Annotated in this window: 47 protein-coding genes; 22 read left to right on the forward strand and 25 right to left on the reverse strand. The window is 71.3% G+C overall.

The genetic code is table 11. The features are described 5' to 3' along the window. Positions 1 to 154 precede the first annotated feature (154 nt). The 3 genes from ACFYZQ_RS28935 to ACFYZQ_RS28945 all read left to right on the forward strand — a co-directional run bounded on the left by ACFYZQ_RS28935 (position 155) and on the right by ACFYZQ_RS28945 (position 3,521). Positions 155 to 1,219 (forward strand): Rv2578c family radical SAM protein, encoded by a 1,065-nt coding sequence (locus ACFYZQ_RS28935; RefSeq protein ID WP_389153755.1) that lies wholly within the window; start codon positions 155 to 157, stop codon positions 1,217 to 1,219. Positions 1,220 to 1,355: 136 nt separating this feature from the next. Further along, a complete protein-coding gene (locus ACFYZQ_RS28940) occupies positions 1,356 to 2,924 on the forward strand; it encodes an alpha/beta hydrolase (protein ID WP_389153758.1) in 1,569 nt (522 codons plus the stop codon). A 66-nt stretch (positions 2,925 to 2,990) separates the two neighbouring features. After that, entirely contained in the window at positions 2,991 to 3,521 is a 531-nt protein-coding gene (locus tag ACFYZQ_RS28945) for a GNAT family N-acetyltransferase (RefSeq protein ID WP_389153760.1), read from the forward strand. Positions 3,522 to 3,528: 7 nt separating this feature from the next. On the opposite strand, the gene ACFYZQ_RS28950 is transcribed toward ACFYZQ_RS28945, so the two are convergent. After that, complete coding sequence (locus ACFYZQ_RS28950) at positions 3,529 to 4,104, reverse strand: adenylosuccinate lyase (RefSeq protein WP_389153762.1); 576 nt, start codon at positions 4,102 to 4,104, stop codon at positions 3,529 to 3,531. Between the two features lie 378 nt (positions 4,105 to 4,482). Between ACFYZQ_RS28950 and ACFYZQ_RS28955 the strand changes: the two genes are divergently transcribed. The 9 genes from ACFYZQ_RS28955 (at position 4,483) to pssA (ending at position 15,417) form a co-directional block, all read left to right on the forward strand. Continuing rightward, positions 4,483 to 6,288 (forward strand): 3-hydroxyacyl-CoA dehydrogenase family protein, encoded by a 1,806-nt coding sequence (locus tag ACFYZQ_RS28955; RefSeq protein WP_389153764.1) that lies wholly within the window; start codon positions 4,483 to 4,485, stop codon positions 6,286 to 6,288. 139 nt (positions 6,289 to 6,427) lie between these two features. Continuing rightward, positions 6,428 to 7,243 (forward strand): TetR family transcriptional regulator, encoded by an 816-nt coding sequence (locus tag ACFYZQ_RS28960; protein WP_388796049.1) that lies wholly within the window; start codon positions 6,428 to 6,430, stop codon positions 7,241 to 7,243. Positions 7,244 to 7,678: 435 nt separating this feature from the next. Beyond that, a complete protein-coding gene (gene ccrA / locus ACFYZQ_RS28965) occupies positions 7,679 to 9,022 on the forward strand; it encodes a crotonyl-CoA carboxylase/reductase (protein WP_389153767.1) in 1,344 nt (447 codons plus the stop codon). A gap of 18 nt (positions 9,023 to 9,040) precedes the next feature. Further along, positions 9,041 to 11,068, forward strand: coding sequence for a protein meaA (locus ACFYZQ_RS28970; RefSeq protein WP_389153770.1), 2,028 nt, complete (start codon positions 9,041 to 9,043; stop codon positions 11,066 to 11,068). Beyond that, complete coding sequence (locus tag ACFYZQ_RS28975) at positions 11,065 to 12,024, forward strand: HpcH/HpaI aldolase/citrate lyase family protein (RefSeq protein ID WP_389153773.1); 960 nt, start codon at positions 11,065 to 11,067, stop codon at positions 12,022 to 12,024. Before ACFYZQ_RS28970 ends, ACFYZQ_RS28975 begins: the two co-directional genes overlap by 4 nt. Before the next feature lie 5 nt (positions 12,025 to 12,029). Further along, the gene (locus tag ACFYZQ_RS28980) at positions 12,030 to 12,542 is read left to right on the forward strand and encodes a MaoC family dehydratase (protein WP_389153776.1); all 513 of its coding nucleotides are present in this window, start codon (positions 12,030 to 12,032) and stop codon (positions 12,540 to 12,542) included. Between the two features lie 2 nt (positions 12,543 to 12,544). Next, complete coding sequence (locus tag ACFYZQ_RS28985; protein WP_389153778.1) at positions 12,545 to 13,750, forward strand: acyl-CoA dehydrogenase family protein; 1,206 nt, start codon at positions 12,545 to 12,547, stop codon at positions 13,748 to 13,750. Positions 13,751 to 13,919: 169 nt separating this feature from the next. Beyond that, positions 13,920 to 14,576, forward strand: coding sequence for a phosphatidylserine decarboxylase (locus ACFYZQ_RS28990; protein ID WP_389153781.1), 657 nt, complete (start codon positions 13,920 to 13,922; stop codon positions 14,574 to 14,576). Positions 14,577 to 14,598: 22 nt separating this feature from the next. Then, positions 14,599 to 15,417: a CDP-diacylglycerol--serine O-phosphatidyltransferase gene (pssA, locus tag ACFYZQ_RS28995; RefSeq protein WP_142147473.1), complete on the forward strand. Its 819-nt coding sequence runs from the start codon at positions 14,599 to 14,601 to the stop codon at positions 15,415 to 15,417. A gap of 277 nt (positions 15,418 to 15,694) precedes the next feature. Here pssA and ACFYZQ_RS29000 read toward each other — a convergent pair whose 3' ends face one another. After that, positions 15,695 to 16,831, reverse strand: coding sequence for a glycerate kinase (locus ACFYZQ_RS29000; protein ID WP_389153894.1), 1,137 nt, complete (start codon positions 16,829 to 16,831; stop codon positions 15,695 to 15,697). A 173-nt stretch (positions 16,832 to 17,004) separates the two neighbouring features. On the opposite strand from ACFYZQ_RS29000, the gene ACFYZQ_RS29005 reads away from it, so the two are divergent. The 4 genes from ACFYZQ_RS29005 to ACFYZQ_RS29020 all read left to right on the forward strand — a co-directional run bounded on the left by ACFYZQ_RS29005 (position 17,005) and on the right by ACFYZQ_RS29020 (position 19,958). Beyond that, complete coding sequence (locus ACFYZQ_RS29005) at positions 17,005 to 18,105, forward strand: ADP-ribosylglycohydrolase family protein (protein ID WP_389153783.1); 1,101 nt, start codon at positions 17,005 to 17,007, stop codon at positions 18,103 to 18,105. After that, entirely contained in the window at positions 18,106 to 18,603 is a 498-nt protein-coding gene (locus ACFYZQ_RS29010) for an NUDIX domain-containing protein (protein WP_389153785.1), read from the forward strand. A 118-nt stretch (positions 18,604 to 18,721) separates the two neighbouring features. After that, positions 18,722 to 19,144, forward strand: coding sequence for an SseB family protein (locus ACFYZQ_RS29015; RefSeq protein ID WP_389153787.1), 423 nt, complete (start codon positions 18,722 to 18,724; stop codon positions 19,142 to 19,144). Positions 19,145 to 19,208: 64 nt separating this feature from the next. Continuing rightward, entirely contained in the window at positions 19,209 to 19,958 is a 750-nt protein-coding gene (locus ACFYZQ_RS29020) for an NAD-dependent deacetylase (protein ID WP_389153790.1), read from the forward strand. A 9-nt stretch (positions 19,959 to 19,967) separates the two neighbouring features. Here the strand turns inward: ACFYZQ_RS29020 and ACFYZQ_RS29025 are convergent, their stop codons facing one another. Then, positions 19,968 to 20,813 (reverse strand): helix-turn-helix transcriptional regulator, encoded by an 846-nt coding sequence (locus ACFYZQ_RS29025; RefSeq protein WP_389153793.1) that lies wholly within the window; start codon positions 20,811 to 20,813, stop codon positions 19,968 to 19,970. A gap of 102 nt (positions 20,814 to 20,915) precedes the next feature. On the opposite strand from ACFYZQ_RS29025, the gene ACFYZQ_RS29030 reads away from it, so the two are divergent. Further along, a complete protein-coding gene (locus ACFYZQ_RS29030) occupies positions 20,916 to 21,611 on the forward strand; it encodes an SDR family NAD(P)-dependent oxidoreductase (RefSeq protein ID WP_389153796.1) in 696 nt (231 codons plus the stop codon). A gap of 34 nt (positions 21,612 to 21,645) precedes the next feature. On the opposite strand, the gene ACFYZQ_RS29035 is transcribed toward ACFYZQ_RS29030, so the two are convergent. Beyond that, complete coding sequence (locus tag ACFYZQ_RS29035; RefSeq protein ID WP_389153799.1) at positions 21,646 to 22,161, reverse strand: methylated-DNA--[protein]-cysteine S-methyltransferase; 516 nt, start codon at positions 22,159 to 22,161, stop codon at positions 21,646 to 21,648. A 41-nt stretch (positions 22,162 to 22,202) separates the two neighbouring features. After that, on the reverse strand, positions 22,203 to 23,675 hold the full coding sequence (locus ACFYZQ_RS29040) for an AlkA N-terminal domain-containing protein (protein WP_389153896.1): 1,473 nt from the start codon (positions 23,673 to 23,675) through the stop codon (positions 22,203 to 22,205). A 129-nt stretch (positions 23,676 to 23,804) separates the two neighbouring features. Between ACFYZQ_RS29040 and ACFYZQ_RS29045 the strand changes: the two genes are divergently transcribed. After that, positions 23,805 to 24,986, forward strand: a complete 1,182-nt coding sequence (locus ACFYZQ_RS29045) for an MFS transporter (protein ID WP_389153802.1) — start codon at positions 23,805 to 23,807, stop codon at positions 24,984 to 24,986. A 115-nt stretch (positions 24,987 to 25,101) separates the two neighbouring features. Here ACFYZQ_RS29045 and ACFYZQ_RS29050 read toward each other — a convergent pair whose 3' ends face one another. From ACFYZQ_RS29050 to ACFYZQ_RS29065, 4 genes are all read right to left on the reverse strand, one after another. Then, on the reverse strand, positions 25,102 to 25,611 hold the full coding sequence (locus ACFYZQ_RS29050; protein WP_389153805.1) for an O-acetyl-ADP-ribose deacetylase: 510 nt from the start codon (positions 25,609 to 25,611) through the stop codon (positions 25,102 to 25,104). Next, on the reverse strand, positions 25,608 to 27,017 hold the full coding sequence (locus ACFYZQ_RS29055; RefSeq protein WP_389153807.1) for a phytoene desaturase family protein: 1,410 nt from the start codon (positions 27,015 to 27,017) through the stop codon (positions 25,608 to 25,610). Before ACFYZQ_RS29055 ends, ACFYZQ_RS29050 begins: the two co-directional genes overlap by 4 nt. Positions 27,018 to 27,129: 112 nt before the next feature. Further along, positions 27,130 to 27,984: an inositol monophosphatase family protein gene (locus ACFYZQ_RS29060; RefSeq protein ID WP_389153810.1), complete on the reverse strand. Its 855-nt coding sequence runs from the start codon at positions 27,982 to 27,984 to the stop codon at positions 27,130 to 27,132. 79 nt (positions 27,985 to 28,063) lie between these two features. Beyond that, positions 28,064 to 29,875 carry a gamma-glutamyltransferase family protein gene (locus tag ACFYZQ_RS29065; protein WP_389153813.1) on the reverse strand — a complete coding sequence of 604 codons (1,812 nt, stop codon included), beginning with the start codon at positions 29,873 to 29,875 and terminating at the stop codon, positions 28,064 to 28,066. 162 nt (positions 29,876 to 30,037) lie between these two features. On the opposite strand from ACFYZQ_RS29065, the gene ACFYZQ_RS29070 reads away from it, so the two are divergent. Next, positions 30,038 to 30,709, forward strand: a complete 672-nt coding sequence (locus ACFYZQ_RS29070; RefSeq protein WP_389153815.1) for a hypothetical protein — start codon at positions 30,038 to 30,040, stop codon at positions 30,707 to 30,709. A gap of 23 nt (positions 30,710 to 30,732) precedes the next feature. Here ACFYZQ_RS29070 and ACFYZQ_RS29075 read toward each other — a convergent pair whose 3' ends face one another. The 9 genes from ACFYZQ_RS29075 to ACFYZQ_RS29115 form a co-directional block, all read right to left on the reverse strand. Further along, the gene (locus tag ACFYZQ_RS29075) at positions 30,733 to 32,259 is read right to left on the reverse strand and encodes an NCS1 family nucleobase:cation symporter-1 (protein ID WP_389153818.1); all 1,527 of its coding nucleotides are present in this window, start codon (positions 32,257 to 32,259) and stop codon (positions 30,733 to 30,735) included. Positions 32,260 to 32,375: 116 nt separating this feature from the next. Continuing rightward, complete coding sequence (locus tag ACFYZQ_RS29080; protein WP_389153820.1) at positions 32,376 to 33,395, reverse strand: TIGR03842 family LLM class F420-dependent oxidoreductase; 1,020 nt, start codon at positions 33,393 to 33,395, stop codon at positions 32,376 to 32,378. An 11-nt stretch (positions 33,396 to 33,406) separates the two neighbouring features. Beyond that, complete coding sequence (gene hydA / locus ACFYZQ_RS29085; protein ID WP_389153822.1) at positions 33,407 to 34,810, reverse strand: dihydropyrimidinase; 1,404 nt, start codon at positions 34,808 to 34,810, stop codon at positions 33,407 to 33,409. A 31-nt stretch (positions 34,811 to 34,841) separates the two neighbouring features. Continuing rightward, positions 34,842 to 35,684: a nitrilase-related carbon-nitrogen hydrolase gene (locus ACFYZQ_RS29090; RefSeq protein ID WP_389153825.1), complete on the reverse strand. Its 843-nt coding sequence runs from the start codon at positions 35,682 to 35,684 to the stop codon at positions 34,842 to 34,844. Between the two features lie 167 nt (positions 35,685 to 35,851). Next, positions 35,852 to 37,429 (reverse strand): PucR family transcriptional regulator, encoded by a 1,578-nt coding sequence (locus ACFYZQ_RS29095; protein WP_389153828.1) that lies wholly within the window; start codon positions 37,427 to 37,429, stop codon positions 35,852 to 35,854. A 49-nt stretch (positions 37,430 to 37,478) separates the two neighbouring features. Next, positions 37,479 to 38,765: an aspartate aminotransferase family protein gene (locus ACFYZQ_RS29100; protein WP_389153831.1), complete on the reverse strand. Its 1,287-nt coding sequence runs from the start codon at positions 38,763 to 38,765 to the stop codon at positions 37,479 to 37,481. After that, positions 38,762 to 39,604, reverse strand: coding sequence for a nitrilase-related carbon-nitrogen hydrolase (locus ACFYZQ_RS29105; RefSeq protein ID WP_389153834.1), 843 nt, complete (start codon positions 39,602 to 39,604; stop codon positions 38,762 to 38,764). Before ACFYZQ_RS29105 ends, ACFYZQ_RS29100 begins: the two co-directional genes overlap by 4 nt. A 164-nt stretch (positions 39,605 to 39,768) precedes the next feature. Further along, positions 39,769 to 41,709, reverse strand: a complete 1,941-nt coding sequence (locus ACFYZQ_RS29110) for a hypothetical protein (protein WP_389153837.1) — start codon at positions 41,707 to 41,709, stop codon at positions 39,769 to 39,771. A gap of 171 nt (positions 41,710 to 41,880) precedes the next feature. Next, positions 41,881 to 42,132 carry a helix-turn-helix domain-containing protein gene (locus tag ACFYZQ_RS29115; RefSeq protein WP_389153840.1) on the reverse strand — a complete coding sequence of 84 codons (252 nt, stop codon included), beginning with the start codon at positions 42,130 to 42,132 and terminating at the stop codon, positions 41,881 to 41,883. A gap of 215 nt (positions 42,133 to 42,347) precedes the next feature. Between ACFYZQ_RS29115 and ACFYZQ_RS29120 the strand changes: the two genes are divergently transcribed. Continuing rightward, on the forward strand, positions 42,348 to 44,903 hold the full coding sequence (locus ACFYZQ_RS29120) for an ATP-dependent Clp protease ATP-binding subunit (protein WP_389153843.1): 2,556 nt from the start codon (positions 42,348 to 42,350) through the stop codon (positions 44,901 to 44,903). Between the two features lie 17 nt (positions 44,904 to 44,920). Here the strand turns inward: ACFYZQ_RS29120 and ggt are convergent, their stop codons facing one another. Beyond that, the gene (gene ggt, locus ACFYZQ_RS29125; RefSeq protein WP_389153845.1) at positions 44,921 to 46,729 is read right to left on the reverse strand and encodes a gamma-glutamyltransferase; all 1,809 of its coding nucleotides are present in this window, start codon (positions 46,727 to 46,729) and stop codon (positions 44,921 to 44,923) included. A 142-nt stretch (positions 46,730 to 46,871) separates the two neighbouring features. On the opposite strand from ggt, the gene ACFYZQ_RS29130 reads away from it, so the two are divergent. Together ACFYZQ_RS29130 and ACFYZQ_RS29135 are read left to right on the forward strand one after the other, a co-directional pair. Continuing rightward, the gene (locus ACFYZQ_RS29130) at positions 46,872 to 47,630 is read left to right on the forward strand and encodes a hypothetical protein (RefSeq protein ID WP_389153848.1); all 759 of its coding nucleotides are present in this window, start codon (positions 46,872 to 46,874) and stop codon (positions 47,628 to 47,630) included. Between the two features lie 115 nt (positions 47,631 to 47,745). Beyond that, positions 47,746 to 49,314, forward strand: a complete 1,569-nt coding sequence (locus ACFYZQ_RS29135) for an alpha/beta fold hydrolase (protein WP_389153851.1) — start codon at positions 47,746 to 47,748, stop codon at positions 49,312 to 49,314. Positions 49,315 to 49,477: 163 nt separating this feature from the next. On the opposite strand, the gene ACFYZQ_RS29140 is transcribed toward ACFYZQ_RS29135, so the two are convergent. The 6 genes from ACFYZQ_RS29140 to ACFYZQ_RS29165 form a co-directional block, all read right to left on the reverse strand. Continuing rightward, the gene (locus ACFYZQ_RS29140) at positions 49,478 to 50,260 is read right to left on the reverse strand and encodes a neutral zinc metallopeptidase (RefSeq protein ID WP_389153853.1); all 783 of its coding nucleotides are present in this window, start codon (positions 50,258 to 50,260) and stop codon (positions 49,478 to 49,480) included. A 246-nt stretch (positions 50,261 to 50,506) separates the two neighbouring features. Continuing rightward, positions 50,507 to 50,923 carry a DUF6278 family protein gene (locus tag ACFYZQ_RS29145; protein WP_389153856.1) on the reverse strand — a complete coding sequence of 139 codons (417 nt, stop codon included), beginning with the start codon at positions 50,921 to 50,923 and terminating at the stop codon, positions 50,507 to 50,509. A 71-nt stretch (positions 50,924 to 50,994) separates the two neighbouring features. Continuing rightward, positions 50,995 to 51,774, reverse strand: a complete 780-nt coding sequence (locus ACFYZQ_RS29150; RefSeq protein WP_389153859.1) for an exodeoxyribonuclease III — start codon at positions 51,772 to 51,774, stop codon at positions 50,995 to 50,997. A 52-nt stretch (positions 51,775 to 51,826) separates the two neighbouring features. Beyond that, a complete protein-coding gene (locus tag ACFYZQ_RS29155) occupies positions 51,827 to 52,462 on the reverse strand; it encodes an MBL fold metallo-hydrolase (protein ID WP_389153862.1) in 636 nt (211 codons plus the stop codon). 38 nt (positions 52,463 to 52,500) lie between these two features. After that, complete coding sequence (gene pcaC, locus ACFYZQ_RS29160) at positions 52,501 to 53,796, reverse strand: 4-carboxymuconolactone decarboxylase (RefSeq protein WP_389153864.1); 1,296 nt, start codon at positions 53,794 to 53,796, stop codon at positions 52,501 to 52,503. 465 nt (positions 53,797 to 54,261) lie between these two features. Further along, positions 54,262 to 55,467, reverse strand: a complete 1,206-nt coding sequence (locus ACFYZQ_RS29165; RefSeq protein WP_389153867.1) for a tyrosine-type recombinase/integrase — start codon at positions 55,465 to 55,467, stop codon at positions 54,262 to 54,264. Positions 55,468 to 55,921: the final 454 nt, after the last annotated feature.

The following is a 55,921-nucleotide window of genomic DNA, read 5'->3' on the forward strand; positions in this document are numbered from 1 at the left end:
CCTGTGTTCTCGGGGTTGGGTCAAGCCAACCACCCCTGTCCCGGGCCGCCCAAATCGGGGTGCCCCGAGCTGTCCGATGCGATCGGAAACCACCTTCGCACGATCATGCGAACGTCTGTTCTATTGTGGGTGCCAGCGCTACCGAGGAGGCCTGATGCGCTGGGAGAACCTCACAGCCGAGTCCGAGCACGGCCGGGCCGACACCGCACTGTTCGACGCCGACGCGGTCACGACGCGAACCTTCGACACCCCCGAGTTCCGCGGGATCACCTTCCACGAGGTCCGGGCCCGCTCGATCCTCAACCGGGTGCCGGGCGCCTCGCGCATGCCCTTCGAGTGGACGGTCAACCCGTACCGCGGCTGCACGCACGCGTGCGTGTACTGCTTCGCCCGCAAGACGCACAGCTACCTGGACCTCGACACCGGCATCGGCTTCGACACGCAGATCGTGGTCAAGGTGAACGCGCCCGAGCTGCTGCGCCGCCAGCTCGCCTCGCCCCGCTGGCAGGGCGAGCACGTCGCCATGGGCACGAACGTCGACTGCTACCAGCGCGCCGAGGGCCGCTACCGGCTGATGCCGGGCATCATCTCCGCCCTCACCGAGCGCGCGAACCCCTTCTCGATCCTGACCAAGGGCACGCTGATCCTGCGCGACCTCGACCTGCTCATCCGGGCCGCCGAGGTCACGGACGTCGGCATCTCGGTCTCCGTGGGCTTCACCGACCACGACCTGTGGCGGACCGTGGAGCCGGGTACACCCGCGCCGGAGCGCCGCCTGGACGTCGTACGGACCCTCGGCGAGCACGGCATCGGCTGCGGAGTGCTGATGGCCCCGGTGATCCCGTTCCTCGGCGACCACCCCGACCAGCTGCGGGCCACCGTACGGGCGATCGCGGCCGCCGGGGCCACCTCCGTCACCCCGCTGGCGCTGCATCTGCGGCCCGGGGCCCGTGAGTGGTTCATGGCCTGGCTGACCGACCACCATCCGCACCTGGTGCGCCGTTACGAGCGGCTGTACGCGGAGGGCGCCTACGCGCCGAAGTGGTATCAGCGCATGGTGACCCGTCAGGTGCACGAGCTGGCCCGGGAGTTCGGGATCGGCCCCACGCGCGCGGGCGCCCACCGCCGGCCCTCTCCACCGGAGTCGGCAACGGACACCTCGGAGCCGGACACGTCGGAGCCGGAGACGACCGGGCCGGTCCAACTCACCCTGCTCTGAGAGCGTCCGAGGGGAACCCTCGGCCCAATCGGGTCAACAATCGGCGCCGGACGTTCTTCGGACCCGGCATCCCGGGACGATGCGGCAAGGACCGTGAACCTCGCGGTCACCGCCGCCCTCCGTCCCGGGAGGACCCATGAGAACACGCGCAGCCGGGCTGTGCGCCGCCGCCGTCGTCCTGGCCGGGTCGGTCACGGCCGCTCCCGCCGACGCGCGCACACCCTCGCCCGCGTCCGCCGTCCGGATCGCCTGGAAGCAGTGCGGCACCGCCTCCTCCCCGACGCTGCAGTGCGGGTCCCTGGACGTGCCGCTCGACCACGCGAACCCGTCCGGACGGCAGATCACGCTCGCCCTGTCCCGCGTCCCGCACACCGCGGGGACCTACCAGGGCCCGCTGCTGGTCAACCCAGGCGGCCCCGGCGGCAGCGGTCTGGCGCTGGCCGGCTTCGTCGCCTCCGCGCTGCCCAGGTCCGTGGCCGCCCAGTACGACGTGATCGGCTTCGATCCGCGCGGTGTCGGCAAAAGCACCCCCGCGCTGAACTGCGACCCCGGCTACTTCGCCCCCGTACGCCCCGACACGGTCCCCGCCACCCCCGCGCTGGAGAAGGCGGGCCTGACCCGCGTGCGGTCCTTCGCCGCGGCCTGCGGCAAGAAGTACGCGAGCGTGCTGCCGTACCTCGACACGGTCAGCGCCGCCCAGGACATGGACGCCGTCCGCCGGGCCCTCGGCGCCGAGCGGATCAGCTACCTCGGCTACTCCTACGGCACCTACCTCGGCGCGGTCTACGCGAAGCTGCACCCGCAGCGGGTGCGCCGCCTGGTCCTGGACTCGGTCGTCGACCCGGAGGGCGTCTGGTACGAGGCGAACATCGCCCAGGACTACGCCTTCGACGGCCGTCACCGCGCCCTGATGGCGTGGATCGCCGGACACGACTCGAAGTACCGGCTCGGCACCGATCCGCGGCAGGTCGAGGCCAAGTGGTACGCGATGCGGGCGGCACTCGCCCGCAGGCCCGCGGGCGGCAAGGTGGGCGCCTCCGAACTGGAGGACACCTACATCCCCGGCGGCTACTACAACGGCTACTGGCCCCACCTCGCCGAGGCCCTCGCCGCCTACGTCAACCGTGACGACTCCGGCCCACTGCTCGACGCGTACCGGGACCTCGGTGCCGTCAGCGCTTCGGACGAGAACGGTTACGGCGTGTACTCCGCGGTGCAGTGCCGGGACGCGTCGTGGCCCCGTGACTGGCGGCAGTGGAGCAAGGACAACTGGGCGGTGTACGAACGGGCCCCGTTCATGGCCTGGAGCAACGCCTGGTACAACGCACCCTGCGCGTTCTGGCCGACGGCTTCCCTCCACCGGACGAGCGTCGCCAACGACCGTCTGCCGCCGGCGCTGCTGTTCCAGGCGACGAACGACGCGGCCACCCCGTATCAGGGCGGTCTGACGGTCCATCGCCTGCTCGCCGGCTCCAGCCTGGTGGTCGAGCAGGGCGGCGGCAACCACGGCATCACGCTGAGCGGGAACCGCTGCCTGGACACGTACCTGTCCGCCTATCTGGCGGACGGCACGGTGCCGCGCGGCTCCGGCGCGGCCGACGCGGTGTGCCCGGCCCTGCCCGACCCCGAACCGCCCGCCGCCCGGACGGCATCCGTCTCCTCCCCCGGCGCCGGCCTGCACGCGCTGCTGGGGTTCAGGCGCTGAGAGGCCCAGCCGGTGGTGCCCGGATATTCGCGGGCGGCACGGCAGGGCGCTCCCTAGAGTGCCGTCATGGACCACGCCCTCCCCCACCTGCGCCCGATGACCCTCGCCGACTGCGACCGTGTCTCCGAGATCCGTATCGGGGGCTGGCGGACCGCCTACCGGGGGTTGATGCCGCAGTCGTATCTCGACGCGCTCAGCGTGGCCGAGGACGCGGCGCGGCGCCGGGCGCGTTTCGGGCAGGGGGACGGGAGACACGTGAACCTCGTCGCCGAGCGGGACGGCGAGGTCCTCGGGTGGGCCGCGCTCGGCCCGTACCGGGAGGGGGACACGTACACCGGCGACGGTGAACTGTATGCGATCTACGTCGACAGTCGGCACTCCGGCACCGGCATCGGCCGAGCGCTGCTCCAGGAGTCGCTGCGGCGGTGCGTCGCCGCCGGGCACCCGCGGATGTTCCTCTGGGTCCTGAAGGAGAACGCCCCCGCCCGCCGTTTCTACGAGCGGGCGGGGTTCCGCGCGGACGGCGCCGAGGAGCCCTTCCAGGTGGACGGGGTCGCCGTACCGGAGGTGCGGTACGTGCGGGAGCCGGCCGGCTGATCCGGGCTCACCGCTGCTGCGGGATCCGCGCCAGCGCGTGCACCGCCGCCTCGGCGAGCGCGGGATGCGCCAGGGACTCGTTCAGCACGCGCCTGGCCCGGGCGTCCCCCAGCACGCCGAGCCCCTCCACGCAGGCGAGGGCCACCCGGCGGTAGGGGTCGTGCGGGCGCAGCCGCCGCTCCAGGGTGGTGATCAGCGCGGGCACGGACTCGGGGGCGCGCAGTTCGACCAGGAGCCGCACGGGATGCAGCGCGTAGGCGACGCGCAGCTCGTTCGTGGCCAGCGCGGCGGCGGCGCGTGCGGTGCGTGGGTCGCCCAGGCGGGCCAGGGCGTGGGCGGCGGAGGCGCAGCGCGGCGGGTCTCGGTGGTTGAGGAGCAGCACGAGGGACTCGAAGGCCCGCCGGTCTCCGGCCAGCCCCAGCCGGAACGCGGCCAGCTCCCTGGCCCACAGCGGCTGCCCGGCCGCGGTGAGCACCTCGGCCAGTTCGTCGAGGTCGTCGGTGGCCACGAGGTGCTCGTACGCCGCCGAGCCCCCGGACTCCTGTCGTAGACGCTCCGTGAGCGATCGCAACTCTTCGTCCACGAAGCCCAGGGTAGAGGCGTGAGCGGACCGGAGGGACCTACATCACAAACTCAGGGGGCTGGCGCGCTCGTTACCCGCCGGTTAAGCTCAGACGAGCGAGTTACCCACTCGCACATCCGTTTGCGGCGGTTTGGTGACGCGGCCGTCGTGAGCGCTGATCGGTTCGGTACGTCGTGTACCGCAGTACGACCCGGCTTCGGGACAGAGCCGGTCGGATCCGCCGTTTCCCCGGGCGCTCGCGCCCGCCGCGACGGCACCGGGCGTGTGCGCTCAGCAGCCCGGTCGGCACCCGCACTCACGCAGCTCTGCACGCCCCGGTGTGCGCCCCTCGGCGCACCCGGCGCGCTTTCGTCGTCACCCTCATTCCTGGAGTCCGCGATGGCCACTCCCCTGTCCGACACCCCTCTGTCCCAGCTCAAGACCATTGCCGTCGTCGGCCTCGGCACCATGGGCACCGGCATCGCCGAGGTCCTCGCCAAGGCCGGCCGCGAGGTGATCGGCATCGACATCAGCGAGGCCCAGGCCGCCAGGTCCCTCGCCGCGCTGGAGTCCTCCACCGCCCGCGCCGTGCAGCGCGGCAAGCTCACCGAGCAGGAGCGCGCGGACCTCCTCGGCCGGGTGCGCACCGGCACCGACCTCACAGTCGCCGCGGACGCCGACCTGGTCATCGAGGTGGCCCCCGAGTCGTACGAGGTCAAGCACCAGATCTTCCGGGCACTCGACGGCATAGTGCGGCCGGAGACGATCCTGGCGACCGGCACCAACGCCCTGTCGGTGACCCGCCTGGCCGCCGACTCCGCCCGCCCCGAGCGCGTGCTGGGCCTGCACTTCTTCAACCCGGCCCCGGCGATGAAGCTGGTCGAGGTCGTCTCCTCCGTGCTGACCGCGCCGGCGGCCGTCACCGCGGTCACCGACCTCGCCCTCGACCTCGGCAAGGAGCCCGTCGCGGTCGGCGACCGCCCCGGTTTCGTCGCCGACGGCCTGCTGTTCGGCTACCTCAACCAGGCCGCCGCGATGTACGAGGCGAAGTACGCCTCCCGCGAGGACATCGACGCGGCGATGCGGCTCGGCTGCGGGCTGCCGATGGGCCCCCTGGCCCTGCTGGACCTGGTCGGCATCGACACCGCGCGGACCGTCCTGGACGCCATGTACGCCGAGTCCCGTGACCGGCTGCACGCCCCCGCCCCGATTCTGAAGCAGCTCGCCGAGGCGGGCCTGACCGGCCGGAAGTCGGGGCGCGGTTTCTACACGTACGAGACGCCGGGCAGCGCGACCGTCGTGCCGGACGCGCTGACGCCCGGCGCCGCCGGCTCCGGGACCCCCGGCCGTCCGGTCCGCTCCGTCGGCGTGGCGGGCTCCGGCACCATGGCGTCCGGTATCGCCGAGGTCTTCGCCAAGGCCGGGTACGACGTCGTCCTGGCCGCCCGCAGCGAGGAGAAGGCCCAGGCCGCGAAGGCCCGTATCGGCAAGTCCCTGGCCCGCTCGGTCGACAAGGGCCGGCTGACCGCCGAGGCGGCCGCCGGGACCCTGGACCGGATCACCCCCGCGGGCTCCTACGACGCGTTCGCCGACGTGGACCTGGCCGTCGAGGCCGTCGCCGAGGACCTGGAGGTCAAGCGGCAGCTGTTCGCGACGCTGGACAAGGTGTGCAAGCCGGGCGCGGTCCTGGCGACCACGACGTCCTCCCTGCCGGTCGTCGCCTGCGCACGGGCCACCTCACGCCCGCAGGACGTGATCGGCATGCACTTCTTCAACCCGGCTCCGGCGATGAAGCTGGTGGAGGTCGTCCGTACGGTGCTGACGGCCGAGGACGTGCACGCCACGGTCCGCGAGGTCTGCGCGAAGGTCGGGAAGCACGCGGTGGACTGCGGCGACCGTGCGGGCTTCATCGTGAACGCGCTGCTGTTCCCGTACCTCAACAACGCGGTCAAGATGGTCCAGGAGCACTACGCGTCGCTGGACGACATCGACGCGGCGATGAAGCTGGGCGGCGGCTATCCGATGGGCCCCTTCGAACTGCTGGACGTGGTCGGGCTCGACGTCTCCCTGGCGATCGAGAAGGTGCTGCACCGGGAGTTCCGCGACCCGGGACTGGCCCCGGCGCCCCTCCTGGAGCACCTGGTGGCCGCGGGCTGCCTCGGCCGCAAGACCGGCCGGGGCTTCCGCGAACATGCCCGCCGCTGACCGTCCCGGCGACTGGGGCGGACTCCTCGACTCGGCTGCGTCGCCCCCGCCCGCCGCGCCCGGGTTTCCCCCTCCCCTCCAGGGCGGGGGAAACCCGGGATCCACGCACCGAGCTGCGCACATGCAGTACGTTCGGGTCATGTCCCAGCCCGCCAAGTCCTCCCGTACACCAGCTACGCCCGACGCGCCGGAAAGTGCCGCAGGCGGCCGCGCCGCCGCCCAGCGGCTCAAGATGCGCCGAGAACTGGCGGCAGCCGCGATGGAGTTGTTCGCGACCAAGGGGTACGAGGCGACCACCGTCGACGAGATCGCCGCCGCGGCCGGGGTCGCGCGCCGCACCTTCTTCCGCCACTTCCGCTCCAAGGAAGAGGCGATCTTCCCCGATCACGACGACACGCTGATCCGCGCCGAGGCGGTCCTCAATGCCGCTCCCGCGCACGAGCACCCGCTCGACACCGTGTGCCGCGGCATCAAGGAAGTCATGAAGATGTACGCGGCCCGGCCGGACATCTCGGTCGCCCGCTACAAGCTCACCCGTGAGGTGCCCACCCTGCGCGAGGCGGAGATCGCGTCGGTGGCCCGCTACGAGCGCCTGTTCACCCGCTACCTCCTCGGCCACTTCGACGAGCACGCGCACGACGACGACGCCAACGACGACCCGCTGCTCGCGGAGGTCGCCGCCTCTGCCGTGGTGACCGCCCACAACCATGTGCTGCGCCGCTGGCTCAGGGCCGGCGGCCAGGGCGATGTCGAGGCGCAGCTCGACCACGCCTTCGCGATCGTGCGGAAGACCTTCGGCACGGGCATCGGGGCCGGGCGCGGTGCCGCCCCGCAGCCGGCGGCGGTCCCGGCCACGGTGTCCCCGCACGGCGAGGTGCTGGTGACGGTCGCCCGGACCGACGCCCCGCTGGACGAGGTCATGCGGACCATCGAGGAGGCCCTCAAGGAGCGCTGAGCGCCCTCCGGACTCTCCTTTGGTCCTGTGATGACGGCCACCCCACGGGGTGGCCGTTTTGGCATGTCAGGGCATGTTTTCGCGCGCATTTCAGAGGCTGTTCGATCGATCATCGCTCATTTGTTACGTAAAGATTTCAGGTGAGAGCAAGTTCTGGCACTCAGTGCCTTGCGACCTGACACGGGGTGTCATACGTTGAAGGGAGTCCGGGCGGCCGGCGCGCAGCGACCTTTCGCGCGTCGGCTGTCCCCGCAAGCCGGACGGCCTGCGCGCCCGGACGCCTGCGTCACAGGCAACCTCCCGCGCCACAAAGCGCTGCCGAAGCACCATCGCCGAACCGACGGCAACCTCACCCAACCCTCAGCAGCACTCATCGCAGCACCGACGAACCCTCAGCGCCCCTCCCTCAGGGCGCTCACCGCCGGAGGCAACACCGTGACCGTGAAGGACATCCTGGACGCGATCCAGTCGAAGGACGCCACGTCCGCCGACTTCGCCGCTCTGCCGCTCCCCGAGTCGTACCGCGCGATCACCGTGCACAAGGACGAGACGGAGATGTTCGCGGGCCTCACCACCCGCGACAAGGACCCGCGCAAGTCGATCCACCTCGACGAGGTGCCGCTGCCCGAGCTCGGCCCGGGCGAGGCCCTGGTGGCCGTCATGGCCTCCTCGGTCAACTACAACTCCGTGTGGACGTCGATCTTCGAGCCGCTGTCGACGTTCGGCTTCCTGGAGCGCTACGGCCGCACCAACGAGCTGGCCAAGCGCCACGACCTGCCGTACCACATCATCGGCTCCGACCTCGCGGGCGTCGTCCTGCGCACCGGTCCCGGCGTCAACGCCTGGAAGCCCGGTGACGAGGTCGTCGCGCACTGCCTGAGCGTGGAGCTGGAGTCGAGCGACGGCCACAACGACACCATGCTCGACCCCGAGCAGCGCATCTGGGGCTTCGAGACCAACTTCGGCGGCCTCGCGGAGATCGCGCTGGTGAAGTCCAACCAGCTGATGCCGAAGCCCGACCACCTCAGCTGGGAGGAGGCCGCCGCCCCGGGCCTGGTCAACTCCACCGCCTACCGGCAGCTGGTCTCCCGCAACGGCGCCGGCATGAAGCAGGGCGACAACGTGCTCATCTGGGGCGCGAGCGGCGGCCTCGGCAGCTACGCCACCCAGTTCGCGCTGGCCGGCGGCGCCAACCCGATCTGTGTCGTCTCCAGCCCGCAGAAGGCGGAGATCTGCCGCTCGATGGGCGCCGAGGCGATCATCGACCGCAACGCCGAGGGGTACAAGTTCTGGAAGGACGAGAACACCCAGGACCCCAAGGAGTGGAAGCGTTTCGGCAAGCGCATCCGTGAACTCACCGGCGGCGAGGACATCGACATCGTCTTCGAGCACCCCGGCCGTGAGACCTTCGGCGCCTCGGTGTACGTCACCCGCAAGGGCGGCACCATCACCACCTGCGCCTCGACCTCGGGCTACATGCACGAGTACGACAACCGCTACCTGTGGATGTCCCTGAAGCGGATCATCGGCTCCCACTTCGCCAACTACCGCGAGGCCTGGGAGGCCAACCGCCTCATCGCCAAGGCCAAGATCCACCCGACGCTGTCCAAGGTCTACTCCCTGGAGGAGACCGGGCAGGCCGCCTACGACGTGCACCGCAACCTCCACCAGGGCAAGGTCGGCGTCCTGTGCATGGCGCCCGAGGAGGGCCTGGGCGTGCGCGACGCGGAGAAGCGCGCGCAGCACATCGACGCCATCAACCGCTTCCGGAACATCTGAGGACCGCGGAGGCCATAGATGACTGAGCGTCAGAAGGACCGGCCGTGGCTGATGCGCACGTACGCCGGTCACTCCACCGCCGAGGCGTCCAACGAGCTGTACCGGCGCAACCTCGCCAAGGGGCAGACCGGCCTGTCGGTCGCGTTCGACCTGCCCACGCAGACCGGCTACGACTCCGACCACATCCTCGCCCGCGGCGAGGTCGGCCGGGTCGGCGTGCCGGTCGCGCACCTCGGTGACATGCGCCGGCTGTTCCAGGACATCCCCCTGGAGCAGATGAACACCTCGATGACGATCAACGCCACGGCCATGTGGCTCCTGGCGCTCTACCAGGTCGTCGCCGAGGAGCAGGGCGCGGACATCACCAAGCTCCAGGGCACGACCCAGAACGACATCGTCAAGGAGTACCTGTCCCGGGGCACCCATGTGTTCCCGCCGGGGCCGTCGCTCCGCCTGACGACCGACATGATCGCGTACACGGTCTCCCACATGCCGAAGTGGAACCCGATCAACATCTGCAGCTACCACCTGCAGGAGGCGGGCGCCACGCCGGTCCAGGAGATCGCGTACGCGATGTCGACGGCGATCGCGGTGCTGGACGCCGTGCGCGACTCCGGGCAGGTGCCGCAGGAGCGCATGGGCGACGTCGTCGGCCGTATCTCCTTCTTCGTGAACGCGGGCGTGCGCTTCGTCGAGGAGATGTGCAAGATGCGGGCCTTCGGACGCATCTGGGACCGGATCACCCGTGAGCGGTACGGCATCGAGAACCCCAAACACCGCCGCTTCCGCTACGGCGTCCAGGTGAACTCCCTCGGGCTGACCGAGGCGCAGCCCGAGAACAACGTCCAGCGGATCGTCCTCGAGATGCTGGCCGTGACCCTCTCCAAGGACGCACGCGCGCGTGCCGTACAGCTTCCCGCCTGGAACGAGGCGCTGGGTCTGCCCCGGCCCTGGGACCAGCAGTGGAGCCTGCGCATCCAGCAGGTGCTCGCCCACGAGAGCGACCTGCTGGAGTACGACGACATCTTCGAGGGCTCGACCGTGATCGAGGCGAAGGTCGGCGAGCTCGTCGAGGAGTCCCTCGCGGAGATCGAGCGGATCCAGGAGATGGGCGGTGCGATGGCCGCCGTGGAGTCCGGCTACCTCAAGTCGCAGCTGGTCGCCTCGCACGCCGAGCGCCGGGCCCGGATCGAGTCCGGGCAGGAGAAGATCGTCGGCGTCAACGTCTTCGAGACGACCGAGCCGAACCCGCTGACGGCCGACCTGGACACCGCGATCCAGACGGTCGACCCGGCGGTCGAGGCCCGGGTCGTCGCCTCGCTCCAGCAGTGGCGCGACACCCGCTACCAGCCGCCCTTCAACCACCCGCGCCCCTGCAAGGCGCTGGAGAAGCTGAAGGAGGCCGCCAAGGGCACCGAGAACCTGATGGAGGCCACCCTGGAGTGCGCCCGTGCCGGGGTCACCACAGGTGAGTGGGCGGGCGCGCTGCGCGAGGTGTTCGGGGAGTTCCGGGCGCCGACCGGGGTCTCCTCCGCGCCGGTGGCCGTCACCGCCGAGGCCGGCTCGGCCCTCGCCGACGTCCGCGCCCGGGTGGACGCCACCGCCCGCGACCTGGGCGTGGGCAAGCTGCGCTTCCTGGTCGGCAAGCCCGGCCTGGACGGGCACTCCAACGGCGCCGAGCAGATCGCCGTACGGGCCCGTGACGCCGGCTTCGAGGTGGTCTACCAGGGCATCCGGCTGACGCCGGAGGAGATCGTGGACGCGGCCCTCGCCGAGGACGTGCACGCGGTCGGCCTGTCGATCCTGTCCGGTTCGCACGCCCAGCTGGTGCCGGACGTCCTGGAGCGGCTCCGTGTGGCCGGTGCCACAGATATACCGGTGATCGCAGGTGGCATCATCCCAGGCGGTGACGCCGAACAGCTGAGGGCCGCGGGCGTGGCCGCCGTGTTCACCCCGAAGGACTTCGACATCACCGGAATCATCGGCCGCATCGTCGACGAGATCCGGAAAGCGAACAAGCTCGACCCCCTGGAGGTCCCCGCATGACAGTCAACCGTCTGCGTCCCCGCCGCTCGTGTCTCGCGGTACCGGGAAGCAACCCGCGCTTCCTGGAGAAGGCGCAGGGCCTCCCGGCGGACCAGGTCTTCCTCGACCTGGAGGACGCGTGTGCGCCGCTCGCCAAGCCGGAGGCACGGCACACCATCGTCAAGTTCCTCAACGAGGGCGACTGGACGGGCAAGACGCGGGTCGTGCGCGTCAACGACTGGACGACCGAGTGGACCTACCGCGACGTCGTCACGGTGGTCGAGGGCGCCGGCCAGAACCTCGACTGCATCATGCTGCCGAAGGTGCAGGACGCCCAGCAGATCGTCGCGCTGGACCTGCTGCTGACCCAGATCGAGAAGACGATGGGCTTCGAGGTCGGCCGGATCGGCATCGAGGCGCAGATCGAGAACGCCCAGGGCCTGAACAACGTCAACGAGATCGCGCAGGCCTCCCCGCGCATCGAGACGATCATCTTCGGCCCGGCCGACTTCATGGCCTCCATCAACATGAAGTCGCTGGTCGTGGGCGAGCAGCCGCCCGGCTACCCGGCGGACGCCTACCACTACATCCTGATGAAGATCCTGATGGCCGCCCGCGCCAACAACCTCCAGGCGATCGACGGCCCCTACCTGCAGATCCGCAACGTCGACGGCTACCGCGAGGTCGCCCAGCGCGCCGCCGCCCTCGGCTTCGACGGCAAGTGGGTGCTGCACCCTGGCCAGGTCGAGGCGTCCAACGAGATCTTCTCGCCGTCGCAGGAGGACTACGACCACGCCGAGCTGATCCTGGACGCGTACGACTACTACACGTCCGAGGCCGGCGGCAAGAAGGGCTCCGCGATGCTCGGCGACGAGATGATCGACGAGGCCAGCCGCAAGATGGCGCTGGTCATCGCGGGCAAGGGCCGGGCGGCGGGTATGCAGCGCACCGGCAAGTTCGAGATCCCGGAGGCGTGACGGCCATGCAGTTCGGACGCACCTACGAGGAGTTCGAGGTCGGGGCGACGTACAAGCACTGGCCGGGAAAGACGGTCACGGAGTACGACGACCACCTGTTCTGCCTCCTCACCATGAACCACCACCCCCTCCACATGGACACGAACTATGCGGAGAAGACGACGGACTTCGGCAAGAACGTCGTCGTAGGGAACTACGTCTACTCCCTCCTGCTCGGCATGTCCGTCCCGGACGTCTCCGGCAAGGCGATCGCCAACCTGGAGATCGAGTCGCTCAGGCACGTGGCGCCGACCTTCCACGGTGACACCATCTACGGCGAGACCACCGTGCTCGACAAGTGGCCGTCGAAGTCCAAGAGCGACCGCGGCATCGTCCATGTCGAGACCAAGGGCTACAAGCAGGACGGCACCCTCGTGTGCGTCTTCCGCCGCAAGGTGATGGTGCCGACCGAGACGTACATCAAGGAGCGCGGCGGCGAGCAGCCGGGCCGCCCGGAACTCGAGCAGCAGGAGAAGTAGGCATGGCCCGTCTCGCCCAGACCGCCGGTCTGACCGACATTCAGCAGGAGATCCTGTCCACCGTACGGGACTTTGTCGACAAGGAGATCATTCCTGTCGCGACCGAGCTGGAGCACCGCGACGAGTACCCGCAGCAGATCGTCGACGGGCTGAAGGAACTCGGCCTGTTCGGTCTGATGATCCCCGAGGAGTACGGGGGCCTGGGCGAGTCGCTGCTGACGTACGCCCTGTGCGTGGAGGAGATCGCCCGCGGCTGGATGTCGGTCTCCGGCATCATCAACACGCACTTCATCGTGGCGTACATGCTCAAGCAGCACGGCACGCAGGAGCAGAAGGACCACTTCCTCCCCCGGATGGCGGCCGGCGACATCCGGGGCGCCTTCTCGATGTCGGAGCCGGGCCTCGGCTCCGACGTGTCGGCGATCACGTCGAAGGCGGTGAAGGACGGCGACGACTACGTCCTGAACGGCCAGAAGATGTGGCTGACGAACGGCGGTACGTCCTCCCTGGTGGCCGTCCTGGTCCGGAGTGACGAAGGACACCCCGAGGGCACGGCGCCGCACAAGTCGATGACGACCTTCCTGGTGGAGAAGGAGCCCGGCTTCGGCGAGGTCCGGCCCGGCCTCACCATCCCGGGCAAGATCGACAAGATGGGCTACAAGGGCGTCGACACGACCGAGCTCATCATGGACGGCCTGCGGATTCCGGCCGACCGGGTGCTCGGCGGCGTCACCGGCCGAGGTTTTTACCAAATGATGGACGGCGTGGAGGTCGGCCGCGTCAACGTGGCGGCGCGTGGCTGCGGTGTCGCCCAGCGTGCGTTCGAGCTGGGTGTTCAGTACGCACAGCAGCGGCACACTTTCGGCAAGCCCATCGCGCAGCACCAGGCCATCCAGTTCAAGCTCGCGGAGATGGCTACCAAGGTCGAGGCCGCGCATGCGATGATGGTCAACGCGGCACGCAAAAAGGACTCCGGTGAGCGTAACGACCTCGAGGCTGGGATGGCGAAGTACCTCGCCTCCGAGTACTGCAAGGAGGTCGTGGAGGACGCCTTCCGGATCCACGGCGGCTACGGCTTCTCCAAGGAGTACGAGATCGAGCGCCTCTACCGTGAGGCCCCGATGCTGCTGATCGGTGAAGGTACCGCCGAGATCCAGAAAATGATCATCGGTCGCAGGCTGCTCGAGGAGTATCGGTTCCAAGGCTGATTGTCCGGGTGCGGGGTGTTTTCTTCGAGAAGAAGATCACACCCCGTCGACGCTGTTCTGCCGCCGACTCGGCTTCCTGGCTTGCCCAGTTGTGGCCCGCGACCGGTACGATCCCGGAAAGCCGCCGTCCCCCGTTCCAGCGCGGCATCATCCGCTACGAAGGTCATCCATGCCCCACAGCCAAACCTCTGCACCTCGCGACAGCCGAGCCGGCGTACGCCTTGCGCGCGGAGCATCGCCGTGGCTTCTCCCGACCGTCGCCACCGCAGCCCTCAGCCTTGCCCGCGCGCGCCGCTCCGGCGCCGCCAAGGCCGTCGCCGTGCCCGCCACCGCGCTCGCGGCGGGCATGCTGTGGTTCTTCCGCGACCCCGAGCGCGAGATCGCCCAGGGCCGGGTCATCTCGCCGGCAGACGGTGTGGTGCAGAGCATCATGCCGTGGAAGGACGGGCGCACCCGCGTCGCGATCTTCATGAGCCCGCTCAATGTTCACGTCAACCGCGCGCCCCTCTCGGGCACCGTGACGTCGGTCGAACACATCCCCGGTGGCTTCGTTCCCGCCTTCAACAAGGAGAGCGAGAACAACGAGCGCGTAGTCTGGCATTTCGACACCGAACTCGGCGACATCGAGATGATCCAGATCGCCGGTGCGGTGGCCCGCCGCATCGTGCCGTACATCCCGCAGGGGACGAAGGTCGAGCAGGGCGACCGCATCGGTCTGATCCGCTTCGGCTCGCGTGTCGACCTCTACCTGCCCGAGGGCGTGGAGGTCGCGGTCGAGGTCGGCCAGAAGACCGTGGCTGGGGTGACTCGCATTGACCGTGATTGATCCGGAGACACAGGCGGGCTGGGTGCCCGGCGCCGACGAGGTGGACGACGAGGAGGAGATGCCCCTCTCTCTCCGCCTCTCGATAGCGGACACCCTCACCCTCGGCAACGCCACGTGCGGGTTCATGGCGGTGTACTTCACCACCACCGGCATCCTGATCCCGCACCTCACAGGTGACCAGGAGACGGGCATGGCCCGCCACAGCGCGGCCACGGCCGTCATCCTGATGCTGTGCGCGGCGGTCTTCGACCTGTTCGACGGCCTGGTGGCGCGCAAGCTGCGGTCGTCGCCGATGGGTGCGGAGCTGGACAACCTCTCCGACCTGATCAGCTTCGGGCTGGCGCCGGCGTACTTCGTGCTCGTCTACGGCATGGTCGCGGACGACGCGCACCAGAGAGTCGCGGCGGTCGGGGCGATCGTGGTGCTGCTGGCCGTGGTGCTACGGCTGGCGCGTTTCTCGTGCGTGACGGTCCCGAACGGCATGTTCCAGGGCATGCCCTCCCCGTTCGGTGCGCTGACCGTGGTCTCGATCGTGCTCCTCGAGCTGCCCTTCGTGGCGACGCTCCTGGCGATCCTGGGCACGGCCTGGCTGATGGTGAGCCGGGTCGAGTACCCGAAGCCGCGGGGTCGCCTCGCGGTGGCGATGCTGTCCTGGATCGTCGTGTCGATGGGCCTGCTGGCGGCCTGGGCCTTCGACGCCCCCAGCGGCCAGCTCCTCCTCCAGACCGGCTGCGCCCTGCAGCTCGTCACGGGTGCGGTGATCCCGCTGTTCGCCACGGCTCGCCGGGTGAACAACTTCCGCGACAACCGGCGGGAGGCGCGGGCGGCACAGTTGCCGTAGCGCTCGCGCTGACGTAGGCCCCGGATCTTTTTCTGGTCCGGGGCCTTTTTGCGTGCCGACGTGCGCCTGCCGTCTGCTGGGGGCTCCGTCCCCAGACCCCCGGCCCGTGCCCACCCACCACCCGTCTCGCCCGACCGAGAAGGCACCCAGCCCCGCCCCAGTCCCGGCGCACACCTTGACCGGAGTGCAGGGGACGCAGCCCCTGGGCGGGGTTGAAGGGGCGGGGCCCCTGGGGGTGGGAAGGGCAAGGGCGGCGGGGGCGCGAGGGAACCCGGACTCAGGTCAGGTGGGCCCGGGCGATCGTCTCCGCCACCCGCTCCAGGATGGGCCCCGCGTCGGCGATGCACTTCGCCACGTCCGGTTCGACCCCGGTCAGCGGGTACGCCTGCCGGATCCCTGCCCGTCCCAGCGCGTCCGGCGTCAGCGCCAGCCGCCCGCACACCGCGACTACGTCCTTGCCCGCGGCACGCGCCGCCGCTGCGACACCCGCGGGGGCCTTGCCGTGCAGGGTCTGCTCGTCCAGGGAGCCCTCACCGGTGATCACCAGGTCGGCGCGCGCGAGCGCGGAGCCAAAGCCGAGGACGTCGAGCATCACCTCGATGCCAGGACGGAACGCGGCGCCGAGGAGGAGGGCGCCGTATCCGATGCCGCCGGCCGCGCCCGCGCCCGGTGCGGCCGCGTACTCCACCGCCCGGGGTCCCACCGCCGCCTCCAGCACCCGCGCGTAGTGCGCCAGCGCCGCGTCCAGGGCCTCCACGTCGTCCGGCGAGGCCCCCTTCTGCGGCCCGTACACCGCGGGCGCCCCCTTCGGCCCGGTCAGCGGATTGTCCACATCGCTGGCCAGCACCAGCTCGACCGAGGACAGCCGCGGGTCGAGACCGGTGAGGTCCGCGCTCGCGAGACCGACCAGCCCGCCCCCGCCCGGCGGCACCGGCTCCCCGTCCTCGTCCAGGAACCGCGCACCCAGCGCCGTCAGCATCCCCGCCCCGCCGTCCGTCGTCGCGCTGCCGCCGACGCCGAACACGATGGTCCGCGCCCCGGCGTCCAGCGCCGCCCGCAGCAGTTCCCCGGAGCCGTACGTGGAGGCCGTGAGCGGGGCGAAGACACCGGCCGGCAGCCGCTGCAACCCGCTCGCCTCGGCCATCTCCACGACCGCGGTACCGCCGCGCAGCGCGAACGCGGCGGTCACCTCCCGCCCGAGCGGCCCGGCGACCCGGACCTCCCGCCGTTCGAACCCGGCGGCGACCGCCGCGTCCACGGTCCCGTCGCCACCGTCGGCCACGGGCAGCGCCTCCACCCGAAGGCCCGGCACGACCCGGCGCAGCCCGGCCGTCACCCGCTCGGCGACCTGCACGGCCGTCAGCGAGCCCTTGAACTTGTCCGCGGCGACGAGCACCCCTCGGGTCCCGTCCACTGCAGCGTCCGCCACCTTGCATCCCCTTGCTTTCCGGGCCCGTTGCACGTCGGGCCAGCCGCGCCGCTGTGACCATAACCGCAGGGCGGCCCCGCCGTCATGCACCGCCCGAAGCCTGGCAACCTCCTGGCAGCCTGCTGTGTCCGCGGCGGAAACCGGGTACATCAGAACCCATGACCGCTGTGCGCACCGAGCCGGAACTCGCCGACCGCATCCTCGGCGGCTGGGTGGGCCGGATCGCCGGCAACATGCTGGGCAAGCCGGTCGAGCAGGGTGAGGTGTGGACGCGCGAGCGCATCGACCGCTACCTGCGGCAGGCCGCCGCCCTGCCGCTCACCGACTATCTGCCCGAACCGGCCGACGAGAGCGACGGCCTCGCGCTGCGCCCCGAGTGGCGCCAGTGCGTGCGCGGCCGCATCGACGGCAGTTGCCGCGACGACGACGTCGACTACGCGATCCTCGGACTGCACCTGCTGGAGACCCACGGCTTCGACTTCAGTACCGAGCAGGTGGGCGACCTGTGGCTGCTGCGGCTGCCGTACCTGCAGACGTTCACGGCGGAGCGGGCGGCCTACCGCAACCTCGCCGACGGGCTGAAACCCCCGCTGACGGCCACGCACCACAACCCGTACCAGGAGTGGATCGGCGCCCTGATCCGCGCCGACGTCTACGGCTGGACCAGTCCGGGCGCGCCCCGCCGCGCCGCCGCCCTGGCCCGCCGGGACGCGGTGCTGTCCCACACCGGCAACGGCGTGTACGGGGCGATGTTCGCGGCGGCGCTGATCTCGGCCGCGTTCGCCGCCCCGACGGTACGCCACGCCCTGGACACCGCGCTCACCGTCGTCCCGGCGAGCTGCCGCCTGGCCCGTACCGTCCGCCGGGTCGCCACGCTGCACGAGACCGGGATGACGTGGGAGGACACCCTCGCCACGGTGTGCGAGGAGACCGCCGGGCTCGGCTGGATCCACACTGTTCCGAACGCGGCCGTACTCACCGCGGGCCTGCTCTACGGCGACGGCGACTTCACCCGCACCATCGCCCTCACCGTCCGCGGCGGCCTGGACACCGACTCCAACGGCGCCACCGCGGGCTCGGTGGCCGGCGTCCTGAACGGAGCGGCGGCCATCCCGGCCCAGTGGAAGGACCCGCTCCGGGACACGGTCCGCAGTGCGGTGTTCGGCTTCGACGGTGTACGTATCAGTGCGCTGGCGGAACGCACCCTGCGCCTGGCGACGGCGGGGTTCGAGGAACCGGTGCCCGGTTACCCTGCCTGAATGACCAGCACCGAAGACTTCGCCGCGTACATCGCCGGCCTGCCACGCATCCTCTCCGGCGCCGCCGCCCTCTTCCGGGACGCCGAGGGCCGGGTACTGCTCGTCGAGCCGAACTACCGCGAGGGCTGGGCCCTGCCGGGCGGGACCGTCGAGTCGGACGACGGGGAGACACCGCGCCAGGGCGCACGCCGCGAGACGCTGGAGGAGATCGGGCTCGACGTGGAACCGGGCCGGCTGCTGGCGGTGGACTGGGTGCACGGGACGGCGGAACGCCCGCCGCTGGTGGCGTACCTCTACGACGGCGGTGTCCTCGCCGAGGACGACTTCAAGGCGATCCGCCTGCAGGAGGAGGAGCTCCTGTCCTGGCGTCTCGTCCCGCGCGAGGAACTCACCGCCCACCTGCCCGGCGCCCTGGGGCGCCGCGTCCTCGCCGCCCTGGACGTACTGGTGTCGGGGTCCGGTACGGCGGAGCTGGAGAACGGCCGTCGCGTCGGCTGACCGGGCAGGTGATATATCCCATTTGTCGACCCAAGCCGGTTTGAAGGGCATGCTGGGCAGGGACTCGGGCCGCCAGGCGCACACCCAGGAGCGCCACGAAGTGGAGGAGGCCGATCCCATGAGCACACCGCACCCCGACGACCACGCACCGGTCGACGCGACCGCCGCGGCCGAGGACACCCAGGCCGCGCTGATCGATCTCGCCAACAGCATCGCCCTGGTCCCGCAGGCAGTGCCGCCCGAGGGCGAGCAGCCGCCCGAGGGCGCGCTCGCCCTGCCCGTGATCGAGCAGGACGGCAATCGGTACGTCCCCGTCTTCACGTCGGACGACGCACTGGCCGCGGCCGGGGCCGACCCGGACACGGCGATCCGGGTCCCGGTCGTCGAGCTGGCCGTGAGCTGGCCCCAGGACGATCTGTGGCTGGCGGTCGACCCGTCCACCGAGGACGGCATCGCCCTCCCCTCCGACCTGGTACGGGCACTGCCCCAGTACGCCGGGATCGGCGCGTCGGGGCGGCCGGAGGGACCGCAGGAGGCGTGAGCGTCCACCGCGGCCGGGCGATATGCGCTCGCCTCCCGGTGGGCGGGCGTCCTACTCTCGGCCCATGAACGGCCCTCTCGTAGCCATACTCAGCGGCGCAGGCATCTCGACCGATTCCGGAATCCCGGACTACCGCGGTCCGAACGGGCTGTGGCGGCGGGATCCCGAGGCCGAGAAGCTGGTGACGTACGAGTACTACATGGGCGATCCGGAGATCCGGCGGCGCTCCTGGCAGATGCGGCGCCAGAACCGGACGCTCAGGGCCGAACCGAACGCCGCGCACCGGGCCGTCGCCGAGCTGGAGAAGTCCGGCGTCCCGGTCCGCGTGATCACCCAGAACGTGGACGGGCTGCACCAGCTCGCCGGGATGCCCGCCCGCAAGGTCCTCGAACTGCACGGCACCGCCCGTAGCGTCGTCTGCACGCGGTGCCATGCGCGCGGCCCCATGGAGGACGCCCTGGCCAGGGTCGAGGCGGGCGAGGACGATCCCTCGTGCCTGGAATGCGGCGGCATCCTCAAGTCCGCCACCGTGATGTTCGGTGAACGCCTCGACCCGGCGGTGCTCGGCGAGGCCGTGGCCATCACCAAGGCCTGCCAGGTGTTCATCGCCGTCGGCACCAGCCTCCAGGTCCAGCCCGCCGCCGGCCTCGCGGGCCTCGCCGCCGACCACGGCGCCCGGCTGATCATCGTCAATGCCGAACCGACGCCCTACGACGACATGGCCGACGAGGTCGTGCGCCGGCCGATCGGTGTCGCGCTGCCCGGGCTGCTGCAGGAGCTCGGCACGCCGCGCGGCCACTCGGCATCGAGTTGATGCCGGCCCTCAGGAGCCGCTCGCGTCGACGCCGTTCGTGACCCGCAGGAACTGCAGCTTCTCGGCGTCGACGGAACCCGCGGCCACCGTGTAGACGACGAGGCGGATGTCGCTGCCCGGGACGGTGAGCACGTCGCAGTCGCACGTCACCTCGCCGACCTGGGGGTGCACGATGGTCTTGCGGGCCGAGACGTGCGGGCCGACCGCACCGCCGTCCCACAGCCGCGCGAACTCCGCACTGGTGGAGCGCATCTCCGCGACGAGGTCGATCAGTCCCTGGTCGCGGGGGTGGTCGACGAGGGCGGTGCGCAGATCCGCGACGAGGGCGGGGCTCAGGGCGTCGCCTTCCTTGAGCACGGGCCAGGCCGCGAGTCCTGAGGGCCCCGTGGCGAAGGCCGCCCGCACCAGGTTCCGCTCGACGGGCGTCCGGGCGCTGGGGTCGCCCAGCAGCGCCGCCCATGCGGGAGTCCAGGACAGCAGGGTCCAGTCGGCGCTGAACACGCCCACGGGGAACTCGCCGAGGCGGGCGAGCATCCGCTGGACCCCCGCCGGCACGTGCGTGGAGATCGTCCCCGTCTGTGGCGGGAGGAGGCCGGCCAGCCGGTAGGCGTGATCGCGCTCCACGGGCTCCAGTTGCAGTGCCCTGGCCAGGCTCGCGACGACCTGGGCGGAAGGGCTCGTGGCCCGTCCCTGCTCCAGGCGCACCACATAGTCGACCGACAGCCCCGCGAGCTCGGCGAGTTCCTCGCGCCGCAACCCCACCGCACGTCGTCCGGGCCGCGGGGTCCGCCCGACGTCGACGGGAGAAAGCCGGTCGCGCCAGCGGCGCAACGCCGTGCCAAGGGTCTCGTCCACCCGACCATTGTGTCCGCCGGACGGCGCCTGTGCCTGGTACTGGCCGTCCTACCGTCGCGGAGGGCACTGGTTCCGCTCTCGCCACCGGCCGAGAGTGGGCACATGACGACAACGTTCATCACAGGAGCCAACAAGTCCCTCGGGTACGAGACCGCCCGCCGGTTGATCGAGGCCGGCCACACCGTCCTCGTCGGCGCTCGCGATCCAGAGCGTGGTAAGGCAGCCGCCGAAGCGCTCGGTGCCCGGTTCGTCCGGATCGACGTGACCGACGACGCGTCGGTGGCCGCGGCCGCCGCCGATGTCGCTGCTCGCGAGGGGGCCATCGACGTCCTGATCAACAACGCTGGTGTGCTCGGGACGCACAGCCCCGCCGACCAGATCACGGCCGCCGACGCCCACGCGGTGTTCGAGGTCAATGTCGTGGGGATCGTTCGGGTGACGCACGCGTTCCTGCCTCTGCTGCGGGGGTCCGCGAACCCGGTCATCGTCAACGTGTCGAGCGGCATGGGGTCGTTCGCGGCGACCCACGATCCCGAGCGCGTCGAGTCACGGCCCGTCGCGCCGCTCTACACGGCGTCGAAGGCCGCCGTGACCATGCTGACCACGCAGTACGCGAAGGCCTGGCCGGACGTGAAGGTGAACGCGGCCGACCCGGGCTACACGGCGACCGACTTCAACGGGCACAGCGGCCCGCAGACGGTGACCGAGGGGACCGACGCGATCGTCGAACTCGCCACCGTCGGGGCGGACGGACCGACCGGGACCTTCCGTGACCGACACGGTGTGGTGGCCTGGTGAACCCGCCGTGAGGGCGGGCCAGGCCCTCGGAGTCCTAGAACAACGCCGTGCCGCGCTCGAAGTCCAGGAGGCGCTGTTTGCGGTCGAGGCCGCCGCCGTAGCCGGTGAGGGAGCCACCGGAACCGATCACCCGGTGACAGGGGACGATGATGCCGACCGGGTTCCGGCCGTTGGCCAGGCCGACGGCCCGGGAGGCGGCGGGGTTGCCGAGGGCGGCGGCGAGTTCGCCGTAGGAGCGGGTCTCGCCGTAGGGGATGCGGCGCAGCTGGTCCCAGACGCTGCGCTGGAACGCGGTGCCGTCCAGGCGCAGTTCGAGGGTGAACTCCTTCAGTTCCCCGGCGAAGTAGGCCGCGAGCTGGTCCTGCGCCTCGGCGAAGGGCGTGTCGTCGCGGTCGCCGAAGGTCTCCTCGGGTGGGCGGTGACGCTGGTCGGTCATGTAGAGGCCGCACAGGACGCCGTCCTCGTCGGCGACGAGGGTGAGGGGGCCGTAGGGGCTGTCGATGACGGTGTGCTGCTTCTGCTTCACGTTCTGCTTCACGTTCTGCTTCACGGGAGGGTCCTCGGCTGTTCTCATACGGTCTACGGTCTACGTCATACGGGCAGGAAGTTGATCGGGTGGCTGTCGGTCGCCCACAGGTACTGGACGGCGTACGCCCGCCAGGGGCGCCAGGCCGCCGCGCGGGCGGTGAGCGCCGCCGGGGTGGAGGGCAGCCCCAGCTCCTGGGCCGCGCGCCGGATTCCGAGGTCGGTGGGCAGGAAGGCGTCCGGGTCGCCGAGGGCGCGCATCGCGATGACGTCGACCGTCCACGGGCCGAAACCGGGGAGGCCGAGCAGCCGGGCGCGGGTCTCGGCCCAGTCGCTCTCGACGCCCAGGTGGAGTGAGCCGTCGGCCAGTTGACGCACCAGGGTGGTGAACGTGGTGCGCCGGGTGCGGGGCATCGCCAGTGTCTCCGGGTCGAGGGCGGCCAACGCCTCGGGTGGGGGGAACAGGTGGGTGAGGCCGCCCTCGGGGTCGTCGACGGGCTTGCCGTGCGCGGTGACGAGACGGGCGGCGTGGGTGCGGGCGGCGGCCGTGGAGACCTGCTGGCCGAGGACGGCCCGGACGGCGAACTCCGCCTCGTCGACGGTACGCGGCACACGCCGGCCGGGGGCCTTGTCGACCAGGGGCGCGAGGAGCGGATCCGCACGCAACTGGTCGTCGACGGCGACCGGGTCGGCGTCCAGGTCGAGCAGCCGGCGGCAGCGGCTGATGGCGACGGTCAGGTCGCGCAGGTCGCTGAGGGTGAGTTTGCAGGCGATGTGGTCCGGCCGGGGGGCCAGTGCCACGATGCCGTGCCCGTACGGCAGCCGCAGGGTGCGCCGGTAGGCGCCGTCCCGCCACTCCTCCACGCCGGGCACGGCGGTCGCCGCGAGGTGGCCGAAGAGGTTGTCGGGGTTGAGCGGGGCGCGGAAGGGCAGGCGCAGCGACAGGGCGCCCGGTGTGGCGGCGGTGCCGGTCTTCTTCGGGACCCGGGCCCGCAGTTCGCTCGGCGCGAGGGCGAAGACCTCGCGGACGGTGTCGTTGAAGGTGCGGATCGAGGAGAACCCGGCCGCGAAGGCGATCTCGGCCATGGGCAGCGGGGTGGTCTCGATGAGCAGGCGGGCGGTCTGGGCGCGCTGGGCTCGGGCGAGCGCGAGGGGGCCGGCGCCCAGCTCGGCGAGGAGCTGGCGTTCGACCTGGCGGGTGCTGTAGCCGAGGCGGGCGGCGAGGCCGGGTACGCCGTCGCGGTCCACGACCCCGTCGGCGATCAGCCGCATGGCGCGGGCCACCAGGTCGGCGCGCTGGTTCCACTCCGGGGAACCGGGGCTGGTGTCGGGGCGGCAGCGCTTGCAGGCCCGGAAGCCGGCCTGCTGGCAGGCGGCCGCGCTCGGGTAGAAGGTCATGTTCCCGGGCTTGGGCGGCACCACCGGGCAGCTGGGCCGGCAGTAGATACGGGTGGTGAGTACGGCGGTGAAGAACCAGCCGTCGAAACGGGCGTCCTTCGACTGCACGGCGCGTACACAGCGCTCCCGGTCGGTGTGCATCCCTGTCTGCATGCATCCAGGATCGCCCACCGGACCGGGCCGGGCTGGCGGAAATCCGACATCGACCTCGTGTGCCCTGCGCCTGCCCGGATCACCTGTTCGGGTGGAGGGGTCGGTACGCTGCTCGCCATGGACCGAGGTCGGGTGTGGCCGCTGTACGCCGCCGGTTTCACCACCGCGTTCGGCGCGCACGGCGTCGCCGCGAGTCTGGGTGCGCGCTCCGCCGACGCGGTCACCTCCCTGTGGGTCCTGGGTGGCCTGCTGGCCCTGTACGACGGGGCCGAGGTGCTGCTGAAGCCGGTGTTCGGCACGCTGGCCGACCGGGTCGGGGCACGCCCCGTGCTCCTGTGTGGGCTCGCCGCCTTCGCCGCGGCGTCCGCGTTGTACGCCGTCGCGGGATCCCCCGGCTGGCTGTGGGCGGCCCGGCTGGGCCAGGGCGCGGCGGCCTCCGCGTTCTCCCCGGCGGCCTCGGCGCTGGTGGCCCGGTTGCATCCGGCCGCCGGCCGGGGGCGGGCGTTCGGGAGCTACGGCTTCTTCAAGTCCGTGGGATACACGCTGGGTCCGCTGCTGGGCGGGGTGCTGGTGTGGGCGGGCGGGCTGCGGCTGCTGTTCGGGGTGCTGGCGGTGCTGGCCTCGGTGGTGGCTGTGTGGGCGCTGGCCGCCGTGCCCCATGTGCCGCCGCTCCCCCGGGCCCGGCAGACGCTGCTCGATCTCGGACGGCGGCTGTCCGACCCGGTGTTCTGGGTGCCGACGGCGGCCCTCGCGGGCGCGACGGCGGCGTTGTCGGCCGGGGTGGGCTTCCTGCCCGTCTCGGGAAAGGCGGCGGGGTTCGGCACGGTGGCGACCGGTGCGGCGGTGTCGCTGCTGGCGGCCTGCGCGGCCCTCGTGCAGCCCCGCGCCGGACGGGCGCTGGACGCGGGACGGCTGCGGGCCGGCACCGGTCTGGTGTGCGGGCTGCTGCTCGCGGCGGCGGGTCTGGCAGCGGCGATGCTGCCCGGGCCGGCCGGTGTCCTCCTCGCCGCCGCGCTCATCGGCGTCGGCACCGGTCTGATCACTCCGCTGGGCTTCGCCGCCCTGGCGTCGGCCACTCCCCCGGAGCGCTTGGGCCAGACCATGGGGGCGGCGGAACTGGGGCGCGAACTCGGGGACGCGGGTGGCCCGTTGCTGGTGGCGGCAGTGGCGTCGGCGGCGACGCTGACGTACGGGTACGGGGCGCTGGCGGCGGTGCTGGCGCTGGGGCCGGTGCTGGCGGTCGTCCGGCGGCGCCGGGAGTCCGTGACGGCCGCAGAGCAGGGCGGGGAGCCTCACTAGGGGGTGTCTGCCCGGGCCACGTCCTCACCTGTTCAAGCACCCAGCACGTGTGTCACCAACGTCCCGGGACAGCACACCCAGGGCGGCTCGCCGCGGCGAAGCGGGAGGCCGGCGTTCAGTCGAGCTGTGCTGCGAACGCCTCGTACGCCCGCTCGTCGAAGAGGACGAACCTGACCTCTTCCACCTCGGTCTCCGCCTCCCGGACCGCCGCCACGGCGATGCGGGCGGCGTCCGTCATCGGCCACCCGTAGACGCCGGTCGAGATGGCCGGGAACGCGACGGTCCGCGCCCCCAGCTCGTCCGCGACCCTCAGTGACTCGCGGTAGCAGGAGGTCAGGAGCGACGGCTCGCTGCCGGACGCCCGGTACACCGGGCCGACGGTGTGGATCACCCAGCGGGCGTCCAGGTCGCCGGCCGTGGTGGCGACCGCGCGGCCGGTGGGCAGGCCCTCGCCGAGGCTGGAGGCGCGGAGCCTGCGGCACTCCTCGAGGATCGCCGGGCCGCCGCGGCGGTGGATCGCGCCGTCGACGCCTGAGCCGCCGAGGAGGGAGGAGTTGGCCGCGTTGACGATCGCGTCGGCGCTCTGCCGGGTGATGTCACCGCGCACGAGGGTGATGACGGTCATCTGTGCCGGAGCCTCCTCCACACGGCCTTGGCCGCGTTGTGCCCCGACATGCCGTGCACGCCGGGCCCCGGCGGGGTGGCGGAGGAGCAGATGAACACGGCCGGGTGGGGGGTGTGGTACGGGAACAGGGACAGCTTGGGGCGCATCAGGAGCTGCAGTCCGGAGGCCGCGCCGGTGGCGATGTCGCCGCCGACGTAGTTGGCGTTGCGGGCGGCCAGTTCGGGCGGGCCGGCGGTGGCCCGGGCCAGGATCCGGTCGCGGAAGCCGGGGGCGAAGCGCTCCAGCTGGCGCTCTATGGCGTCCGTGAGGTCTCCGGTCCAGCCGTTCGGCACATGGCCGTACGCCCAGAAGACCTGTTTGCCCTCGGGGGCCCGGGTGGGGTCGGCGACGCCGGGCTGCACGGTGATGAGGAAGGGCGGGTCCGGTGCGCGGCCCTGCCGGTACACCGTGTTCAGGGCGGCACCGATCTCGGCGCTGTCCGCGCCGATCTGGACGGTGCCCGCGCGGCGGGCCTCGTGCGCGGTCCACGGCACCGGGCCGTCCAGAGCGTAGTCGATCTTGAAAACACCGGGGCCGTAGCGGTAGCCGTCGTAAGTGCGGCCGAAGCCGGCGATGCGGGCCAGCGCGGTGGGCGAGGTGTCGAAGACGTAGGCGCGCGCGGGCGGCAGGTCGTCGAGGCGCTTGACCTCGTAGTCGGTGTGCACGGTGCCGCCGAGGTCCTTCAGGTAGGCGGCGAGGGCGTCGGAGACGGACTGGGAGCCGCCGCGGGCCACGGGCCAGCCGCGGGCGTGCGCTGACAGGGCGAAGACCAGGCCGATGGCGCCGGTGGCGAAGCCGTCGAGGGGGGCGATGACGTGGGCGACGAGACCGGAGAAGAGGGCCTTGGCGCGCTCGTCGTGGAAGCGGCGCATCAGCCAGGTGGAGGGCGGCAGCCCGGCCAGGCCGAACCGGGCCAGGGTCAGGGGGTCGCGCGGGAGCGCGGTGAGCGGCAGGGACATGAAGTCCCGGACCAGGGTGTCCCACCGGGTGAGGAACGGGGCGACCAGTCTGCGGTAGGCCCCCGCGTCACGCGGCCCGAAGGAGGCCGCCGTCTCGGCGACGGACCGGGCCAGCACGGCGGCGGTGCCGTCGGGGAAGGGGTGGGCCATGGGCAGCTCGGGCTGCAGCCACTGAAGGCCGTACCGTTCCAGGGGCATCGCGCGGAAGGCCGGCGAGTTGATGCCGAGGGGGTGGGCCGCGGAGCAGGGGTCGTGCCGGAAGCCGGGCAGGGTGAGCTCTTCGGTGCGGGCTCCCCCGCCGACGGTGTCGCGGGCCTCGAAGAGGGCGACGGAGAAGCCGCGGCGGGCCAGCTCCACGGCGGCCGTCAGGCCGTTCGGTCCCGCACCCACCACGACCGCATCGAGCATCGACGGCACCTTCGGACCCCTTCGTCAGCCGATGGCCACTCGGCTTCAGCATATGCCGGGGAACCGGCGGTCCCCGGCGCGGGTGGGTTCACCCGGGTGGCGCGGGGACGGGTCAGGCCGGGGACAGCAGTTCCACCACGCGACGGGCCGTGGCCGCGTCCCGGGCCGCGGTGAAGGGCAGGGCGTTGCCGCCGGTGATCCGGAACGGCTCGCCCGCGAGCGTGAGGTGGGCGCCGCCCGCCTCCTCGACCAGCAGCAGCCCTGCCGTGTGGTCCCAGGCCGCCTCCCAGGAGAAGGCGGTCGCGTCCAACTCGCCGCGGGCGACAGCCAGGTACTCGAGCCCCGCGGACCCGCAGGGGCGGGGCTCGACGCCCTGCGTCCACAGGCCGAGCAGGGCCTGCTTCTGCTCGTCGGTGGTGAAGTCCGGGTGGGAGGTGGCGACGCGCAGGTCCCGGTCGGGGTCGGGGGTGCCGGCGTGCAGCGGTACGCCGTCCAGGAAGGCGCCCCTGCCCCGGACGGCGGTGGCCAGTCGGTCGTGGGCGGGCGCGTAGGTCCAGGAGGCGAGCGTGACGCCGCGGTGGGCGAGGGCCACCAGCGTGCAGAAGCCCTCGTCGCCGTGCACGAACTGCCGAGTGCCGTCGACGGGGTCGATGATCCACACGGGCGCGTCGCCCTGGATCGCCTCGTAGGTCGCCGGGTTGGCGTGCACCGCCTCCTCGCCGACGACGCGGGAGCCGGGCAGCAGCGCGCCGAGCTTGTCGGTGAGGTGGAGCTCCGCCAGGCGGTCGGCGTCGGTCACCAGGTCGTGGGGGCCGCTCTTCTGGTCGATGTCGTGCGCGGCGAGCCGGCGGAAGCGGGGCAGGATCTCGGTGGCGGCCGCCTTGCGGATCGCCTCCTCCACGTCGGCCGCGTGGCGGGTGAGGAACGTGTCGAGAAACTCGTCGGTGGTTTCCTTGTGTCCGATCATGCCTCCATGAGAGCACGTGGCACTGACAATCCCCGCCGGGGTGGTGGACACCGGGTGGAATCGGGTTGAAGAAGCCGGGTCACCGTCCCACCGCATACCCCTGCATCCCGCGCGGATTGGCCGCCGCCGACAGGATGCCGCTCTCCGGGTCCCGGGCGACCGCGCACAGGCGTCCCTCCGACCAGGCCGGACCGACCGTGACATCGTGGCCGCGGCGCCGGAGTTCGTCGACGGTCCGGGGGGCGAGACGTGACTCGACGGTCAGGCTGCCGGGGCGGCTGCCGCGCGGGTAGAAGGAGCTCGGGAAGCTGTCACTGTGCCAGTTCGGTGCGTCGATGGCGCCTTGGAGGTCGAGACCGCCGCGGACGGGGGCGTGCAGGGCGACGGCCAGGAAGAAGTGCAGCTGCCACTGGTCCTGCTGGTCGCCGCCGGGGGTGCCGAAGGCCATGACGGGCACGCCGTCGCGCAGCGCCAGGGACGGGGTGAGGGTGGTGCGGGGGCGGCGGCCGGGGGTGAGGGTGTTCGGCAGGCCCTCCTCCAGCCAGGCCATCTGCAGCCGGGTGCCGAGGGGGAAGCCGAGCTCGGGGACGACCGGGTTGGACTGGAGCCAGCCGCCGCTGGGCGTGGCGGCGATCATGTTGCCCCAGCGGTCGACGACGTCGAGGTGGCAGGTGTCGCCACGGGTGCCGCCACGGGCGGAGACCTCGGCCTCTCCCGGGATCTTCATCACGGTGGGCTCGCCGACGCCCATCGGGTCGAAGCCGGGTTCCGCGTCGGTCCTCACGCGCGCGTGGACGGGCAGCCGGGGCTCCCGCCCGCCCGGGCTGCCGGGCCGCAGCTCGTACGAGGCCTGCGCGCCGACGAGCCGCCGCCGCCCGGCGTTGTAGCCTTCCGACAGCAGCGCGTCGAGCGGCACCTCGGCCGCGTCCCCGTACCAGGCCTCCCGGTCGGCCATGGCGAGCTTGCAGCCCTCGACGAGCAGGTGGACGTAGTCGGCCGAGCCGTAGGGAGGCAGCTCCGGCGGGAGCAGGGCGAGCTGCTGGAGCAGGGCGGGGCCCTGGCTCCAGGGGCCGGCCTTGCACACGGTCCAGCCGTTCCAGTCGTACGTCACCGGCGACTCGTAGGTCGCGGACCACCCGGCGAGGTCGGCGGCGGTGAGTGTGCCGGTGTGCCGCTCGCCGCTGGAGTCGAGGGTGGGGCGGGCGGCCTGCCGGACGAGCGCCTCGGCGATGAAGCCCGTGCGCCAGACCTCGCGGGCGGCCTCGATGCGTGCCTCGCGGTCCCCCGCCCCGGCGGTCTCGGCGAGCAGCCGCTTCCAGGTGGCGGCGAGGGCGGGGTTGCGCAGCAGCTCCCCGGTGCGGGGCGCACGGCCGCCGGGGAGGTACACCGCCGCCGAGGAGGTCCATTCCGTCTCGAACAGCTCCCGTACCGTCTCCACGGTGGCGCCGACGTTCTCCACGGGCGCGTGCCCGTGTTCGGCGTATCCGACGGCGTACTTCAGGACGTCGTCGAGGGACTTGGTGCCGTAATCGCGCAGCAGCAGCATCCAGGCGTCGAACGCCCCGGGCACGGCCGCGGCGAGCGGTCCGGTGCCGGGTACGAGATCCAGCCCGAGCCCCCTGTGGTGCGCGGCCGTCGCCCCCGCCGGCGCCACGCCCTGCCCGCACAGCACGCGCGCCTCGCCGCCGGCCGGGGCGAGCAGCATCGGCACCTCACCGGCGGGCCCGTTGAGGTGCGGCTCGACGACATGAAGCACGAACGCGCCCGCGACGGCCGCGTCATAGGCGTTGCCGCCGTCCTCCAGCACGGCCATCGCCGACTGGGAGGCCAGCCAGTGGGTCGACGACACTATGCCGAAGGTCCCCTGCAGGGTGGGCCGGGTGGTGAACATACCCGGAGGCTATCGACTGCCCTGCGCACCTGTCCCGAAGTGATCGCACAGGCACGGAGCGAGTTCGCACTTCCACCCCACAGGGAGTCGTGTGACACTGTCGTCCCCCCGGCGGTGCGGACCCCTCCGCCCCGCTCACCGCTCCCCCACGAGAAGTGCGCCGTGCCCTCACTTCCCCTGCCGCTCGCCCTGACCGCGCGCCTGTCCCCGGTGGTCGTCCTGGCCACGGCCGGCTGGGCGCTGACGTCCGGTCCGTTCGCCCCGACGCCGGCCGCCGGGCACCAGCCGTCCGTGGCCGACACGGCCACCCAGGCGCCCTCGGCGCCCTCCGCCACGACGGCGTCCAGGACGTACACCGCCGCGCCCGCGCCCTGCGGCAGCATCACGCCCAAGACCGTCACATCGCTGGTGCCCGGGGCGAAGACGACGGGCAAGGAGATCCCCTCCACCGACACCAAGCTGCGCCGCACCTGCTCCTGGAACGCCCTCAAGGGGTTCGACTACCGCTGGCTCGACGTGTCCTTCGAGCTCATGGAGTCGAGCCAGGCGGCCGAGAAGGAGTACCAGGAGCGCGTCACCGAGAAAAGCGGCGGAGGGGATGTTCCGGGTGTCGGTGACTCCGGGTACTCGGTGGTGAACCTGACCACCGAGGACAAGCAGCAGACCCGCGAGGGCGTGGTGCTGGTGCGGGTCTCCAACGCGCTGGTGGTGGTGACGTACAACGGCAGCGACTTCGAGACGAAGAAGGCGCCGAGCACGGATGTGATCAACAAGGGCGCCATCAAGGCGGCCAAGGACGCGGTGACGGCCCTGGAGGGCAGCAGGAGCGGCTGACGCCCTCCGGGGCCGACGGGACGTCAGATCGCGGTGTCCTTCCGTCCGGGCAACAGCATCAGCGCCAGGTACAGCACCAGTGACGTGCCGAGGCCCACCGCCCAGCCGTAGTCGGCGAGCGAGGACAGCGCCGGGATCGGCCGGCCGTCGATCAGGGGTTTGAAACTGGCGCCGCCGACGGCCAGCACGCCGCCGGTCAGGAAGGCGGCGACCGCCCGCCAGTTCCAGCCGCCCTCGTACCAGTACCGGCCGCCCGTGCGGTACAGGTCGGTGAGGTCGAGGCGGGTGCGGCGCAGGATCCAGTAGTCGGCGATGAGGATGCCGGCGACCGTGCCGAGCAGGCCGCCGACCAGGCCGAGCCAGGTGAAGATGTAGCCCTGCGGGTCGGAGTACAGCTTCCAGGGGAAGATCAGTACGCCGAGCACACAGGTGGCGAGGGCGCCGGTACGGAAACTGATCCGGCGGGGCGCGATGTTGGAGAAGTCGAACGCCGGTGAGACCAGGTTGGCCGCGATGTTGACCGACAGGGTCGCCACCAGGACCGTCACCAGCGCGTACAACAGACCCACCACGCTGTCGGTCTGCGCGGCCAGTTGGACCGGGTCCCAGATCGGCTTGCCGTACACCGCCTGCGAACCGGATGTCACCAGCACGGAGAGGAAGGCGAAGAGGGTCATCGTGGTCGGCAGGCCGAGCGCCTGGCCCCGGGTCTGCGCCTTCTGGCTCCTGCCGTACCGGGTGAAGTCCGGGATGTTCAGCGACAGCGTGGACCAGAAGCCGATCATGCCCATGAGGGAGGGCCAGAAGAGCTTCCAGAAGTCGCCGCCCCAGCCCAGCTTGGAGGGCTGGTCGAACAGCGGGCCGAGGCCGCCGGCCTTGCTGCTCATCCACCACAGCATCACGAAGGCGCCGACGAGGACGAAGGGCGCCGCCCAGTTCTCGAAGCGGCGGATGGTCTCCATGCCCCGGTAGATGATCGCGACCTGGATCGCCCAGAAGAGCGCGAACGACAGCCACATGGTCCAGGCGTACCCGCCGATGTGCGAGGCGTTCGACCAGCTGTCGCCGATCAGCTTGCCGGCGAGGAAGTAGATGGCCTCGCCGCCGATCCAGGTCTGGATGCCGAACCAGCCGCAGGCCACCAACGCCCGCACCACGGCGGGCAGGTTGGCGCCGCGCACCCCGAAGGAGGCGCGGGCGAAGACCGGGAAGGGGATGCCGTACTTCGGTCCCGCGTGCCCGGTGAGCAGCATCGGCACGAGCACGATCAGGTTGGCCAGGGCGATGGTGAACACCGCCTGCTTCCAGTCCATCCCCACGGCGATGAGCCCGGAGGCGAGGGTCCAGGAGGCCGTGTTGTGGGCCATGCCGACCCACAGCGCGGAGAAGTTGTAGGTGGTCCAGGTGCGTCCGGCCACCGGGACCGGGAGCAGGTCCTCGTTGGCGTAGGGGCCGCTGGGCTGTGGCGCACCGGGGGCGATCTCCACCCGGCCGTCGGCGAGGGTGACCTGGGCGGTCGGCGGTATGGCGGTGGGAGCGGTGTCGGTCATGGGCAGGCCAATCGAACGAGGTGGGACGGGAGAGGCCGTGCGGGCACTCGCCCCTCCCCGGGGAGGTGGGGAGGGGTGACCAGGAGTGGGGGGTTGGGCGGGGGTGGTGCTGCGGGTCAGGAGTTGACGGCGGGGATCACCTGCGCCCCGTAGGCGTCGATGACCTTCTCCTGCGCATCGTGCATGTCGTACACCGCGAACTGGTCGACGCCCAGCTCGCGCAGCGCGTTCAGTTTCTCGATGTGTTTGCCGACCGGGCCGATCAGGCAGAACCGGTCGACGATCTCGTCCGGCACGAACTGGGTGTCGGGGTTGCCGCTGCGCCCGTGGTGGGCGTAGTCGTAACTCTGGCGGGCCTTGATGTAGTCGGTGAGTTCGTCGGGTACGGCGGCGGAGTGCTCGCCGTACTTGGCGACCAGGTCGGCGACGTGGTTTCCGACCATTCCGCCGAACCAGCGGCACTGCTCGCGGGCGTGGGCGAGCGCCTCGGGCGAGTCGTCGTCGGTGACGTACGCGGGGGCGGCGACGCAGATTTTCACCTCGAACGGGTCGCGGCCGGCGACGCGGGCGGCGTCCTTCACGGCCCTGACCATGTACTCGGTCAGATAGAGGTCGGCCAGCTGGAGGATGAACCCGTCGGCCTCCTCGCCGGTCATCTTCAGCGCCTTGGGCCCGTACGCGGCCATCCACACGGGCAGTTCGGCGCCCGGCTTGATCCACGGGAACCTGACCACCGTGCCGCCGAGGTCGGCCTCCTCGCCCCGGCCGAGCGCCCGGATGACCTTCATGGCCTCGCTGATGCGGGCGAGGGTGTTGGGCTTGCGGCCCGCGACGCGCATGGCGGAGTCACCGCGGCCGATACCGCAGACGGTGCGGTTGCCGAACATGTCGTTGAGGGTGGCGAACGTGGAGGCGGTGACCTCCCAGGTGCGGGTGCCCGGGTTGGTGACCATGGGGCCGACCTTCAGACGCTCCGTGTTCGACAGGATCTGACTGTAGATCACAAAGGGTTCCTGCCAGAGCACGGCGGAGTCGAACGTCCAGCCGTGGGTGAAGCCGTTGCGTTCGGCGCGCTGCATCAGGCTGACGACGCGGGAGGCCGGCGGGTCGGTCTGCAGGACGAGTCCGAAGTCCATGAGCGCCACTCCTAGGTGAGGTACTGACAGGTGGAGCGCGGGGTGTAGACGCCGTGGCCGGCGCGTCCGGTGTACTCCCGCTCGGTGATGACGGGTTCGCCGCGCGAGAGCACGGTCTCGACCCGGCCGGTGGTGTGCCTGCCCTCGTACGCCGAGTAGTCGACGTTCATGTGGTGGGTCTCGGCGGACATGACCTGCTCGGCGTGCGGGTCGTAGATGACGACGTCGGCGTCGGCGCCCGGGGCGATGGTGCCCTTCTTCGGGTACATGCCGAACATCCGGGCCGGGGTGGCGCAGGCGATCTCGATCCAGCGGCGGCGGCTGATGTGCCCGTCGACGACGGCCTGGTGGAGCAGGTCCATACGGTTCTCCACGCCCGGAAGACCGTTGGGGATCTTGGAGAAGTCGCCGCGGCCGAGCTCCTTCTGGCCGGTGAAGCAGAACGGGCAGTGGTCGGTCGAGACCACCTGCAGGTCGTTGGTGCGCAGGCCCTGCCAGAGCCTGGCCTGGTGTTCCCGGGGCCGCAGGGGCGTCGAGCAGACGTACTTGGCGCCCTCGAAGCCGGGCTCGGCGAGGTTGTCGGTGGACAGGAACAGGTACTGCGGGCAGGTCTCGCCGAACACGTTGAGACCCTCGTCGCGGGCCCGGGCCAGCTCGGCGACCGCCTCCATCGCGGAGACGTGCACGACGTACAGCGGGGCGCCGGCGACCTGGGCGAGCCTGATGGCCCGGTGGGTGGCCTCGGCCTCCAGGAGGGCCTTGCGTACCTCGCCGTGGTACCTGGGGTCCGTCTCGCCGCGTGCCAGTGCCTGCTCCACCAGCACGTCGATGGCGATGCCGTTCTCCGCGTGCATCATGATCAGGCCGCCGTTCTCGGCGGAGCGCTGCATGGCGCGCAGGATCTGGCCGTCGTCGCTGTAGAAGACGCCCGGGTAGGCCATGAACTGCTTGAAGGAGGTGACGCCCTCCTCCACCAGCAGGTCCATCTCCTTCAGCGTCTCCTGGTTGACGTCGGAGACGATCATGTGGAAGCCGTAGTCGACGGCGCAGTTGCCCTCGGCCTTGGCGTGCCAGGCGTCCAGGCCCTCGCGCAGGGAATGGCCGACGCTCTGCACCGCGAAGTCGACGATCGTGGTGGTGCCGCCCCAGGCGGCGGCCCGGGTGCCGGTCTCGAAGGTGTCGGAGGCGAAGGTGCCGCCGAAGGGCAGCTCCATGTGGGTGTGGGCGTCGACGCCGCCCGGGATGACGTACTTCCCGGTGGCGTCGATGACTGTTTCGGCGGTGAAGGCCTCGGCTGCCGGGGTGCCGGAGGCGGCGAGGGCGGCGATGCGGCCGTCCTCTATCAGGACGTCGGCGTGGATCTCGTCGGACGCGGTGATGACGAGGCCGCCACGGATGACGGTACGGCTGCTCATGATCCCTCTCCTGCCAGAGTCGACGGTTCGGTCAGGGCGCGGTCAGCGGGGGGTACGCGTCGGGGCGGCGGTCCCGGTAGAACTGCCAGCGGTCGCGGACCTCGCGCAGTTTGGCCATGTCCAGGTCGCGGACGACGAGTTCGGTCTGCTTGTCGGATGCCACCTCGCCCACGAACTGCGCCTCCGGGTCGACGAAGTACGTCGTCCCGTAGAAGTCGTTGTCGCCCAGCTCCTCGACCCCGACCCGGTTGATCGCGCCGACGAAGTACTCGTTGGCGACGGCCGCGGCCGGCTGCTCCAGCTGCCACAGGTAGGCGGACAGGCCGCGCGAGGTGGCCGACGGGTTGAAGACGATCTCGGCACCGGCCAGGCCCAGGGCCCGCCAGCCCTCCGGGAAGTGGCGGTCGTAGCAGATGTAGACCCCGATCCGCCCGACCTTGGTGTCGAAGACCGGCCAGCCGAGGTTGCCGGGACGGAAGTAGAACTTCTCCCAGAACCCCGGTACTTGGGGAATGTGGTGCTTGCGGTACTTGCCGAGGTACGAGCCGTCCGCGTCGATCACGGCCGCCGTGTTGTACAGGACGCCGGGCTGCTCCTCCTCGTACATCGGCAGGATCAGGACGATGCCCAGTTCCTTGGCGAGTGCCTGGAAGCGCTTGACGATGGGGCCGTCCGGGATCGCTTCGGCGTACTCGTAGAACGCCTTGTCCTGGACCTGGCAGAAGTAGGGGCCGTAGAACAGTTCCTGGAAGCACAGCACCTGAGCACCCTGCGCGGCCGCGTCGCGGGCCGCCTGCTCGTGCACCCGGATCATCGACTCCTTGTCGCCGGTCCACGCGGTCTGGAAGAGGGCGGCACGGATCACTCTGCTCATCGGGACCTCCGGTCGCTCGGTGTAGAGCTCGGTGTGCGAGAACAGTAGGAAGTCCGAAATCCGGCTTTGAGTTGCACGGTGTCACGTCTGCGGGCGTGCGGCGTGCCACGGTGTCACCCTTGCGTGAGCCCATGTTTCACCGCCGTTTTCGCAGGTCGTCGTAGGTTTCAGCCTTGTTGCGCGTCGTGCGCGAGGAGTGCGATGTGCACGGATGCGGCCTGCTCGAAGTCGTCGAGGTCGACACCGAGCCGGCCCTGTATCGCTTCCAGCCGGCGGTAGAGCGCGGGCCGGGAGACATGGTGGAGCTGGGCGGTGCGGGACTTGTTGCGCCCGGTGGCCAGATAGGTGCGCAGCACGGACAGCAGGTCGTCGTCGGACGGGCACAGCAGCCCGTCCAGCTCCCGCTCCGCGAACGACTGCACGTGCGGGTCGTCCCGGAGCAGCCGGACGAGGCCGCGCAGATGGACGTCCCTGAGGCGGACCACGGCCGGGAGGTCGAGGGCGGCCGAGGAGTCGGCCACGGCGTCGGCGACGTGCTGGGCCTCGCGCAGCCCCGCGGGCACGTCGTCCCAGGCGGTCCGCGGATCGGCGGCGGCGACCACCGTGCGGGCCTGACCGGACTCGGTGCGCAGCCGGGCCGCGAAGTGCGCCGCGAGGGCCTCGGCGTCCTGGTCCCGGGGGAGGCTGAGGAGCACGGCGGTGGCGTCGTCGGCGAGCTCGGCGACGATCCCCGGCAGACCCAGCAGCCGCAGCATGCGGTCGAGTCCCGCGGGTTCCGTGTCCCGTACGACGAGCGGCACGAAGGTGCGCCGGTTGACCGGCAGCCCGGCGGCGCGGGCCCGGGGCAGCAGCTGGCGGGCCGGTACGACGCCGGAGACCAGGTCGGTGAGCAGGCTCTGCGCGGACTGCTCCTCCCAGGTGTGGGCCGAGCCGCCGCCGAGCATGCGGTGCAGGACGAGCGCCTCCGCGGCGCGGTCGGCGAGCAGCCGTCCGGTGGCGGTGTCGCCCCGGTGGCCGCACAGCACGATCCAGCCCCATCGCTCGCCGCGCCCGCCGAGGTCGGCGCGGATCCAGCCGTCCCCCGCGGCGCCGCCGGCCTGCCGGGCGATGCGTTCCCAGTCGCGCAGTACGTCGTCCACGGCGGACCGCTCCCCCGCCGTGGCCAGGACGCGGTGGGCGAGATTGGTGACGACGACGGGGCAGCCGCTGTGCTGGGCCACCTCGTCCAGGAGCCGTTGCAGCGGGGCGCCCGCGGTGATGAGCCCGGTGAGGGCCGTGCGTACCGCCTCCGACAGGCTCACGGCGGCGAACTTCCGGCGCACCAGCCGCGACTGCACCTCCTCGGTCAGTTCGGCGAACGGGAACGGGCGGTGCAGCACGACCAGGGGAAGCCCGCACCGTTCGGCGGCCCGGCGCATCACCTCCGGAGGGGCGGGGAAGGCCCGGCCGAGCCCGAGGACGACGGCCGCGGCCTCCGCGCGGTGCAGCGACTGGATGTACTCGGTCTGCTTGCCCTCGTCGCCGGCGAGCAGCACACCGGTGGTGAGCACCATCTCGCCGCCGCTGAGCATCACGCCGACGTCGGGGGCCTCGGCGACGTGCACCCAGCGCACCGGCCGGTCGAGCCGGTCGGCGCCGGCCACCACCTCGGGCTCCCCGGCGAGCACCCGCTCCAGGCCGAGGACCTGCCGTACCGACAGGGCGGGTTCCAGGCTCTGCAGGGTCTCGAAGGTGGTGGTGGCCATGGCCGTCTTTCCCTTTGCTCGAGTGCCGCCGGGCGCGGCTCAGCCGGTGCTACCAGATGCTCCTCAGAGCGTTTTCGAGGATCGCGGCGCCCTCCTCGGCCTCCGCGACGGTCAGGGACAGCGGGGGTGCGATGCGCAGGGCGCTGGTGTTGTGGCCGCCGCCCTTGCCGATGAGCAGCCCGTCGGCGCGGGCCGCCTCCAGCACCGCGGCGGCCGCCTGCGGGTCGGCCCGGTCGGTCCCGGGCTTCACCAGTTCCACGCCGATCATCAGTCCGCGTCCGCGTACCTCCCGTACGCCGGGGAGCTGGGCGGCGACGGCCCGCAGCCGCTCGATCAGCAGGCCGCCGACCCGCCGGGCGTTGCCCTGCAGGTCGTGTTCCAGCAGGTACGTCAGGTTGGCCAGACCCGCCGCCATGGTGATCTGGGTACCGCCGAACGTGGCGATGCTGTTGGCGTCCAGGCAGTTCATGATCTCGGCGCGGGCGACGACCCCGCCGATGGACATGCCGTTGCCGATGCCCTTGGCGAAGGTGAGGATGTCCGGCGGTCCGCTGCGGCCGTGCGCCTGCCAGCCCCAGAAGTGGCCGCCGGTGCGGCCCCAGCCGGTCTGCACCTCGTCGGCGATCCACAGGATGCCCTGCTCGCGCAGGACCTCGCGGAAGGCGGCGTACAGGCCGTCGGGCGGGGAGGTGAAGCCGCCGACACCTTGGACGGGCTCGGCGATCAGCGCGGCGGGCGGGCGGGTGTGGCCGAGGAGGTCCTTCAGGTCCTCGACGCAGGCGGCGGTGAACTCCTCGTCGCTCAAGCCGGCGTACGGGCCCCGGGTGCGGACGCCGCCGTGGACGTACAGGGTCTGCAGCGGGGACAGGGAGGTCGGGGACCAGCCGCGGTTGCCGGTGATGCCGACCGCGCTGAAGGAGCGGCCGTGGTAGCTGTTGCGCATCGCGAGGATGGTGTTGCTGCGCCGGTAGGTGGTGGCGAGCAGCAGGGCCGTGTCGTTGGCCTCGGTGCCGGAGGTGGTGAAGAACACCCGGGCGTCCGGGATGCCGGACAACTGGGCGATGCGCTCGGCGAGTTCGACCATCGGCCGGTTGAGGTAGAGGGTCGAGGAGTGGACGATCCGTCCGGCCTGCTCGCTCACCGCCTTCGTCACCTCGGGCAGCGCGTGCGCGGTCATGGTGGTGAGGATGCCGCCGAAGAAGTCGAGGTAGCGCTTGCCGGAGGCGTCCCAGACGTACCGGCCCTCGCCGTGGGTGAGCTCGATCGGGTCCTCGTAGTAGAGGGCGAGCCAGTCGGGCAGGACGGCCCGGTGGCGGCCCAGCAGGTCCTTGGTCACGGCTGCACCAGCCCTTCGTAGGCGTCGGGGCGGCGGTCGCGGTAGAACGCCCACGTCTGCCGCACCTCTTCGATGAGGTCGAAGTCGAGGTCCCGGACGACGAGTTCCTCCTTGCTGTCGCTCGCGGGTTCCCCCACGAACTGTCCGCGCGGGTCGACGAAGTAGCTGGTGCCGTAGAAGTCGTTGTCGCCGTAACTCTCCACGCCGACCCGGTTGATGGCGGCGACGAAGTACTCGTTGGCGACGGCCGCCGCCGGTTGCTCCAGCCGCCAGAGGTGGGAGGACAGGCCACGGTGGGTGGCGGACGGGTTGTACACGAGCTGGGCGCCGTTCAGACCGAGCTGCCGCCAGCCCTCCGGGAAGTGCCGGTCGTAGCAGATGTACACGCCGACCTTGCCGACGGCGGTGTCGAAGACGGGCCAGCCGAGGTTGCCCGGCTTGAAGTAGTACTTCTCCCAGAAGCCCTTGACCTGCGGGATGTGATGTTTGCGGTACTTGCCGAGGTAGCTGCCGTCGGCGTCGATCACCGCCGCGGTGTTGTAGTAGAAACCCGACTGCTCGATCTCGAACACCGGGACGACGATCACCATGCCGGTCTCGCGGGCCAGCTCCCGCATCCGGCTGACCGTCGGCCCGTCGGGCACCGGCTCGGCCCAGCGGTAGTGCTCAGGCTCCTGGACCTGGCAGAAGTAGGGCGCGTTGAACACTTCCTGGAACCCGATGACCTTGGCGCCCTGCCGGGCGGCCTCGCGGGCGTGCTCCTCGTGTTTGGCCACCATGGACGCGGTGTCACCGGTCCAGGTGGCCTGGACCAGTGCGGCGCGGACGACGTTCGTCATGAGCTGCTCCTTGGACGGGACGTTCATCCCTCTACGCCCGTAGATGCAAGCCGTAGAGGGACGAACGTAAGCCTCCCGGACGGCCTTGCCAAGACCATCGTCGTCAACCCGCTGGGTCGATCGTGTTTCACACTCCAGTGGACGATCGGCGGGCGCCATGGCGCTCAGGCGGCGAATCCGGCGACCCGGACGGCGTGCAGCACGTCCCAGTGCCGCTCCTGCGAGACGTCCCGCGCGGCCTGGAGCAGCAGCGGCACCAGACGCCGCGGGTCGGCCGCGACGCTGCGGGCGGCCTCCTCGGGGGTGCGGACCCGGACGTAGGCGTCCAGCAGGACGTGCACCTCGCGCTCGCGGCCCTCGGCGTCCAGTGCCAGCACCGCCTCGCCGATCTCGGCGGCGGGCCGGGCGACACCCTGCCGCAGGATGTGCCGCCCGTCGGCGGAGCGGCCCGCCGCCTCCAGCGCGTCGGCCGCGGCCACCAGCCGGTCGGCGGGCAGCGAGGCGGCCTCCCACAGCAGGGTCGCCCAGTCCGCGCCGAGCCCGGCGCGCTCGAGTTCCGCCGCGAGCAGCGGGAAGCGGGCGGCGGGCCAGTAGGCAGCCTCGACCAGCAGGGCGTGCGCCTCGCCGCTGCGGCCCTCGGCCCGGAGCCGTACGAGGCTCTCCACGGCCCCGCCGACGGCCTGCTCCGCCTGCGGGTCGGGGCTCGCCCCGGTCCGCGGCCGCGGCCGCGGCACCTCCCCCGTGGCCGCTCCGGCGAACCGTGCACCGCGCGGAGTGCGCCGGGGCGCGGGCGGGGGCGCCGGGTCGGCGGCGAGTGGTGGCACCGGCGCCTGCGGTACGACGACCTGCGCGACCTCGGCCTCGGTCATCCCGGCGAACCGGGCGCTGCCTCGGCGGCGCTTGCGCCGTCGGGCGGGGGCGGGGGTCGGTTGGGAGGCGGGGGCCGGTTCGGGGGCCGGTTCGGGGGCCGGTTCGGGGGCCGGTTCGGGTGCGCGGGCGGGCCCGGACGGAGCGGGGTGCTCCTGGTCGGGTACCGGCGCCCGGACGGGGCGGCGGAAGGTGTGGAAGGCGTTGTCGGGGGCGATGGCCTGCTGGAGGTCGCCTGCGGCACGGGATGCCGGGCCGGGGGCGGAGCGGGCACGGAGGTCGCCGTCCGGGGCGCCGGCTGCCGGGTCGTGGGAGGGGCGGGGGGTACCCGCTCCCGCACCCGGAGCGCCCGGCGCCGGCTCAGGGCCGTGGTGGGCGTGGTCCGGGCCGGCCGGAGAGCGGGGCGCCCGGGAGCGGATGCGGTACTCGCGGAGGAAGCCCTCCGTCGTGGTGTGCTGCGGAAGGCCGTCCGAGGGGCGGGGTCCCGGAGCGCGATCGTCGACGCCGTCGGCCGTGCCGTGTGCCGGACACGGGCCCGTCGGGGCGCCCGTCGAGGGACCGTCGCCGGAGCCGTCCACCGGGAGGCCGCCCGATGCCGCCCACGTCGGCGGCACTCGATGGGCCGCCCGCTCGGCCGGGGCCACCTCCCCGCGCCCCTGCGGGGACCTGTCCCCGACCTGGAGCACGTCCCCGTCGGTGTCCCGCCGGACTGGCGACGCGGTGTGCGTCGCCCGCCGGTCCAGGTCCGCCATCCGGGCGCGCAGTTCCGCGCACCGCGCGGTGGCGCGTTCATGGTCGTCGCGGGCCCAGGCGAGGTCGAGGCGGAGCGCGTCGGCCTCCTCCGGGGTGGCGGCCGAGGCCAGCAGCCGGCCCAGTTCGGCCTGCCGTTCGGCGGCGTACCGCTGCTCGCGCAGCATCACGTCGAGCCGGTCGCCCAGTTCGTCGCGGGCGCCCGGCCGGGCGTCGTGGGCGGTGAGGGCGGCCACGTGCAGAACCCGGGCCCGTTCGCGCTCCGCGCCCGCCGCCGCGGTCCCGTAGGCCCCCGCGAGATCGTGCAGAAGTGCCTCCACGACGTCCCACGGCGGCACCTCACGCCCGGCGAGACAGGCCCGCATACCGTCGGGGTCGCGCTGCCAGAACACCCCGCACCAGCCGCCGCCCTGGTCCAGGCGTGCCAGCAGACCGTCCAGGTAGCTCGCGAACTCCCGCACCCGCCCGGGAAGTTGATCCACAGCCATCGCCCAACTCCCGCCAGACCGGAGCACTCGGGTCGGTAGGCAACACCAGGCGTGTTACGGGCATGCTACGGGCGGTTTTCCACGGGTGTTCCGAAGACCCACTTAACGGGATCTTGACCCGTCGACCTCAATGGGATCTTGACCCGTCGCCGGGGTACCGGACGCCGCGCGTCACACCGCGACCGGCGTGCACCGGTCCGCCACCTCGTCCATCGACAGCCCGAGCACCCGGGCCAGCGCGGCCACCGTGAAGAACGCCGGGGTCGGAGCGCGGCCCGTCTCGATCTTGCGGAGGGTCTCGGCCGAGATGCCCGCCTCGGCCGCGACGTCCGTCATGCTCCGGGCACCGCGCGCGTCACGGAGCAACCGGCCGAGCCGCTCGCCGCGTTCACGCTCTTCGGGGGTGAGGGGGTTACGCACCATGCGACCATTCTAATACCGGTATAACAATTGGCGGCGGTGAAAGTGAAGAGGCACGAGAGCCGCCGGTACCGAACGAGGGCCGACGGCGCCGGCGCACCCCCTGACCGCAGTCGGCCAGAACATGCCGCCCCGAACAGAACATGCCATCGTGGCATGAGCGCCCCCCTATCCGGTTACCCGGCGGGAGCCAGACGTCAGCGAAGGAACGGAAAGCGATGACCAGCGGTTTCATCGGCCCGGAGGGTGACCCCTTCGGCGAATTCCTCGCCCGCTTCTTCGGCGGAGCCGGCCCCCATCCCAGCGCACGCCAGATCGACATCGGCCGTCTGCTGAGCCAGCCGGCCCGGGAGCTGGTCCGAGGTGCCGCCCAGTACGCCGCCGAACACGGCAGCCGGGACCTGGAGACGCAGCACCTGCTGCGCGCGGCGCTCACCGCGGAGCCCACCCGCAGCCTGCTCAGCCGGGCCGGCGCGGACCCGGACTCGCTCGCGACGGAGATCGACGAACGGTCCGGCCCGCCCCAGGGACCGCCGGGCGAGACGCCTCCCCCGACGACGATGTCCCTGACCCCGGCCGCCAAGCGCGCCCTGCTGGACGCGCACGACCTGGCCCGGTCCCGCGGCGCGGGATACATCGGCCCGGAGCACGTGCTCAGCGCACTGGCCGCGAACCCCGACTCGGCCGCCGGGCACATTCTGCACGCGGCCCGGTTCGGGTCCTCCGCGCTGCCTCCCGAGGCTCCCGAGGCCGACCGGGCGCGGGCCGCCGAGCGGCAGCGTCCCACGTCGACGCCGACGCTGGACAAGTACGCCCGTGATCTGACCGACCTGGCCCGGCAGGGGGGCATCGACCCCGTGATCGGGCGGGAGGACGAGATCGAGCAGACCGTCGAGGTGCTCTCCCGCCGCGGCAAGAACAACCCGGTGCTGATCGGTGACGCGGGTGTCGGCAAGACCGCCATCGTGGAGGGGCTGGCCCAGCGGATCGCCGACGGGGACGTCCCCGACGTGCTGAGCGGTCGCCGGCTGGTCGCCCTGGACCTGACCGGGGTGGTCGCGGGCACCCGTTACCGCGGTGACTTCGAGGAGCGGCTGAACAACATCGTCGGCGAGATCCGCGCCCACTCCGACCAGCTGATCGTCTTCATCGACGAACTGCACACCGTCGTGGGCGCCGGTGGCGGCGGCGAGGGCGGGCAGATGGACGCGGCCAACATCCTCAAGCCCGCGCTGGCCCGCGGCGAGCTGCACATCGTCGGCGCGACCACGCTGGAGGAGTTCCGGCGGATCGAGAAGGACGCGGCGCTCGCCCGCCGGTTCCAGCCGACCTTGGTGCCCGAGCCGACGGTCGCGGACGCGATCGAGATCCTGCGCGGACTGCGCGACCGGTACGAGGCCCACCACCAGGTCCGTTACACCGACGAGGCGCTGGTGGCCGCCGTGGAGCTGTCCGACCGCTACCTCACCGACCGCCACCTGCCGGACAAGGCGATCGACCTGATCGACCAGGCGGGCGCGCGGGTGCGGCTGGGCGCCCGGACGAAGGGCACGGCCGTACGCGCCATGGAGCGCGAGCTGGAGCAGCTGACCCGGGACAAGGACCAGGCGGTCGCTGACGAGCAGTACGAGCAGGCGACGCAGCTGCGCGACCGGATCGCGGAGCTGAAGGGGCGGATCACGGAGAGCTCCGGCGAGGACCGGGCCGACGAGGGCCAGGACCTCCAGGTGACCGCCGAGGCCATCGCCGAGGTGGTGTCCCGGCAGACCGGCGTCCCGGTCAGCCGCCTCACCCAGGAGGAGAAGGAACGGCTGCTCGGCCTGGAGGAGCACCTGCACCAGCGGGTGGTCGGCCAGGACGAGGCGGTCGGCGTGGTCGCCGAGGCGGTGCTGCGCTCGCGCGCCGGTCTGGCCAGCCCCGACCGGCCGATCGGCAGCTTCATGTTCCTGGGCCCGACCGGTGTCGGCAAGACCGAGCTGGCCCGGGCGCTGGCGGAGGCGCTGTTCGGCAGCGAGGACCGGATGGTCCGCCTCGACATGAGCGAGTACCAGGAGCGGCACACCGTCTCCCGGCTGGTCGGCGCCCCGCCCGGGTACGTCGGGCACGAGGAGGCCGGCCAGTTCACCGAGATGGTGCGCAGGCACCCGTACTCGCTGCTCCTCCTGGACGAGGTGGAGAAGGCGCACCCGGACGTCTTCAACATCCTGCTGCAGGTCCTGGACGACGGCCGGCTGACCGACTCACAGGGTCGCACGGTGGACTTCACCAACACGGTCATCGTGATGACCAGCAACCTCGGTTCGGAGGCGATCACCCGGCGCGGTGCGGGGATCGGGTTCGGGCCGTCGGGTGCGGAGGCGGACGAGGAGGCGCGGCGGGAGCAGATCCTGAGGCCGCTGCGCGAGCACTTCCGGCCGGAGTTCCTCAACCGCGTCGACGAGATCGTCGTCTTCCGCCAGCTGACCGGCGAGCAGTTGCGGCAGATCACCGACCTGCTGCTGGGGCGGACCCGCCGGCTGCTGACCGCGCAGGGCGTGGCGGTGGAGTTCACCGACGCGGCCGTGGGCTGGCTCGCCGAGCGCGGCTACCAGCCCGAGTACGGCGCCCGGCCGTTGCGCCGCACCATCCAGCGCGAGGTCGACAACCAGCTCTCGCGGCTGCTGCTCGACGGCCGGGTCGAGGAGGACAGCCGGGTGACGGTGGACGTCGAGGACGGGCGGCTGGTGTTCCGCGTCGCGGACCTTGCCGAGCAGCCGCCCGCTCCCGAGCTGTAGGGACCGCGTGGTCCCGGTTACGGCGCCGGGTCCACCACCATGGCCGAGCCGCCGCCGCGCCGTACCTTCTCGGCGGCGGCCAGCCACTTCCCGTTGCCCAGCCGCTGCACGCCGGTCGCCGCGCCGATCTCCGGGTTGAGTTTGAAACTGTGGCCGATGGCCTCCAGCTTCGCCCTCAGGTCACTGTCGTAGAGCCCGGGTTCGAGTTCCGTCTGGGCCGCGTTGCGCTGGCTGGCGCGCGGTGCGGCGATGGCGTCCACCAGGGGCAGATGCCGGTCGAGGAACCCGGTCAGGGTCTGCAGCACGGTGGTGATGATGGTCGCGCCGCCGGGCGAACCCAGCGCCACCACGGGCCTGTTGTGCCGGTCGAGCACGATGGTCGGCGAGATCGACGACCGCGGCCGCTTGCCGGGCCCGGGCAGGTTCGGGTCGTGCACGGCCGGGTTGGCCGGGGTGAAGGAGAAGTCGGTCAGCTCGTTGTTGAGGATGAACCCGCGGCCGGGCACGGTGATGGCGCTGCCGCCGGTCTGCTCGATGGTGAGCGTGTAGGAGACGACGTTGCCCCACTTGTCGGCGACGGTCAGATGGGTGGTGTTCTCGCCCTCGTACGTCGTCGGGGCCGCCTTGCCACCGGTGCCGCAGGCCGCCGGGTGGCGCGGGTCGCCGGGCGCGACCGGGCTGGTGAGGACGGTGTCGTCCTGGATGAGGCAGGCGCGCGAGTCGGCGTAGCGCTGGGAGAGCAGCGCCTTCGTGGGTACGTCCTCGAAGGCGGGGTCGCCGACCCAGCGCCCGCGGTCGGCGAAGGCGATGCGGCTCGCCTCGATGAAGTGGTGCAGGTACTGCACCTCGCTCGCCTTCGAAAGGTCCGTGTCTTCCAGGATGTTGAGGGCCTCGCCGACCGTGGTGCCGCCGGAGGAGGAGGGGGCGATGGAATACACGTTCCGGCCGCGGTACGACGTCCTGGTGGGCGCCTGGAACTTGGCCCGGTAGACGGCGAGATCCTTCTCCGCCAACTTGCCGGGGCGGGCGTTCCAGCCGGAGGCGGGGTCCACGGGCGGGTGTTCGACCGTCTTGACGATGTCGTCGCCGATGTCTCCGCGGTAGATCGCGCCGGTGCCCTTACGGCCCAGTTCCTCGTAGGTGCGGGCGAGATCCGGGTTCTTGAGCGTGGAGCCGACGACCGGGAGCCGTCCGTTCGGCAGGAACAGCTTCGCGGTGTCCGGGAAGTAGCGGAACCGGGTCTCGTTGGACGCGGTCTGCGCGCGGAAGGTGTCGTCGACCGTGAAGCCGTCGCGGGCGATCCGCTCGGCGGGCTTCAGGACCGTGCCGAGGCTCCTGCTGCCCCACTCGTCCAGCGCCGCCTGCCAGGTGGCGGGGGTGCCAGGTGTGCCGACGCTCAGGCCGCTGCTGACGGCGTCGGCGAAGGCGAGCGGCTTGCCGTTCTCCACGAACAGGTCGGAGTCGGCGGACAGGGGCGCCGTCTCACGACCGTCGATGGTGCGCACCGTGCGGGACTTGGCGTCGTAGTAGACGAAGTAGCCGCCTCCGCCGATGCCGGAGGAGTAGGGCTCGGTGACGCCGAGCGCGGCGGCCGTGGCGACGGCGGCGTCCACGGCGTTGCCGCCCCTCTTGAGCACCTCGATGCCGGCGGCGGAGGCATCGGCGTCGACGCTGGCGACGGCACCGCCGTAGCCGACGGCGACCGGAACCTTCTTCGTGGCCGACTCGCCCGCTGTCGCGGCGGGCGGAACCGCCGCTCCCGCCGACACCACCACGGCGGCCGAAACCGCCACCACAGCCAGTTTCCGCGTGCCAGGACGACCCATCCGAACCTCCCGTCGGGACAGTCCGCGCAGCGTAACCACAATGCCGTACTACCGACAGTACGCCTCGGTGACCCGCCACACGAACGTCACACGTCGAACACCGGTACGTAGTCGTCGCCCGTCCCCGCTAGCATGCGCGGCCATGAACGACGACGTGCGCAACATCGTCCTGGGTGTGGTGGCCGCGGGCATCAGCGCCGCGCTGGGCTGGATCGCCCGGACATACCTGTGGAGGCGCAGACTCCGCCGCAAGCAGGCGTTCTTCGGACTGCCCGACAACTCCGAGTCGCTCCTGGTGGTCAACCGTGGTGCCGGCGGGCCGGAGTTGTCGGTGATGCGCTACGACGTGTTCGCGCTCCTGGAACTCGCCGCCCTGATCAAGGACTGCAACGCCCACGCCCAGATCCTCCCGCACGACACGGCTCGCCAGGGATTCGGCGAGCGCACCGAGTTCTGCGTGGGCGGCCCGGCTTCCAACCGCCGCATGTCGGCCCACCTCGCCTCGCTGCTCCCCGGCATACGGGTGAACGTCGACGCCGAACCGGGCCCGGAACGAGGAGCTTTCCAGATCGGTTCCGAGCGCTACCGCCTGAACGCCGGCAGGGAGGAGTACGTGCTCCTCGCCCGGCTCACCGGGGGACGCGGCGAGAACACCCGCCCCGTCTTCCTCCTCTGCGGCCAGACCGCGATCACCAACCAGGCCGCCGCCCGCTACCTCGCGCGCAACCACGAGCGGCTGTCGCGCAGGAACGGCGCCGGCTCCTTCGTGCTGCTGCTGAAGGTGCTCAACTCGGAGGCCTACGGTCCGGACGTCGTCGAGCTCGTGGCGGACGTGACGCGCACCGCCCAGGCGCCCCTGCCCGAGGCTGCCACGCCACGCAACTCCCACCGGGCGCCCTGAATACCTTCACACCGCAACAATCTTTACCCGTACGTAACTTACCGGCGGGTTACCTTCGGTAAGGAACCCCGGTTACCGTCTGGTCACTTTGCACTGACACGAGTGAGGAGTGGCCGTGGGAAACCGTCGTCAGGCCCTGCGTACGACCGCCGTGGGCACCGTCTCCGCCATGCTGATCACCGGTGGCGTCCTCGGGCTCGCCCCGGCCGCGCAGGCGGCGCACAGCGGCGTGCGCTTCGTCGACATCGCCGGCGAGGGCGGCACGCCGCTCAAGGCGAACGTCGTGACGCCCGCGGACGCCGACGGCTCCCGCAGCTACCCCCTGATCGTGCTGCCCACGAGCTGGGGCCTGCCGCAGGCCGAGTACCTCGCCCAGGCCCAGAAGCTCGCCGACTCCGGGTACGTCGTGCTCACGTACAACGTGCGCGGGTTCTGGCAGTCCGGCGGCGAGATAGAAGTGGCGGGACCGCCCGACACGGCCGACGCCTCCAAGGTGATCGACTGGGCGCTCGCCAACACCCCCGCCGACCCGGAGCGCGTGGGGATGGCGGGGGTCTCCTACGGCGCCGGCATCAGCCTCCTGGCCGCCGCGCACGACAGGCGGATCAAGGCCGTCGCCGCGCTGAGCGGCTGGGCGGACCTGATCGGCTCCATCTACTCGGGCCGCACCCAGCACGTCCAGGCCGCCGCCCTGCTGGACGGCGCGGCCACGGTCACCGGCCGGGAGGGCCCCGAAGTCCGCCAGGTCTTCGACGACTTCTACGCCTCGAACCTGGCGAAGGAGCCCGAGCTCGTGGCCTGGGGAAAGAAACGTTCCGCCGATACTTACGTCGACGATCTGAACAAGAACGGCGCGGCCGTCATGCTGGCCAATGCCTGGGGTGACAGCATCTTCCCGGCCAACCAGTACGCCGACTTCTACCAGAGGCTGACCGGCCCCAAGCGGCTGGAACTGCGCCCCGGCGACCACGCCACCGCCGAACTGACGGGCCTGTTCGGGCTGCCCAACGACGTGTGGACCGACACCGGGCGCTGGTTCGACCACTACCTCAAAGGCGCGGACAACGGCATCGACCGCGAGCAGCCGGTCCAGCTGAAGTCACGTACGACGGAAGGCTACGAGGGCTACCCGGACTGGAAGTCGGTCGCTGCCACCCGCCGGAAGATCGCCCTCGCGGGCTCCACCACCATCCACGCGAACGTCGACTCGGGCGCCGACGGCGGGGTCGTCTTCCTTTCCAGCATCCTCGACCAGGTGGCGCAGCTGCCGCCCATCGCCTCCATGCCGCTGCTACCCCGCCGCTGGGCCGCGGTCTGGCAGTCGGAGAAGTACGCCTCCGTGCAACAGGTGCGCGGAACCGCACAGCTGCACACCACGCTCACTCCGACCAAGGAGAGCGGCACCCTCGTCGCCTACCTGTACGACGTGGGGCCGCTCGGCCTCGGCAAGCTGGTGACCCACGCGCCGTACACCTGGCACGGACGGACGCCCGGCCAGTCGTTCGACGTCGACCTGGACCTGTTCTCCACGGCCTACGACGTTCCGGCCGGGCACCGTCTCGCCCTCGTCGTCGACACGGTGGACCCGCTCTACATCGAGCACAACCCGCCCGGCGCGCAGCTGACCTTCTCCTCGCCCGCGGAAGACCCGTCCTACGTGTCCGTACCGCTGCGCGAGCAGTGATCGCCGGCTGCCGCCGGCCGGGTCTGGCTCGGTGAACTGCCACCCCATGAAGGGAACATCCTATGCGACGACCGCCGCCCGGGCGCCCGGCCGGTTCACGGCCCGGCGGGATGGGGGTGCAGGACGCGTGCGGCCGGGCGCCCGACGGCGCGGCGCCCCGGCCTCAGGCCGTCGTCTTCCAGTACTTCGCCACGCACGCGGCGGGAGTGCGGGGCGCGTACCGGCCGGGAATGCCGTTGAACCCCACGAGTACCGCGTTCATACGTTCTTCGGGTGTGCCGTGGTGGTCGGGAGAGTTGTAGTCGTAATCGCCGATCGACTTCAGTGCGATGACCGACTCGTTCACGTCATGGGGCGTGATGTGGGTATGAGCCGCCCAGACGCCGGCCATACAGTCGGCGAGCAACTCGTTCCACTTCCCTGTGGGATTCGGGTAAGTGACCCAGCGCTGCTGGAACTGCCACCGCAGTTCGTCCGTCACATAGTGCGCGTACTCGTGCGCGACGATGATGGCCGCGGAATGGTCGCCCGCCTCACGGGAAGGGACCCGCTTCCCGAAGAGGTCGCCTTCCCACACCTTTTGCAGCGTGGTGACGGGCAGATAGATGCTCCCCGCGCCGGCCGGGGACCGCTGGTCGGCGCCGCAGAAGACGGCGTTGGGGGTGTCGTACCGGATGACGATCACTCGCGCCGGCTCCTGGCACTGTGACACGGCGCGCCCCTGCTCCGGTGTGACGAGCACAGAGGTGAGCTTCCGGCGTGGCAGACCGAGCCGCTTGAAGAAATCCGCCCAGGTCGCGTCCAGGTCGCTGATGACGTTGCGCAGGTAGGCGGCGACCTCCTGAGTGGTCGGCCGGTCCCGGTCCTCGGCAGCCGTGGTGCCGTCCTTTTCCAACGGCAGCTGCAGGTGATTCAGCTCTGTCGTCAGTTCCTTGGCGGAAAGCACGGCAGGTGTCGCGATACCTCCCGCGGAACCGGATATGGCGGGGGCGCACCCGAACGTGCCCGCCAGGAGCCCGAGGCTCACGGCAAGGCGTATGTGCGGTGAGGGCTTCATACTTCTGGTCTAAGCCGTGCGGCTGGATACGGCACGGCACGGCTGCCATTCGGGTGAGCAGGACGTGAACCCGATCCGCGCGAAAGCAAGGGAATTACGGCATCGACAAGTGCGGCACCTCTGGGCGCGGCACTTCTAGGCCTCGGCCACCTCGGCGTAGAGCTGTGACAGCTCGGGGACTCCGCTGGCTGCCCATTCGTGGCCGGAGTCGACGACGTCGAACTCGCGGCCGGACGGCAATAGCACGACGGGGCCGCCCGGCCGGATGTCCCAGGCGGCGCCGGGCACGGTGCGGACGATCACCGTGCCCAGGTAGAAGCCCGCGTCGTTGCCCAGCCAGGGCAGGATCTCCTCGTCGTCGCGCCAGCGCGGCAGCACCTGGTCGAGCGCCTCCAACGAGGCGGGGGTGTCGTCCAGTCGTACTCCCGCCGCCCTCGCCTGGGAGCGCAGCAGCTCGCACTCGGAGAGGAGGTCGGCGACGCCCTCGGGGTCGGTGGGAAGCACCGCCTCCCCGCTCTTGGAGTGCCGGTGGCCCAGGAAAGGGATGTTCATACGTCCAGCCTGGCACTCGCACCGCCGTACGCACCACAGGGTGGACGCGGGTGGCGTGTCCTGGAACCCGGTTACACGTCCAGGTCGACCACGACCGGGGCATGATCGGAGGCGCCCTTGCCCTTGCGTTCCTCACGGTCCACGTAGGCGTCCTTCACGGCCCCGGCGAACGGCGCGTTGCCGTACACCAGGTCGATGCGCATGCCGCGGTTCTTGGGGAAGCAGAGCTGGCGGTAGTCCCAGTACGTGAAGGGGTGGTCGTACTTCAGCGGCCGCGGGACGACGTCGGACAGGCCCGCCTCCCGCAGCGAGGCCAGCGCGGCGCGTTCCGCGGCGGTGACGTGGGTGCTGCCCTCGAAGGCTGACACGTCGAAGACGTCCTCGTCGGTCGGCGCCACGTTGTAGTCGCCCAGCACCGCGAACGGGCGGCTGCCGCCCGCGTCGCCGGCGACGGCGGCCTTCAGGGCCTCGAACCACTGGAGTTTGTAGGCGTAGTGCGGGTGGTCCACCTCGCGGCCGTTGGGCACGTACACCGACCAGACCCGGACCGGCCCGCAGGTGGCGGAGATCGCCCGGGGCTCCACCGCGCCGTCGTAGCCGGGGTCGCCGGGCAGGCCCTTGACGACGTCCTCCAGGCCGACGCGGGAGAGCACCGCCACTCCGTTCCACCGGCCCGTGGCGTGCACCGCCGCCTCGTATCCCAGCTCGCGCAGCTGGTCGAACGGGAACTGCTCCTCGGCGATCTTGGCCTCCTGCAGGCAGAGCACGTCGGTGCCGCTGCTCTCCAGCCAGGCCAGCAGCCTCGGGAGGCGGGCGGTGATCGAGTTCACGTTCCAGGTCGCGATGCGCATGCCTCACAACCTACCGGGCGGGTCCGACAACGCGTCCCGCCCGGTGCGAGGCTCAGAGCTCCGCCGACTCCCCCGGGGCCAGCCGCAGGTGGTCGGAGCCGCCGAGGGTGCCGATCTGGCGGTCGTAGATCGGGCGGGCGAGGTCGGTGAGCAGACTGTCGTGGATGTCGTACGCGCGCTGCGGGCGCACCTCGCGGACGTAGTCGATGACCTCGGAGATCTTGTTCCAGGGGGCCATGACCGGCAGCATCAGCGTCTCGACCGGCAGGCCGGGGACGGTGAGGGCGTCGCCGGGGTGGAAGACCTTGCCGCCGTCGACGACATAGCCGACGTTGGTGATGCGCGGGATGTCCGGGTGGATCACCGCGTGCAGCTCGCCGTGTACCTGCACCTCGAAGCCCGCGGCGGCGAACGTGTCGCCGTGGCCGACGGTGTGCACCCGGCCGGGGAAGGCCGTGGACAGCTGGTCGGCGACCGACTTCAGGGTCCAGATCTCGGCGGCGGGGTTGGTCTCCAGCGCGCTCCGCAGCCGGCCCTCGTCGAAGTGGTCCGGGTGTTCGTGCGTGACCAGGACGGCGTCGGCGCCGGCGGCGGCGTCCTGCTCGCTGAAGCCGCCGGGATCGATGACGAGCGTCCGCCCGTCCTTCTCGAGCCGGACGCAGGCGTGGGACATCTTCGTGAGCTTCATGACTTCCATCCTGCCTGCCGCGGTGCCGCGCGGGCGCGTCACCCCTCGGGTGTGGTCTCCTCCCGGATGGCCTGCTGGGCCACCCGGAAGGCGCCGGCCGCCGCCGGTACACCGCAGTAGACGGCCGCCTGCAGCAGCACCTCCTTGATCTCGTCCGGGGTCAGTCCGTTGCGCAGGGCGGCCCTGGTGTGGGAGGCGAGCTCCTCCAGGTGGCCGCCGGCGACCAGCGCGGTGAGCGTGACGCAGCTCCGGGTGCGGCGGTCGAGGCCGGGACGGTCCCAGACCTCGCCCCACGCGTACCGGGTGACGAGCTCCTGGAAGTCCCCGGAGAACTCGTCGGCCTGGGCGAGCGCGCGGTCCACGTGCGCGTCGCCGAGCACCTCCCGGCGGACCTTCAGACCCGCGTCGTAGGGGTCGGCCCGCCCGGGGAGCTGCTGCGGTACGGCGGCCGGGGTGATCTCGGCGACGGGCGCGGGCTGCGCCGGCATGGCCGGGACCGGCTGGAGGGGGGCCGCCGGGACGGCCGTCTGGCCGGTGGCGGGCTCGTGCACGGGCTGCCAGGCCGTCGAGAAGTGTCTGACCAGCAGGTCGGTGACGGCCGCGGGCTGCTCCACGGGGACCAGGTGGGAGGCGCCCGGGACGACCGCGAGCCGGGCGTCGGGGATGCCGGCCACCAGGGTGCGGGCCTCGGCCGGGCCGGTGACCTGGTCGTCGGAACCGACCAGGACCAGGGTCGGCACCCCGACGCGGCCCAGTTCCGGCCGCACGTCGAACCCGGCGAGGGCCTCGCAGGCGGCGACGTAGCAGCCGGGGTCGGTGGTGCGCACCATCTGCACGGCCCACTCGGTGATCGCGGGCTGGGCGGCGGCGAACCCGCCGGTGAACCAGCGGTCGGGCGAGGTACGGGCGATGGGGTCGAGCCCGTTGGTCCGTACGATCACTCCGCGCTGGCGGAACTCGTCGGCCGTGCCGAACCGCGGCGAGGCGGCGACCAGCGCGAGCGAGGCCAGCCGCTCCGGGTGGCGCAGCGCCAGCTCGATGCCGACCGCGCCACCGAGCGCACAGCCCGCGTAGCCGAAGCGGTGCACGCCGAGCCCCTCCAGCGTGGCCAGCAGCCGCGCGGTCAGCTCGGAGACCGAGCCGGCCGGCTGCGCGGGGGCGCCCCCGTGTCCGGGCAGGTCGAACCGGAAGACCCGCCACTGCCGGGCCAGCTCGGGGACCTGGCGGTCCCACATGTGCCATGTGGTACCCAGTGAGGGACCCAAGATCAGGACCGGAGCGTCTTCTGGCCCGTCAAAGCGGTATTGCAGGGTGTTCATCGGTGTCTCACTCACCCGCCTGACCCTCTCATCTGTCACGAGATGTCACATCGCCGGGGTGAACCTCGCAGACCTTGCCACGCTCTGGCACCGCCAGACCTGCCGACGAGAGCCCAGGCACACGTTCTCCGGCATGTACTCGTGACCGTGTCGGCAGTGGGCCCTCCGGGCGCGTGCCCTCCTTCAGTCGCTACGAGCAACGTTTCCTCTTTGATCACGGCCTCCAGGCGGTTCGCGTTGCAGCATCAAGTGTGGCGGCACGGACGAGGCTCGGCGTGACTCACCTGGAACCCTTCCGGAATCCCGCCCAACAGCAGCCTGAACACCACACGGTGAACGCTTGGTAGAAGGCTTGGCCGTAGCCGCCTGCTCTCAGTTACAGCAACTGGTCCAAAATCAGCAAGCGGACCCCGAATCCGCGTCGCCACAGCCCTGCTGGCCATACGGCTCGCAAGTCGCTCGGCTGATAGTCCGCGTGGCTCACTCTTGCCCCTCCGCCGCACCTCCGTGCAGGCCATCCCAAGTAGTGGCGGCTCCGCGAAGATCTTCTACATTCGGCTTGACGTACCACCGTTTTGTCGTCTTTACATTGGTATGTCCGGCCCATCGCGCGAGGATGTGGTCCGGGACACCGTTGTTGGCCAGGTAGGTGAAGCACGACGAGCGTGCGTCGTAGAGCCTGACGCGACGGAGCCCGAGAAGCTCCATAAGCCGGTACGCGCGTCGGCGAAGTTGCTTGATCGTGAAGGCGTCGCCCGCCTCGTGCGCCAGCACGTAGCCCGACACCGTGTACGCCACCCCCAGAGCGAGCCTCTCCTCGGCTTGAAGGGCCCGGAATGCCTTGAGTGCTCCCAGCACCAGCGTTGGCAGCGGCAGCTCCCGCTCACCCGCAAGAGACTTGGTGTCTTTCTCCACCACGTACCGGTTACCCATCATCGTGCGCGTGTTGGCAATGACGATCGTGGCGTTCTCCAAGTCAACGTCTTCCCATCGGAGGCCGCAGACTTCAGCTGGACGAAGCCCCATCAGTGAAAGAAGAAGCGCAGCATATAGGCGCTCACCCCTAATTCCATGTATGAATTTCTGCACCTCCTGGACGTTCCAGGGCGGCACCTCCTCTTTCGTCTTCCGCTCTTCCTTTCGTGCCCTCCGGGGAATGGTCACGTGCGCAGCGACATTGACGTACACCAATCGCCGGGTAACGGCTCTGCCCAGGGCTTCCTTCAGTCGAGCTAGGCTCATATCCACACTCGTGACACTGAGTGGCGAACCGGCCCTTTTACCACGCACGCGGCCATGCGCAAGCGCCCAGTCCCTCCACTCTTCCACGTGCTCTTCAGTAAGGTCCTGGAGACGGATATTGCCGAGCCTTCCTCGAACTCGGTCCAGGGTAATCCTATAGTTGTAGATAGTGGTTTCTTCGAGGTCCTCCGCTTTCATGGCCAGCCATCGGTCGAGCCACTCATTCACGGTGATCCTGTTGGGCGGTACAAGCGACCCATCATGCCGCCGATTAGTTATGTTCGCGTACTCAGCCCTAGCTTCCTTCAATGAGTCGAAGGTGCGCCTCAACTGCTTACGCTTACCAGTTTCGGGGTCGATTCCTGCGTCGACAACAAACCGGTACCGAACCTTCCCCTTCGAGTTCGGCGGAAGTTTCTTGATGGGGTCGGACAGAATGCTCACTCTCCTTGAGGGTGTGGAAACTGCACAGGAGCGGAGGAGTCGCTGCGCTTCAGCGAAGGGCGCCGCGGACATCAGGGCTGCGGCGGTCGATGCCCCGCCACTTCCTCCCGGTGGATTTTGGGAGCGCCGCCCTTTGCTATGTCCGCTACGGCTCCACCGCCAAGTACAGCCAGATGCGGACCTGCTCAATGGTCGCGACGATCGCCGGTTTGGCTAACCGGCGATCGGGGTCTATGTTGCGCGCTGCATCACCAACCCGGCGTCTGCTTGGGCTCGCCACCGGGGAAGGCAAACTGATATGAGCGCAAGGCTCGGGGTGTGCCGCCCGAGGCGACCATCAGCAGGCCGTCGCCCGTTAATACTGCAGCCGCAGTTGCCGTGACCGGCGGTCCGGACTCTCGTTGGACTGTGCATGGGTGGGGACGTCACGATTGACGAGGTGCACCGCTGGGCG

This window comes from Streptomyces sp. NPDC001843, assembly GCF_042891955.1.
Taxonomy (GTDB): Bacteria; Actinomycetota; Actinomycetes; order Streptomycetales; family Streptomycetaceae; genus Streptomyces.

Bases quoted from the DNA above. Each gene is read 5' to 3' on its own strand.
- ACFYZQ_RS29075 (WP_389153818.1), bottom strand. From the start codon at position 32,259: ATGACCGACACCGCTCCCACCGCCATACCGCCGACCGCCCAGGTCACC.
- ACFYZQ_RS29095 (WP_389153828.1), bottom strand. From the start codon at position 37,429: ATGGCCACCACCACCTTCGAGACCCTGCAGAGCCTGGAACCCGCCCTG.
- ACFYZQ_RS29065 (WP_389153813.1), bottom strand. From the start codon at position 29,875: ATGTTCACCACCCGGCCCACCCTGCAGGGGACCTTCGGCATAGTGTCG.
- ACFYZQ_RS29105 (WP_389153834.1), bottom strand. From the start codon at position 39,604: ATGACGAACGTCGTCCGCGCCGCACTGGTCCAGGCCACCTGGACCGGT.
- ACFYZQ_RS29045 (WP_389153802.1), top strand. From the start codon at position 23,805: ATGGACCGAGGTCGGGTGTGGCCGCTGTACGCCGCCGGTTTCACCACC.
- ACFYZQ_RS28985 (WP_389153778.1), top strand. From the start codon at position 12,545: ATGGCCCGTCTCGCCCAGACCGCCGGTCTGACCGACATTCAGCAGGAG.
- ACFYZQ_RS29020 (WP_389153790.1), top strand. From the start codon at position 19,209: ATGAACGGCCCTCTCGTAGCCATACTCAGCGGCGCAGGCATCTCGACC.
- hydA (WP_389153822.1), bottom strand. From the start codon at position 34,810: ATGAGCAGCCGTACCGTCATCCGTGGCGGCCTCGTCATCACCGCGTCC.
- ACFYZQ_RS28960 (WP_388796049.1), top strand. From the start codon at position 6,428: ATGTCCCAGCCCGCCAAGTCCTCCCGTACACCAGCTACGCCCGACGCG.
- ACFYZQ_RS29155 (WP_389153862.1), bottom strand. From the start codon at position 52,462: ATGAAGCTCACGAAGATGTCCCACGCCTGCGTCCGGCTCGAGAAGGAC.
- ACFYZQ_RS28955 (WP_389153764.1), top strand. From the start codon at position 4,483: ATGGCCACTCCCCTGTCCGACACCCCTCTGTCCCAGCTCAAGACCATT.
- ACFYZQ_RS28945 (WP_389153760.1), top strand. From the start codon at position 2,991: ATGGACCACGCCCTCCCCCACCTGCGCCCGATGACCCTCGCCGACTGC.
- ACFYZQ_RS29110 (WP_389153837.1), bottom strand. From the start codon at position 41,709: ATGGCTGTGGATCAACTTCCCGGGCGGGTGCGGGAGTTCGCGAGCTAC.
- ACFYZQ_RS29090 (WP_389153825.1), bottom strand. From the start codon at position 35,684: ATGAGCAGAGTGATCCGTGCCGCCCTCTTCCAGACCGCGTGGACCGGC.
- ACFYZQ_RS29150 (WP_389153859.1), bottom strand. From the start codon at position 51,774: ATGCGCATCGCGACCTGGAACGTGAACTCGATCACCGCCCGCCTCCCG.
- ACFYZQ_RS29120 (WP_389153843.1), top strand. From the start codon at position 42,348: ATGACCAGCGGTTTCATCGGCCCGGAGGGTGACCCCTTCGGCGAATTC.
- ACFYZQ_RS29005 (WP_389153783.1), top strand. From the start codon at position 17,005: ATGACCGCTGTGCGCACCGAGCCGGAACTCGCCGACCGCATCCTCGGC.
- ACFYZQ_RS29115 (WP_389153840.1), bottom strand. From the start codon at position 42,132: ATGGTGCGTAACCCCCTCACCCCCGAAGAGCGTGAACGCGGCGAGCGG.
- ACFYZQ_RS29055 (WP_389153807.1), bottom strand. From the start codon at position 27,017: ATGCTCGATGCGGTCGTGGTGGGTGCGGGACCGAACGGCCTGACGGCC.
- ACFYZQ_RS28975 (WP_389153773.1), top strand. From the start codon at position 11,065: ATGACAGTCAACCGTCTGCGTCCCCGCCGCTCGTGTCTCGCGGTACCG.
- ACFYZQ_RS29060 (WP_389153810.1), bottom strand. From the start codon at position 27,984: ATGATCGGACACAAGGAAACCACCGACGAGTTTCTCGACACGTTCCTC.
- ACFYZQ_RS28990 (WP_389153781.1), top strand. From the start codon at position 13,920: ATGCCCCACAGCCAAACCTCTGCACCTCGCGACAGCCGAGCCGGCGTA.
- ACFYZQ_RS29145 (WP_389153856.1), bottom strand. From the start codon at position 50,923: ATGAACATCCCTTTCCTGGGCCACCGGCACTCCAAGAGCGGGGAGGCG.
- ACFYZQ_RS28980 (WP_389153776.1), top strand. From the start codon at position 12,030: ATGCAGTTCGGACGCACCTACGAGGAGTTCGAGGTCGGGGCGACGTAC.
- ACFYZQ_RS29130 (WP_389153848.1), top strand. From the start codon at position 46,872: ATGAACGACGACGTGCGCAACATCGTCCTGGGTGTGGTGGCCGCGGGC.
- ACFYZQ_RS29080 (WP_389153820.1), bottom strand. From the start codon at position 33,395: ATGGACTTCGGACTCGTCCTGCAGACCGACCCGCCGGCCTCCCGCGTC.
- ACFYZQ_RS28940 (WP_389153758.1), top strand. From the start codon at position 1,356: ATGAGAACACGCGCAGCCGGGCTGTGCGCCGCCGCCGTCGTCCTGGCC.
- ACFYZQ_RS29040 (WP_389153896.1), bottom strand. From the start codon at position 23,675: ATGCACACCGACCGGGAGCGCTGTGTACGCGCCGTGCAGTCGAAGGAC.
- ACFYZQ_RS28935 (WP_389153755.1), top strand. From the start codon at position 155: ATGCGCTGGGAGAACCTCACAGCCGAGTCCGAGCACGGCCGGGCCGAC.
- ACFYZQ_RS29015 (WP_389153787.1), top strand. From the start codon at position 18,722: ATGAGCACACCGCACCCCGACGACCACGCACCGGTCGACGCGACCGCC.
- ACFYZQ_RS29050 (WP_389153805.1), bottom strand. From the start codon at position 25,611: ATGACCGTCATCACCCTCGTGCGCGGTGACATCACCCGGCAGAGCGCC.
- ACFYZQ_RS29010 (WP_389153785.1), top strand. From the start codon at position 18,106: ATGACCAGCACCGAAGACTTCGCCGCGTACATCGCCGGCCTGCCACGC.
- ACFYZQ_RS29030 (WP_389153796.1), top strand. From the start codon at position 20,916: ATGACGACAACGTTCATCACAGGAGCCAACAAGTCCCTCGGGTACGAG.
- ACFYZQ_RS28970 (WP_389153770.1), top strand. From the start codon at position 9,041: ATGACTGAGCGTCAGAAGGACCGGCCGTGGCTGATGCGCACGTACGCC.
- ggt (WP_389153845.1), bottom strand. From the start codon at position 46,729: ATGGGTCGTCCTGGCACGCGGAAACTGGCTGTGGTGGCGGTTTCGGCC.